Annotated in this window: 49 protein-coding genes, 1 pseudogene and 1 riboswitch (1 of these 51 running past the window's edge); of the genes and pseudogenes, 34 read left to right on the top strand and 16 right to left on the bottom strand. The window is 70.6% G+C overall.

Features of this window, described 5'->3' with window-relative positions:
• Positions 1-376, bottom strand: partial view of a glutamine synthetase gene (locus VM306_RS06935; RefSeq protein ID WP_325512113.1) — the beginning only. Its footprint begins 935 nt before the window's first position; only the first 376 of its 1311 coding nucleotides appear in the window; the start codon lies at positions 374-376; the stop codon falls past the left edge of the window.
• Between the two features lie 12 nt (positions 377-388).
• Here VM306_RS06935 and VM306_RS06930 point away from each other — a divergent pair, with 12 nt between their 5' ends.
• The 3 genes from VM306_RS06930 (at position 389) to VM306_RS06920 (ending at position 3541) form a co-directional block, all read left to right on the top strand.
• Entirely contained in the window at positions 389-1486 is a 1098-nt protein-coding gene (locus tag VM306_RS06930) for an amidohydrolase family protein (RefSeq protein ID WP_325512111.1), read from the top strand.
• Between the two features lie 35 nt (positions 1487-1521).
• Entirely contained in the window at positions 1522-2796 is a 1275-nt protein-coding gene (locus VM306_RS06925) for a DNA polymerase IV (RefSeq protein ID WP_325512109.1), read from the top strand.
• A gap of 85 nt (positions 2797-2881) precedes the next feature.
• A complete protein-coding gene (locus tag VM306_RS06920; RefSeq protein WP_325512107.1) occupies positions 2882-3541 on the top strand; it encodes a hypothetical protein in 660 nt (219 codons plus the stop codon).
• Between the two features lie 491 nt (positions 3542-4032).
• On the opposite strand, the gene VM306_RS06915 is transcribed toward VM306_RS06920, so the two are convergent.
• Together VM306_RS06915 and VM306_RS06910 are read right to left on the bottom strand one after the other, a co-directional pair.
• A complete protein-coding gene (locus VM306_RS06915; protein ID WP_325512105.1) occupies positions 4033-5127 on the bottom strand; it encodes a DUF4034 domain-containing protein in 1095 nt (364 codons plus the stop codon).
• A gap of 20 nt (positions 5128-5147) precedes the next feature.
• Positions 5148-6641 carry a M48 family metalloprotease gene (locus tag VM306_RS06910; protein WP_325512103.1) on the bottom strand — a complete coding sequence of 498 codons (1494 nt, stop codon included), beginning with the start codon at positions 6639-6641 and terminating at the stop codon, positions 5148-5150.
• A gap of 269 nt (positions 6642-6910) precedes the next feature.
• On the opposite strand from VM306_RS06910, the gene VM306_RS06905 reads away from it, so the two are divergent.
• Positions 6911-10057, top strand: coding sequence for a S8 family serine peptidase (locus tag VM306_RS06905; protein ID WP_325512101.1), 3147 nt, complete (start codon positions 6911-6913; stop codon positions 10055-10057).
• A gap of 167 nt (positions 10058-10224) precedes the next feature.
• Here the strand turns inward: VM306_RS06905 and VM306_RS06900 are convergent, their stop codons facing one another.
• Together VM306_RS06900 and VM306_RS06895 are read right to left on the bottom strand one after the other, a co-directional pair.
• Complete coding sequence (locus tag VM306_RS06900; RefSeq protein WP_325512099.1) at positions 10225-11763, bottom strand: alkaline phosphatase D family protein; 1539 nt, start codon at positions 11761-11763, stop codon at positions 10225-10227.
• A complete protein-coding gene (locus tag VM306_RS06895) occupies positions 11763-12269 on the bottom strand; it encodes a hypothetical protein (protein ID WP_325512097.1) in 507 nt (168 codons plus the stop codon). Before VM306_RS06895 ends, VM306_RS06900 begins: the two co-directional genes overlap by 1 nt.
• Before the next feature lie 282 nt (positions 12270-12551).
• Between VM306_RS06895 and VM306_RS06890 the strand changes: the two genes are divergently transcribed.
• A complete protein-coding gene (locus VM306_RS06890; RefSeq protein ID WP_325512095.1) occupies positions 12552-12947 on the top strand; it encodes a DUF3040 domain-containing protein in 396 nt (131 codons plus the stop codon).
• 81 nt (positions 12948-13028) lie between these two features.
• On the opposite strand, the gene VM306_RS06885 is transcribed toward VM306_RS06890, so the two are convergent.
• From VM306_RS06885 to VM306_RS06875, 3 genes are read right to left on the bottom strand one after another with little or no spacing between them, the layout of a single operon-like run.
• Positions 13029-15503: a DUF3488 and transglutaminase-like domain-containing protein gene (locus VM306_RS06885; RefSeq protein ID WP_325512093.1), complete on the bottom strand. Its 2475-nt coding sequence runs from the start codon at positions 15501-15503 to the stop codon at positions 13029-13031.
• A gap of 1 nt (position 15504) precedes the next feature.
• Complete coding sequence (locus tag VM306_RS06880; RefSeq protein WP_325512091.1) at positions 15505-16770, bottom strand: DUF58 domain-containing protein; 1266 nt, start codon at positions 16768-16770, stop codon at positions 15505-15507.
• 2 nt (positions 16771-16772) lie between these two features.
• Positions 16773-17831 (bottom strand): AAA family ATPase, encoded by a 1059-nt coding sequence (locus VM306_RS06875; protein WP_414672337.1) that lies wholly within the window; start codon positions 17829-17831, stop codon positions 16773-16775.
• A 405-nt stretch (positions 17832-18236) separates the two neighbouring features.
• Between VM306_RS06875 and mraZ the strand changes: the two genes are divergently transcribed.
• The 5 genes from mraZ (at position 18237) to VM306_RS06850 (ending at position 23609) form a co-directional block, all read left to right on the top strand.
• A complete protein-coding gene (mraZ, locus tag VM306_RS06870; protein ID WP_053733094.1) occupies positions 18237-18668 on the top strand; it encodes a division/cell wall cluster transcriptional repressor MraZ in 432 nt (143 codons plus the stop codon).
• A gap of 167 nt (positions 18669-18835) precedes the next feature.
• On the top strand, positions 18836-19789 hold the full coding sequence (rsmH, locus tag VM306_RS06865; RefSeq protein WP_325512087.1) for a 16S rRNA (cytosine(1402)-N(4))-methyltransferase RsmH: 954 nt from the start codon (positions 18836-18838) through the stop codon (positions 19787-19789).
• The gene (locus tag VM306_RS06860) at positions 19786-20394 is read left to right on the top strand and encodes a hypothetical protein (RefSeq protein WP_325512085.1); all 609 of its coding nucleotides are present in this window, start codon (positions 19786-19788) and stop codon (positions 20392-20394) included. The genes rsmH and VM306_RS06860 overlap by 4 nt, the downstream gene beginning before the upstream one ends.
• Positions 20394-22304, top strand: coding sequence for a penicillin-binding protein 2 (locus VM306_RS06855; RefSeq protein WP_325512083.1), 1911 nt, complete (start codon positions 20394-20396; stop codon positions 22302-22304). The genes VM306_RS06860 and VM306_RS06855 overlap by 1 nt, the downstream gene beginning before the upstream one ends.
• 120 nt (positions 22305-22424) lie before the next feature.
• Positions 22425-23609 carry a putative glycoside hydrolase gene (locus VM306_RS06850; RefSeq protein ID WP_325512081.1) on the top strand — a complete coding sequence of 395 codons (1185 nt, stop codon included), beginning with the start codon at positions 22425-22427 and terminating at the stop codon, positions 23607-23609.
• Here the strand turns inward: VM306_RS06850 and VM306_RS06845 are convergent.
• On the bottom strand, positions 23606-28645 hold the full coding sequence (locus VM306_RS06845; protein ID WP_325512079.1) for a TIR domain-containing protein: 5040 nt from the start codon (positions 28643-28645) through the stop codon (positions 23606-23608). The genes VM306_RS06850 and VM306_RS06845 overlap by 4 nt on opposite strands.
• 43 nt (positions 28646-28688) lie before the next feature.
• Positions 28689-29438 (bottom strand): universal stress protein, encoded by a 750-nt coding sequence (locus VM306_RS06840; RefSeq protein ID WP_325512077.1) that lies wholly within the window; start codon positions 29436-29438, stop codon positions 28689-28691.
• 276 nt (positions 29439-29714) lie between these two features.
• Here VM306_RS06840 and VM306_RS06835 point away from each other — a divergent pair, with 276 nt between their 5' ends.
• The 8 genes from VM306_RS06835 to VM306_RS06800 all read left to right on the top strand — a co-directional run bounded on the left by VM306_RS06835 (position 29715) and on the right by VM306_RS06800 (position 39951).
• Entirely contained in the window at positions 29715-31241 is a 1527-nt protein-coding gene (locus tag VM306_RS06835) for a UDP-N-acetylmuramoyl-L-alanyl-D-glutamate--2,6-diaminopimelate ligase (protein ID WP_325512075.1), read from the top strand.
• Positions 31238-32698: a UDP-N-acetylmuramoyl-tripeptide--D-alanyl-D-alanine ligase gene (locus VM306_RS06830; protein ID WP_325512073.1), complete on the top strand. Its 1461-nt coding sequence runs from the start codon at positions 31238-31240 to the stop codon at positions 32696-32698. Before VM306_RS06835 ends, VM306_RS06830 begins: the two co-directional genes overlap by 4 nt.
• Positions 32695-33780, top strand: a complete 1086-nt coding sequence (mraY, locus tag VM306_RS06825; RefSeq protein ID WP_325512071.1) for a phospho-N-acetylmuramoyl-pentapeptide-transferase — start codon at positions 32695-32697, stop codon at positions 33778-33780. The genes VM306_RS06830 and mraY overlap by 4 nt, the downstream gene beginning before the upstream one ends.
• A gap of 4 nt (positions 33781-33784) precedes the next feature.
• On the top strand, positions 33785-35158 hold the full coding sequence (gene murD / locus VM306_RS06820) for a UDP-N-acetylmuramoyl-L-alanine--D-glutamate ligase (protein ID WP_325512069.1): 1374 nt from the start codon (positions 33785-33787) through the stop codon (positions 35156-35158).
• 65 nt (positions 35159-35223) lie between these two features.
• Positions 35224-36690 (top strand): putative lipid II flippase FtsW, encoded by a 1467-nt coding sequence (ftsW, locus tag VM306_RS06815; RefSeq protein ID WP_414672336.1) that lies wholly within the window; start codon positions 35224-35226, stop codon positions 36688-36690.
• An 8-nt stretch (positions 36691-36698) separates the two neighbouring features.
• Positions 36699-37826, top strand: a complete 1128-nt coding sequence (gene murG / locus VM306_RS06810) for an undecaprenyldiphospho-muramoylpentapeptide beta-N-acetylglucosaminyltransferase (protein ID WP_325512190.1) — start codon at positions 36699-36701, stop codon at positions 37824-37826.
• Positions 37827-37867: 41 nt separating this feature from the next.
• The gene (gene murC / locus VM306_RS06805; RefSeq protein WP_414672338.1) at positions 37868-39205 is read left to right on the top strand and encodes a UDP-N-acetylmuramate--L-alanine ligase; all 1338 of its coding nucleotides are present in this window, start codon (positions 37868-37870) and stop codon (positions 39203-39205) included.
• Positions 39202-39951 carry a cell division protein FtsQ/DivIB gene (locus VM306_RS06800; RefSeq protein ID WP_325512065.1) on the top strand — a complete coding sequence of 250 codons (750 nt, stop codon included), beginning with the start codon at positions 39202-39204 and terminating at the stop codon, positions 39949-39951. The genes murC and VM306_RS06800 overlap by 4 nt, the downstream gene beginning before the upstream one ends.
• A 1-nt stretch (position 39952) precedes the next feature.
• Here the strand turns inward: VM306_RS06800 and VM306_RS06795 are convergent, their stop codons facing one another.
• Positions 39953-40369 (bottom strand): hypothetical protein, encoded by a 417-nt coding sequence (locus VM306_RS06795; RefSeq protein ID WP_325512063.1) that lies wholly within the window; start codon positions 40367-40369, stop codon positions 39953-39955.
• A gap of 222 nt (positions 40370-40591) precedes the next feature.
• Positions 40592-40717 carry a hypothetical protein gene (locus tag VM306_RS06790; protein ID WP_325512061.1) on the bottom strand — a complete coding sequence of 42 codons (126 nt, stop codon included), beginning with the start codon at positions 40715-40717 and terminating at the stop codon, positions 40592-40594.
• 576 nt (positions 40718-41293) lie between these two features.
• Between VM306_RS06790 and ftsZ the strand changes: the two genes are divergently transcribed.
• From ftsZ to VM306_RS06740, 10 genes are all read left to right on the top strand, one after another.
• Positions 41294-42598, top strand: a complete 1305-nt coding sequence (ftsZ, locus tag VM306_RS06785) for a cell division protein FtsZ (protein WP_325512058.1) — start codon at positions 41294-41296, stop codon at positions 42596-42598.
• A 150-nt stretch (positions 42599-42748) separates the two neighbouring features.
• Entirely contained in the window at positions 42749-43453 is a 705-nt protein-coding gene (gene pgeF / locus VM306_RS06780; RefSeq protein ID WP_325512056.1) for a peptidoglycan editing factor PgeF, read from the top strand.
• Positions 43450-44148 carry a YggS family pyridoxal phosphate-dependent enzyme gene (locus VM306_RS06775; RefSeq protein ID WP_325512054.1) on the top strand — a complete coding sequence of 233 codons (699 nt, stop codon included), beginning with the start codon at positions 43450-43452 and terminating at the stop codon, positions 44146-44148. Before pgeF ends, VM306_RS06775 begins: the two co-directional genes overlap by 4 nt.
• Before the next feature lie 67 nt (positions 44149-44215).
• The gene (locus VM306_RS06770; RefSeq protein WP_325512052.1) at positions 44216-44878 is read left to right on the top strand and encodes a cell division protein SepF; all 663 of its coding nucleotides are present in this window, start codon (positions 44216-44218) and stop codon (positions 44876-44878) included.
• Between the two features lie 18 nt (positions 44879-44896).
• The gene (locus VM306_RS06765; protein ID WP_325512188.1) at positions 44897-45172 is read left to right on the top strand and encodes a YggT family protein; all 276 of its coding nucleotides are present in this window, start codon (positions 44897-44899) and stop codon (positions 45170-45172) included.
• Between the two features lie 48 nt (positions 45173-45220).
• Positions 45221-46039, top strand: coding sequence for a DivIVA domain-containing protein (locus tag VM306_RS06760; protein WP_325512050.1), 819 nt, complete (start codon positions 45221-45223; stop codon positions 46037-46039).
• Between the two features lie 15 nt (positions 46040-46054).
• Positions 46055-46543, top strand: a complete 489-nt coding sequence (locus VM306_RS06755; RefSeq protein ID WP_325512048.1) for a hypothetical protein — start codon at positions 46055-46057, stop codon at positions 46541-46543.
• A 175-nt stretch (positions 46544-46718) separates the two neighbouring features.
• Positions 46719-46937, top strand: a complete 219-nt coding sequence (locus VM306_RS06750) for a hypothetical protein (protein WP_325512046.1) — start codon at positions 46719-46721, stop codon at positions 46935-46937.
• A gap of 92 nt (positions 46938-47029) precedes the next feature.
• Entirely contained in the window at positions 47030-47773 is a 744-nt protein-coding gene (locus VM306_RS06745) for an alpha/beta hydrolase family protein (RefSeq protein ID WP_325512044.1), read from the top strand.
• A gap of 9 nt (positions 47774-47782) precedes the next feature.
• Positions 47783-48394 (top strand): TetR/AcrR family transcriptional regulator, encoded by a 612-nt coding sequence (locus tag VM306_RS06740; protein WP_325512042.1) that lies wholly within the window; start codon positions 47783-47785, stop codon positions 48392-48394.
• Positions 48395-48446: 52 nt separating this feature from the next.
• Here the strand turns inward: VM306_RS06740 and VM306_RS06735 are convergent, their stop codons facing one another.
• Entirely contained in the window at positions 48447-49598 is a 1152-nt protein-coding gene (locus VM306_RS06735; RefSeq protein WP_325512040.1) for an AfsR/SARP family transcriptional regulator, read from the bottom strand.
• Positions 49595-49939, bottom strand: a complete 345-nt coding sequence (locus VM306_RS06730; protein WP_325512038.1) for a DoxX family protein — start codon at positions 49937-49939, stop codon at positions 49595-49597. The genes VM306_RS06735 and VM306_RS06730 overlap by 4 nt, the downstream gene beginning before the upstream one ends.
• A 222-nt stretch (positions 49940-50161) precedes the next feature.
• On the opposite strand from VM306_RS06730, the gene VM306_RS06725 reads away from it, so the two are divergent.
• On the top strand, positions 50162-51052 hold the full coding sequence (locus VM306_RS06725) for a hypothetical protein (protein ID WP_325512035.1): 891 nt from the start codon (positions 50162-50164) through the stop codon (positions 51050-51052).
• A 171-nt stretch (positions 51053-51223) separates the two neighbouring features.
• On the opposite strand, the gene VM306_RS06720 is transcribed toward VM306_RS06725, so the two are convergent.
• A complete protein-coding gene (locus VM306_RS06720; RefSeq protein WP_325512033.1) occupies positions 51224-51682 on the bottom strand; it encodes an SRPBCC family protein in 459 nt (152 codons plus the stop codon).
• A gap of 59 nt (positions 51683-51741) precedes the next feature.
• Between VM306_RS06720 and VM306_RS06715 the strand changes: the two genes are divergently transcribed.
• The gene (locus VM306_RS06715) at positions 51742-52305 is read left to right on the top strand and encodes a TetR/AcrR family transcriptional regulator (protein ID WP_325512031.1); all 564 of its coding nucleotides are present in this window, start codon (positions 51742-51744) and stop codon (positions 52303-52305) included.
• On the opposite strand, the gene VM306_RS06710 is transcribed toward VM306_RS06715, so the two are convergent.
• Positions 52278-53210 carry a M28 family metallopeptidase gene (locus VM306_RS06710; RefSeq protein ID WP_325512029.1) on the bottom strand — a complete coding sequence of 311 codons (933 nt, stop codon included), beginning with the start codon at positions 53208-53210 and terminating at the stop codon, positions 52278-52280. The two genes, VM306_RS06715 and VM306_RS06710, sit on opposite strands and share 28 nt — an antisense overlap.
• 139 nt (positions 53211-53349) lie before the next feature.
• Here VM306_RS06710 and VM306_RS06705 point away from each other — a divergent pair, with 139 nt between their 5' ends.
• From VM306_RS06705 to VM306_RS06690, 4 genes and pseudogenes are all read left to right on the top strand, one after another.
• Positions 53350-54828: a potassium/proton antiporter gene (locus VM306_RS06705; protein ID WP_325512028.1), complete on the top strand. Its 1479-nt coding sequence runs from the start codon at positions 53350-53352 to the stop codon at positions 54826-54828.
• A 74-nt stretch (positions 54829-54902) separates the two neighbouring features.
• A riboswitch (SAM riboswitch) is annotated at positions 54903-55017 on the top strand.
• Between the two features lie 37 nt (positions 55018-55054).
• Positions 55055-56386, top strand: coding sequence for an aminotransferase class V-fold PLP-dependent enzyme (locus VM306_RS06700; protein ID WP_325512026.1), 1332 nt, complete (start codon positions 55055-55057; stop codon positions 56384-56386).
• Between the two features lie 23 nt (positions 56387-56409).
• On the top strand, positions 56410-57150 hold the full coding sequence (gene lspA, locus VM306_RS06695) for a signal peptidase II (RefSeq protein WP_325512024.1): 741 nt from the start codon (positions 56410-56412) through the stop codon (positions 57148-57150).
• 149 nt (positions 57151-57299) lie between these two features.
• A pseudogene (locus tag VM306_RS06690) lies at positions 57300-57671 on the top strand (RNA pseudouridine synthase); the annotation flags it as partial.

The raw sequence follows: 57671 nt of genomic DNA, 5'->3' as shown, positions 1-57671 counted from the left end.
CCTGCAGCCGTTGGTCCATCGGGTAGGGGACGCCGTTCTGGAAGTGGCGGTCGGCGGGCGCCCACGCCCAGCCCGGCTGGCCGGCGAGCACGGTGAGGCGGTCGAGGTCGGGGTGCAGCCGCAGGTCGCCGACCGGTCCGCCGGCGAACCGGCCCTGGATGATCCAGTCGTCGAAGAGGAAGACGTCGAACACCGGTGACGCGCCGACGCCGTGCGCCGCGGCGTGGGCGAGCCGGCGCAGGGGGACGGACTTCGTGCGGGTGATGCCGCTGTTGTCGACGAAGGTGAGCGCCACGACGCTCACGCCCCTGGCGTTGAGGCCGTCGAGGAGTTCAGTTGCCCGGTCAGATCGCTGGTCCCGTTCCGCGGAGTCCACGATCCTGAGGTTATGGGCATCTTGCCGTTCGTCGCCGAAATCGGGTTGATCGACCACCACTGCCACGGCGTGTTGCGCACGGACAGCACACGCGCCGAGTTCGAGTCGTTGTTGTTGGAGGCAGACGGGGTCTCCGAGCTGGGCGGGTCGTTCTTCGACTCGGCGGTCGGGTTCGCGGTGCGGCGGTGGTGTGCGCCGTTGCTGGACCTGCCCCGGCACGCCTCGGCGGAGGAGTACCTCGAACGGAGGAACTCCCTGCACATCACCGAGGTGTCGCGGACGTTCCTGATGGCGTCCGGGATCCACACGTTCCTGGTGGACGGCGGGTTCCAGCCGGAGCGGCTGGTGGCGGGGGACGAACTGGCGTCGATGACCGGCGCCAACGCGCACGAGATCGTGCGGCTGGAGGTGCTCGCGGAGTCGGTGCGGCCCTCGGTGTCGCCGTCGTCGTTCGTCTCGGAGGTGCGGTCGCGGCTCGCGTCCTCCTCCGCCATCGGGGCGAAATCCGTTGCGGCGTACCGGGTCGGGCTCGCGCTGCCCGGGGTGCGACCTGCGGACGCCGAGGTCGTCGCCGCGGTGTCGGCGTGGGAGTCGGGGCGGCTGGCGGACCCGGTGGTGATCACCTGGCTGGCGTGGGAGGCGTTGGACGCGGGGCTGCCGTTGCAGTTCCACGTCGGCTACGGCGACTCGGACGTCGACCTGCACCGGTGCGATCCGTCGTTGTTGACGCCGTTCCTTCGCGCCACCGCCGGTTCGGGCGTGCCCGTGTTGCTGCTGCACAACTACCCGTTCCACCGGCAGGCCGGGTATCTCGCGCAGGTGTTCCCGCACGTGTTCTGCGACCTCGGGCTGGCGACGCACGGCTTGGGACACCAGGCGTCGCGCGTGTTCGCCGAGGCGTTGGAGATCGTGCCGTACGGGAAGTTCCTGTTCTCGTCCGACGCGTTCGGTCTGCCCGAGCTGTACTACCTCGGCGCGGTGATGTTCCGGCAGGCGTTGTCGGACTTCCTGGCCGACGGGTTGCGACGCGACGCGTTCCTCGAGGAGGACGCGCACCGGATCGCACGGCTCATCGCGTCGGAGAACGCGGCACGTGTGTACGAACTGTAGGATTCGGATCGAACTGGCGTTCGAGGAGGGTGTTCATGGGTCGCAGTGCGAACCTGCCACGCGGCCTGGTTGATCGCTTCCGCGCGCGTGACGGCGTCTGGCCGGACGACACGGGCTGCCGGATGCTGCACGTCGACATGGACGCCTTCTACGCGTCGGTGGAGATCCGCGAACGTCCCGAGCTCGCCTCCGTGCCCGTCGTCGTCGGCGGTGTCAGCGGTCGCGGCGTCGTGTGTTCCGCGAACTACCTCGCGCGTGAGTACGGGGTGCGGTCCGCGATGCCCACCGCTCACGCGCGCCGCTTGATCCCGCACGCCGTGTACCTGCCGCCGCAGTTCGACCTCTACCACGAGGTCTCGCGCGGGGTCATGGCGATCTTCCGCGACATCACGCCGCTGGTGGAGCCCCTTTCTCTGGACGAGGCGTTCCTGGACGTCGGTGGCGCTCTCCGCCGGCTCGGCCTGACGCCGGGCGGCGTGGGCGAACTGATCAGGTCCCGCGTCCTCGCCGATCACGGTGTGACGTGCTCGGTCGGTGTGGGTCCGACGAAGTTCCTCGCGAAGCTCGCCTCGGGCATGTGCAAGCCCGACGGCATGATGGTCGTTCCTTCTTCCTCCGTCCTGGAGTTCCTGCACCCGCTCCCGGTGTCGGCCTTGTGGGGCGTGGGCGCGAAAACCGCCGCACGCCTCGAGGAAATGGGCCTGGAGACGGTCGGTCAGGTCGCCGCCACACCCCTTCCGCGCCTGCGCCGCCTGATCGGCGTGGCCCTGGCGGAGCACCTGTACGCCCTCGCCGCGGGCGTGGACGACCGCGCCGTGGTGCCGACGTCGCGCGAGAAGTCGATCGGCGCCGAGGAGACCTTCGAGGTCGACCACCACGACCGGACCCTGCTGCGCCGCGAGCTGCTCCGCCTGTCCGAACGCTCGGCGGGCTCGTTGCGCTCGAAGGGCCTGCGAGGCAGGACGGTGTCCATCAAGGTCCGCTTCGCCGACTTCACGACGATCACGCGCTCCCGCACCCTGCCCGTGGCCACCGACGTGACCCAGGAGGTCTACCGCACCGCGGCGGAGCTCCTGGACACCCAGGTCCCACCCGGCGCCGTCCGCCTGATCGGCGTCCGGATAGAGGGTCTTGACAACGCCGACTCCGCCCAGCAACTGATCTTCGACGCCCCGGACCACGGCTGGCGCGAAGCCGACCAAGCCGCTGACCAGGCCCGTTCCCGCTTCGGCTCACTGGCCGTCCGCCCGGCCTCCCTCCTGCGCGACAGTCCGGAAAGGACAGGGGAGACCGCCCCGAAGCCCGAGTGATCGCGACCTGTCCACAACCCGGAAGTTGTCCACAGCTTTTGCGCAACCCGGATCCACCCCCGGCCCGCCCCCGCAAGATGGACCCATGCGCCACCCCATCGACCTGGAAGCCCTGGGCACCCTCTTCGTCCACCGAGTAGCCCCGGTCGCGGCCCTGCTCCACATAGGACTGTCCGCGGCCCTGATCGACCAGCGCTCCCGCCCAGGCGGCCCCTGGCAACGCCTGTTCCCCGGCATCTTCCTGCTGACGAGAGCGGGCCCCTCCCGCGAACAGCTCGTGCAGGCAGCCCTCCTCTACGCGGGCGAACGAGCCATGCTCACCGCCTTCGACGCCCTGTACCTGCACGGCATGAGATCCGTCCTGCCCACAGCGGACGCGATCCACGTCCTGGCCCCGCGCAACTCCAGGGCCTGCGGCCACGCGGTCCTGCGCCTGGAACGAACGGACCGCCTCCCACGCCCGGTACTACGCCGAGGCTTCCACGTGGCCCCGCTGGAACGAGCGGCAGTAGACGCGATCCGCCGAACCCGCTCCATCACCGACACCAAGGCCATCCTGGAAGAGGTGGCCCACTACGTGGGCGCACAGGCCCTACGGGCCGAACTGGCCCTGGCCCCGCGCAAGGGCACCACCCTGGCCCGCAAACTCCTGGGCGAGTCCCCGGCCCGCCGGCTGGAACGAGCCGTGATGGAAAGCCGCCCGCTGTCCGTCCCGCAGTCCCGAGTCCCGCTGGCCGTCAGCTAGCCGCTCCACAGAACCCGCTGCAGGCCCGGTGCAAGGCGGGCCCGCACTGGCCCGCCGACTCCGCACGTCCCGGCATCCCGAGAGCCACCAGCCTCGCTCCCGGCCTTACCTCCCGACCCCGTCTGCCAACCACCGCGTCCCAGCGGCCTGGGAGACCTGACCCCGATCCGAGAGCCACGAACTCCGCGCTCGGCCCGCCCCTCAGTTCGCCTGCCGCCACCACCCAAGCAGCCTGCGAACCTCCAGCCCCAGCCTCGCTCCCGGCCTACCACTCAGCCTGCCCGCCAACCACCACATCCGGCGGTCAGCGGGCTCCCATCCTCAACCCGAGCGCACGAACTCCGCGCTCGGTCCCCCGACCCGCATGCCGTCGCACCCAAGCAACCCATGACCCGCGCCCAGCACCTACAACCCGAGCCCCTACAACCCGCGTCACAACCACCAACCCACCCGGCAGCCGCAAACCCGCGCCCCACAACCGAAAGGAGCCCTCACCAGGCCGCAGCCCGCCCCCTCTTCCCCTTGGCCGCACCCCGAACCGCAATCCCCCGCAAGCTCAAGAACGTGATCCGAGGCTCCTCGAAACAATCCCAAGGCCCGGCATCGGCCAAAGCACCCAAAGCCCGGAACTGCCCCACAGCCTCCTCGAACCGCCCCAGCTGGATGAGCCCGAACGCCGCATACCCCCGGTCATCCCGGACAGAAGACGTCCCGGACCCCTCGTCCTCGAGCCGAGCCAGCAAGGAGTCCACCGCCCCCACAACCGAAGGCACTCGCCACATCTGCGGCGAACCACTCTCATAAGCGGCACGCAGCGGCAAAGCCAAGAACTTCGGAGACCGAGCCGCAGCAGCCACCGCGAACTCCAACGCCATCTCGTCCGACCCGTGCCACTTACGGCACCAGTACTGCAAAGCCTGCTGATGTCCGTTGTGGTGCAACGGATCGCGAGCCACGAGCTCATCCCAGATCTCGCGGAACTCGTCGTGCGAGACCTGCAGACCACGTGCGAGCGCGAGCTGCGTGTTCCACGGCGTCGGATCGTCCGGCAGCACGGCGGCCGCCACCGCGGTCACCTCACGGGCTTCTGCCAGAACCCGGTGGAAGCCCTCGAACTGCGGGCGCGTGGTCTGGGAGGAGGGCGCGCTGCCGCGGATGTCCCACGCCAGGGCCACGAGCGACATCGCGTGCACCACGACCCAGTGCGGGTCGCCGGGGCGGGTGGCGTGCCAGGCGGACATCCAGGCGTCGTTCTTGGCGGCCAGGTCCGCGAGCGCCTGCACCACGCGCTGGCGGCGGTCCCAGTCGCCGGAGGTCGAGGCCACCAGGTCGGCGGCGTTCTCCCAGTTGCCGGCGCGGACGTCGTCCTTCACGGCGGCCAGGGCGAGGTCTTCGATCGGCGGGGCGGTCGTCACCTCGGCGTCGGGGACCAGGCCGTAGCGCTCGGGGTGCGTCCTGGGCAGGACGTGGGCCGCCACGACCTCGGGCGGGAGTTCGTCGATCTCGACGCCCAGGCGCTTGGCCTCGCGCATCAGGCGGACGACGGCGACGAGTGCCTTGGGCTTGAAGAGCAGCGAGAGCACCACGGGTTCTCCAGACGACGGCGTCAGCGCGCGGGGCGGTAGTCGGAGGCCACGCCGGAGGTGGCCAGTGCGCCGCGCAGGCCGCCGGTGCTGCCGCTGACGGCGGCGTCCAGGTGTTCGGCCATGTCGAAGTCGCGAGAGGAGGTGACGAACGTGGTTCTTCCCAGCCAGTCCAGTTCCCAGTGAGCCAGGCCCGCGTCGGAGAAGGCCAGCGCCACCAACGCGGACAGCTCGGGCAGCACCTCGCCCTTCGCCATCTCGCGGCGGGCACGCGGGCCGGCGTGCCGGCTGCCCGGCCTGGACGAGCCCAGGTCGGCCAGGCGGCCCGCGTCCAGCGCGTTGAGGACGGTCGTCAGCGACGGCAGCTGGTTCATCGCCGCGGCGGCCGCCTGCAGCAACCTCTCGGTGCCCCGCACCACGCGGGCTCGGGCGCCGATGTGGCTGAGCGTGGCCCAGTCGACGCGGCGCATCGTGGCGGCGCCGGGCACGAGCGTGGCCAGCACGGCGGCGTCGAGCAGGGGCATCGGGTCGGTGAGCAACTCGACGGCCGGGCGGTCGCCCCAGCCGGACTCGGCGTCCAGGTCGAGCGCGTCGATCGTGGCGATGCGGTCGGCGAGCGGTGGGTGTGTGTCGAACGGGCCGCGGTCCGGGTCGGACGGGTTCTGGCGGATCTCCTCGAGCTCCTCGTGGAGTTCCGGGGAGGTGCGCAGGCGGGCGAAGCCGTCGAAGAACGTCGTGGGGAGGTAACCGAGCTCCCACGCGACGGTCAGGTGGCGCTGGGTGAAGAGGTTCCACGCGGCGTCGATCACCGGCAGTTCGCGCAGCGCGGAGGAGGCGGCGGACGAGCCGGCGAGCGAGGCGGAGAAGAGGTCGGCGGCGAGTTCCTGGTGCCGGTTGGTCGATCGGGAGACACGGAGGTACAGCGTGGCGTAGGTGCGGAAGAGCTTGGCGATCACGCGTTGGAACCAGCGCTGGGTGCTCATGCTGGAACCGGCGCGCAGCATCGCCTCGCGGCCGGAGACCACGACTTCGGTGAGGCGGGTACCGGCGTGGTGCCCGAGCTCGTGGGCGAGCACGGCGATGAGTTGCTTCTCGGTCAAGGAGGTGAGCAGTGGAGCACCGATGAACATCCTGCGCCCGGTCACGCGCAGCCCGAGGAAACGGGTGTCGTCGGAGACGCCGGCGTTCACGGCGGCGACGATCCGGAGCTCGTCCGGTGGGCGGGTGCCGACGTCGGCGGCGAGGCGGCGGACGAGGTCCCAGAGCGCGGGCTGGTCCGCGGGGGCGACGGCGGTGCCCGGCACGTCGTCCTGCTCGCGGCGTTCCAGCGAGATCAGGCTCTTGATCAGGACCAGCACCAACGGCACGAAGACGATCGCCATTGTGAGGCCGATGAACGGTCTGGTGAGGAGGGTGCAGGTCTGCAGCGCGAACAGGCCGCCGATCAGCCCGGCGGCGAGCACGTAGAAGCCGGCCAGCAGCGTCACCGCGACGGCAGCACGCAATGAAGCACGCATAAAGAAGCGACCTTCCCCCAAAAGCCCCCAGCGCCGCGCATAGATGGCGGCTGAACGAAGTGTGCCCGACGGACGTTCTTGTCTCAATCCCGGAGGCCCGTGGTGGCCCCGGACAGGAAGGAGGTGTCAACCAGTCGATCGGCCAGTCCTCGTACCTCTCGGGGATGACGTCGTTCCCAGTAGCTCCGGCCTCCAGACGGAGGTGGCGTGACGCTCGGTGTCCCTACGGTCACTGAGGCATCACCTCATCGAACACTGGAGGTAGACCAGTGAGAGCAGGACAGCGAGGTGCCCGTCGGGGGATCACCGCGTTCGCGCTGTCAGCAGGCCTCGTCGTTGCCACGACGGCTGCTGCCGCGCACGCGGAGGAACCGCCGGCGGGAGGGCAGGGCCAGAGCGTCACGCTGATCACCGGTGACAAGGTCGAGCTCTCGGGCAACCGCGTCGTGCGGTACGTGCCGGGGCCTGGGCGGGACAAGCTCCCCGTGCGCACCTTCACGCGGGACGGGCACCAGCACGTGGTGCCGGCGGACGCGGTGCCGTTGGTGGGCAACGGAAAGCTCGACCCGCGGTTGTTCGACGTGACGTCGTTGGTCGAGTTCGGCTACGACGACGCGCGGCGCAGCACCGTGCCTGTGATCGTGCGGCCGGCGGCGGGCGCGCGATCGGGTGTCACGGCGTTGGCGGCCAAGGGTTCCGCCGGGGACCTGGTGATCGGGACGGCCGGGAAGTCGGGCAGCGCCTGGGAGTCGCTGCGCGGTGGTGCGGTCGAGAAGGTGTGGCTCGACGGCGTGCGCAAGGTGGCGCTCGACCGCAGCACCAAGCAGATCGGTGCTCCGCAGGCGTGGCAGGCGGGCATCACCGGCAAGGGCGTGAAGGTCGCCGTGCTGGACACGGGTGTCGACGAGCAGCACCCGGACCTGCGGGGCAGGCAGGTCGCCGAGAAGAACTTCACCGAGTCGCCGGACAACACCGACGAGGTCGGTCACGGCACGCACGTCGCGTCGACGATCGCCAGCAAGGGCGAGCAGTACCGCGGTGTCGCGCCGGACGCGGAGATCCTCGACGGCAAGGTCTGCGAGCCGGGTGGTTGCAGCGAGTCGGCGATCCTCGGTGGCATGCAGTGGGCGGCCGAACAGGGCGCGCACGTCATCAACATGAGCCTGGGAGGAGGTGACACCCCGGACATCGACCCGCTCGAGGAGGCCGTCAACCGGATCTCCCGCGAGACCGGCGCGCTGTTCGTGATCGCGGCGGGCAACTCGGGGCGTCCGGAGACGATCGGTTCTCCCGGTAGCGCCGAGTCCGCGCTGACCGTGGGAGCGGTCGACCGCAACGACGGCATAGCGCCGTTCTCCAGCCGCGGCCCCGCCGCGGACGGTGCGGTGAAGCCGGACGTCACCGCGCCCGGCGTGGGCATCGTGGCGGCGGAGGCCGGGACGCAGGGCCACGTCGCGATGGACGGGACGTCGATGGCGACGCCGCACGTCGCGGGTGTCGTCGCGCTGCTCAAGCAGCAGCACCCGGACTGGGCGGGCGAGCGGCTCAAGGCGACCGTGATGGCGTCGGCGAAGACCACCCCGTCGCTGACGCCGTTCGACCAGGGCGCCGGTCGCGTCGACGTGCCGAAGATGGTGGCGCAGCAGGTGGTCGCGGAGCCGAGCAACATCAACTTCGGTGTGCAGCAGTGGCCGCACGACGACGACCGGAAGGTCGTTCGCGAGGTCACCTACCGCAACGCCGGCACCGAGGCCGTGACGCTCGACCTGACCGCGGACGTCAAGGGACCGGACGGCAAACCCTCGCCCGCCGGTCTGTTCGCCTTGTCCCCGGCGAAGATCACGGTCCCCGCCGGCGGCGAGGCCAAGGCCACGATCACCGCCGACACCAAGGTGAACGCGCCCGACGGCTCGTACACCGGTGCGATCGTCGCGTCGAACGGCCTGCGCACGCTCGTCAGCGTCAACCGCGAGGCCGAGAGCTACGACGTCGGCGTCTCGGTGCTCGGCTTCGACGGCAACCCGACCGACGACCACGGCACGGTGCTCATCAACACCACGACCGGCAAGCGGTACTCGGCGGCGACCAAGAACATCCGGCTGCCCAAGGGCGACTACATCCTCGACAGCGGCATCATCAGCCCGGACTTCAGGGTCGCGTTCCTGGTGCAGCCGAAGTTCCAGGTGACCGGCAAGACGACGGTCGCGGTCGACGCGCGCACGGCCAAGCCCGTCGCGCTCAAGACCCCTGACCCCGCGGCGAAGGGCGTGATCGGCACGATCTCCTACAGCACCAAGGTCGCGGGCAGCACCTACGGCCACGGCTGGGCGTTCTTCGACGGACTGGAGGGCCAGGCGTGGACGGCCCAGATCGGACCGGCCGCACCGGCTTTCCTGACGACGCTCGCCGAGCAGGCCCAGGGCACGCCGCGCGACGAGAAGACGCCGGTCAGCTACCGCCTGATGTACACCGAGAAGGGCATGCCTACCGGGTACGAGCGCACGGCCAAGGCGTCCGAGCTCGCCGAGGTCACCAGCAGCTTCCGGGCAGCAGGAGAAGGCCGTCAGCACGGCGTCGCCGTGTCGCCGCACCCGATCGACGACAGCGGCGGCTTCGCCTGGTTCACCCCGGTCCCCGACGGGGGCCGTTCCGTCGACCTGGTCTCGACCACGACCGGCAGGTGGAGCTGGATCTACGAGCGCGTCGGCCCGGACAACCGCGGCGAGTACTCGACGGAGACCCCGGCCCGGTCCTTCAAGGGTGGCAAGAAGTACGCGCAGACGTTCGGCGCCGCGATCCTCGGCCCGTCGGTCCCGGAGGCGCCGGGCTTCGGCCTCGCGAGGCTCGAGGACCAGATCGCGGTGAGGGTCCCGCTCTTCACCGACCGCAACGGCGGTGAGGGCAGGTTCGCCACCGGAACGGCGAAGACGACGCTGTTCCACAACGGCGCGAAACTCGGCGAGTCGGACACGCCCGGTGCGATCTTCGACGTCCCGGCGGCGGAAGGCGCTTACCGCGCCGAGATGGTGCACAGCCGCGACAACGCCGAGCTGTCGTCGAAGGTGAGCGGCGCCTGGACGTTCAAGTCCAGCACCACCACCGGCATCACGCACCTGCCGCTCACCGTCGTCCGCTTCCTGCCGAAGCTCGACGACAAGGACGCCGCGCACGGCCGTGTGCAGATCGTCCCGCTGAAGGTCGAGCAGGCGCAGAACACGCCGAAGGTCAGGCGCGTCACCGTCGAGGTGTCGTTCGACGACGGCGCGACCTGGAAGCAGGCGCCGGTGGCCGGTGACAAGGCGATCGTGCACCACCCCAAGGGAGCGAAGTCCGCTTCGCTGCGCGCCAAGACCACGGACGCGGCGGGCAACACCGGCGAGGTGACGATCATCCGCGCCTACAAGATCGCGAGCTGATCGGGACCGACCGGCGCTGACCGACCGGCGCAGATTGACCGGCGCTGACCGACCGGAGCAGAACTGTCGGACCCGCTGACTAGCATCGGATTCGGGGGGCCCACCCTCCGGCCCCACAGGGCCCGGGAACCCCCGAATTCGAGCGTACTCAGCGGGTCCGACAGTTTTCAGGGCCGCCGGTACTGCGCAGGCGAGCCCGCCGTCGCCGGGTCCTCGTAGCTCCCGGCCTTCCCGCGGTCGACGTGGAACGTCGTCAGCGTCGACACCGGCGAGGCCGGGTCGCGGCGGTCCCCGATCACCCGCATGTGCGTGGTGAACCGTTGCGGCGTCACCTCGTACACGTCGTAGCCGTACCTGTTGCCCTCGAAGTACTTCAGGTGCGGGTTCGCCGCTCCCATCACCGGGCCGTTCGCCGCGTTCCACTCCGGCGAGTACGCGCCCGAGGTGACCGAGTGCGCGGTGAACTCCGTGCCGATCACCGGCGAGGTGAGGTCGTCGAAGTCCGGGCGGATGTCGTCCACGAACGCCGAGTGCCAGTCGCCGGTGAGCACGACCAGGTCCTCCATCCCGGTGGACGCCACGTGGCCCAGCACCTCGCGGCGTTCTGCCAGGAAGCCGTCCCACTGGTCGGTGAAGTAGTAGCCGCCGCCCTGGCGTGCGAGCTGCGAGAGCATGATCGAGTTGATCCACACCTGCCACGCCTCGCGCGACGAGGAGATGCCGTCCAGCAGCCACTGCTTCTGCGAGGCGCCCAGGATCGTGCCCGTGGCGAGGTTCTGGGCCGAGCGGTACTGGCGCAGGTCCAGGACGGTCAGGTCCAGCAGCGAACCCCACTGGCGGCGGCGGTGGATCTGCGGTTCGAGAGCGCTCCCAGAGCGGATCGGCAGGTGCTCGTACCAAGCCTGGTAGGCGGCGGCACGGCGCTTCACGAACGGTGCGGCGCCCTCGGAGCCGCTGTAGTCGTTCACTACCTCGTGGTCGTCCCACGTCAGGTAGAACGGGTGCGCGGCGTGGGCGTCGCGCAACGACGGATCGCCCTTGTACAAGGCGTGTCGGCGTCGGTAGTCCGCAAGGGACAGCACGGCGGCGCCCTCGTGATCACGCACGGGCGTGCCGCCGACTTGGCCGTGTTCGTAGATGTAGTCGCCGAGGTGCACGACGAAATCGAGGTTCTCGGAAGCGATTCCGCGGTGTGCCGCGTAGAAGCCGTCGTGGAACGCCTGGCAGTTGGCCGTGGCGAACCGTACGCGCGAGACGGGGCCGACGGGTGCGGTGCGCGTGCGGCCCACACGGCTGCGCTTGCCCAGAGCCGAGAACTGGTAGTAGTAGGTGCGGCCGGGTGCGAGGCCGTGCACGGGCACGTGCACGCTGTGCCCCAACAGGTTCGACGCGGCCACGCTGCCGGACGCCACGCGCCGGCGCATGCCCGGGTCGGCGGCCACCACCCACCCGACCTCGACGATCTCGGGCAGCGGCTGCTCGAACGCGAGCGGTTCAGGGGCGAGCCTCGTCCACAGGATCACGCTGTCGGGCAACGGGTCCCCGGAGCCGACCCCCAGGGTGAACGGCGCGGCGTCCCACGACGCACCGAGGTCGAGAGCGGCCGCGTGGGCCTCCACGGGCGACAAACCCGCGGACAACGGCCACACGGTGCCGAGAGCGCCGGCGGCGGCCGCGGCGCGCAGGAGATCACGTCGGTTCAGCATCAGCGGCTCCTGACCGTGAAGGAGATGTTGTCCGCGTAGCCGTCGTTCGACGTGCCGCCACCGGATCGGGTCATCTGCAGGGTCACCACGGCGGTGCGGCTGCCGGGTGGCACCGTGCCGCGCGCGGTGCGTTCGACGAGCCCCGTGCGGCCGGCGCGCTCCTCCGCGGTCACCGGGCCGAGCACGACCAGGCCGCGCGGTGTGCCGCCGGAGTCCAGGAACTCGACGGACAGGCGGGCGCCGTCCTGTTGCGCGGCGTAGCCGCCGAGCCAGGCGGAGACCTCGAACCGAGACGCCCGGCGCGGCAGCGTCACGGTCTGCCGCAGGGTGCTCAGGGGTGTGTCGCCGCCGCCGAAGAACGCGGCGCCGCGCTGAGCGGGACCCGGATCGGCGGGCCCCGGATACCCCTGGCCCGTGTCGTACCGGAGCACGACGGGGGCGCCCGCGACCGTGAGCCAGCCGGTCAGGCCCTGCTCGGCGTCGCCGTTGGCGATGAGTTCGGTCATGGGTCTGATCCGACCAAGCGGGGCTTGCGCGGGCCGGTCACGCGGCCGAACGCGGTGTGAACGGAAGGCCACAAGGGCCGGTTGGGGGCCTCACGGCGCCCTCACCGCTGCCCCAGGAGGATGATGGTGACAGAACCGACCGCATGAGAATGCCCACTGGGTAGTCGCCGGGCCGCGCGACTCGTATCCTGGAGTGTGACGTCCCCAGGGCGGGTCGTCCGCCGGGTTCGGCGGAAACCGAGAACACCCGGCGCCCGCGACCGCTGTGCCGGAGGAGGAACGATGCCACTCTCCGAGCACGAGCAGCGACTGCTCGACCAGATCGAGCGCGCGCTCTACGCCGAAGACCCGAAGTTCGCATCCACCGTACGAGGCGCCAAGCTGCGGCGGCCGTCCAAGCGGCGCCGTGTGCAGGGCATCGTGTTGTTCGTGGTCGGTGTGGCCGCGCTCATCACCGGCGTGATGCTGCCGCAGCTCGCGATCGCCAGCATCCCCGTGGTGAGCGTCTTCGGTTTCCTGCTCATGTTCTTCGGTGTGCTCATCACCCTGACGACGTTGCGTCGCGGTGACCAGGTCGCCGAGGGCGTGCAGGAGGACGGCAAGCCAGTGCGCAGCCGCAGCTCGTTCTCCGAACGGATGGAAGAGCGCTTCCGTCGTCGCTTCGACGAGGAGCAGTAACCCCTTCCGGACCTACGACAAGACGTACGACAACGGGCCCGCCCCCGCCAGGGGAGCGGGCCCGTCGCTCGTCCGCGGGGCCTACACCGGAACGGGATCGCGCTCCTGCGTCTCGGCCACCGGCGCGGGCGCCGGCTTCAGCACCGACTTCGGGAACAGCCGCGCTCGCAACGACAGCGGGGCGTTCTGCCGCAACGACTGCCGCACCGCCGCCAGCGCTCCGGGCAACGCCGGGTCGGCCGTCGGGTTCGCGCTGTACCAGGACCGCTCGATCACGCCGATGACCGTGCGCAGACCGGCCTTGCCCGCCTCGTCCAGGTTGTGCTCGCGCGCCAGCCTGCGGGCGGCGGACCTGATCGTCTCGGCCGCGGGCACGGGCGCGCCCCGGTCGACCGACTCCGCCATCAGCTCGCTCCACGCCGCCGTCGACGCCTCCGGGCCGAGTGCCGCGACCGCGTGCAGGCGGTTGTGCCGGCGCACCCCGCGCACGAGCAGCGGGGTGAGGACGAGCCCGAGCACCACCAGCGGCACCGCGAGCCACCACGACAGCAACGCGGCCGCGAGACCGACGCCGATGAGCCACAGCCCGGCCGCCGCCGGTATCAGCAGCTTGCGCGCCCACCCAACGCCCACCAGGCCCGCACCGATCACGCCGAGCAGCGCGAGCACCAGGAACAGGGTCAGCACGACGGCCAGGGTGAGCACGATCCACATCGCCCACAGGTGCCACGGCGCGGGCCCCCCGGTGCCCACCTGCGCCACGGCCTGGTCGCCCCCGTCGTCCTCGGCGGACGCCGACGGCTGAGCGGACCCGGTCGCGGACGGCGCCGTCGACTCGGTCTTCGTCTCCGCCGTCGGCTGGTCCTCCGCACCCGGCGCGGTCTCGCGCAGGTACGGCGGCACGACGCCGCGGCCGTCGGAGATCGGGGTCGGGTCGAAGGTCATCCAGCCGTGGTTCGGGAAGAAGATCTCGACCCACGCGTGCGCGTCGTCGGTGCTGATCACGCGGTAGGCGTTGTCCGCGGCCGCGACACCGGCGGTGAAGCCGATCGCCACGCGCGAGGGCAGGCCGACCACGCGGGCCATCACGGCCATCGCGGACGCGTACTGCTCGCAGTAGCCGACCTTCGTCTTCGTCACGAACTCCGTCAGCGCGTCCTTGTCGACGTCGCCCTGGGTCTTGAGGTCGTACTTGAAGTCGCTCGTCGGGCTGTTGAAGAACGCCGTGAGCGCGGCGGCCTTGTCGAAGTCGTTGGTGGCGTCCTTCACGATGCTGTTCGCGAGGTCGACCACCGGCTGCTCGACACCCTCGAACTTGTAGTACTCGCCGTCCACCAGGTTCTTCGGGCCGGACGCGAGGCGCAGCGACTGCTTGGTCGGCGTCGACAGCACCGCGTCGATCTCGTACGGCTCCGGCTCCCGCTCCCGCTGCGAGAAGATGACGCCCTTCTTGGCGTCGAAGCGGTAGTCGTCCTCGGGGGTGTCGATGCGGCGGACCGAGCCGTAGGTCGGCAGCCAGAAGCTCTTCCAGTCGCGCGGCTCGATGTTGATCCGCGTCGTCTTGCCCTCACCGCGGTCGCCCGGCTGCAGCGGCAGCTCGCCGCGCGCGGGCTGGCCACCGGGGTCGGTGCCGCGTTCCCAGCCCTTGTTCGGCACGTACCTGGCGAGCGTGGTCGCCCGCATGTACGTCTGCTCCGGCAGGCCCTTCACGAAGAACACCTCGGCGGTCCTGCCGCGGTTGAGCATGCCGCGCAACGACGTCATCTCGCTCAGCCCGATGCCGCCCTTGCCGCCACCGCCGGAGCCGCCGCCCGGCAGCCTGCCGACCGTGCCGACGAGCGTGAAGCCGGCGCCGACGATCAGCGCGATCACCATCGCGATGGCCGCCACCGAGGTCGCGGACCCGCCGGACCCGCTCGCCGACCCGGAACCTAGCCTGCCGCGCCAGGCCTCGTGCCGGTGCTGGCCGTCGACCGCGAGCAGCATCGCGAACGCCGCCGCGCCCAGGATGAACGTCCAGAACGGCAGCATCTCGTCGGCCAGCGACGCGGGCACCGCGAACACGCACAGCAGCACCAGCCCGGACGCCGCGGGAGCCCCCGCGGCCACGGCCAGCGTGTCCACCAGCACCGCGACCAGGCCGATCGCGAGCACCACGAGCGCCTGGATCGCCGGCGTCGCGTGCACCGGCGGCACCCCGGTCTGCACCTGCGACACCGACTCCGCGAGCACGTCGCCGAGCTCGCCCAGCGCCTCGGGGCCGGGGATGAACAGGAAGATGCCCGACCGCGTGTGTAACGCCGTGAGCAGGCAGAACAGCACCACGACCTGGGCGATCGCCACCAGCGGCGGGGTCAGCCGGGTCGCGCGCAGGAACGCGCCGGTCACGGTGATCGCGACGATCACCACGCCGATGCGCACCAGCCACAGGTCGCCCTCGATCACGCCCGAGAGAGCGGTCGACGCGCACAGCACCGCCAGCGCCGCGATCCACGGCGTCGCGGACGTGAACCACTCGGGCTCAGCGCCCTTCGAGGGAGCGGAACGGGTGCCCACGTCAGACCACCTCCGAACGAACCGACGGTCCCCGGTTGCCCGCCGAGGCGCACAACTCCTGCCACACCTGCTGCATCGACGCCGACGGCTTCGCGATCGCCACGCCCCAGCCCGCGCCGGTCAGCAGCCGCCGCGCGTCCTGGGGGTCGGGCGCCGCGGAGTCCGTGCCCCCCGCCCAGGCGTTCACGTCCAGCAGCACGGCCAGGCTGCGCGTGCCACGGGGCCGGTACCGGATCAGCTCCTCCACCGACGCCGGCGACACACCGCCGAGCACCGCGATGACCTCCTGGCCGGCGCCGGGGTCGATCCCGCCGCTCAGCTCACGCCGGTGCGACGACTGCAGCGCCGCGAGCGAGTCCAGCACCACGTGGTCGCTGTGCCCGCCCTCGGACGACCCGCCCGCGAGCACCCGCCCGTCCTCGGAGACCAGGCGCACCTGGTGGCCGAAGTGGTGCAGGTGCAGGCAGATCGACGCCACGAACGAGATCGCCCACTCGAGCGACGCCGTCGGTCCGCTGCCACGGTGCGCGTGCACGCGGTGGTCGAGCAGCACCGTCGTGCCGCCGCGCCACGGGCGTTCCTCGACGCGCACCATCAGCTCGTCGCGCCGGGCCGTGGACCTCCAGTGGACCTTCCGCAGGTCGTCGCCCTGGCGGTACTGCCGCACCACAGCGTCGTCCTCGCCCTGGCCCGCCCGCAGCCGCACAGAGCCGTCGTCGCCCGCGCCCATGCCGGAACCGCCGGGCAGACCCGCGAGCCGGACCACGCGCGGCACGACGACCAGGCGCGACCGGCCGGCGAGCTCGCGGTCGAACTCCGCCAGCCCGAACGGGTCGGTGATCCGCGCCATCAGCGGCCCGACCTGCTGGACGCCGCGCATCACCGGCTTGAGCGGGTAGCGCAGCGTCGTGGGCGTGTTGCGGGGCAGCCGCTCCACCAGGAACCGCGGCCGCGCGCCCAGCGCGTACGGCACGGTGTCCTCCAGCATCAGCCCGCCGGTGGGCAGGCGGCCGGTGCTGCGCAGGTCGAGCTTCACCTCGGACGCGGCCCCGACCGGCACCCGGCTCGGCGCGAGGTAGCGGGCGGCGCGCAGTCCCACCCTGGCCCTCGTCGCGAGCCACGCGGCCAGCAGCGGCAGCGCGATCACGAACGCGGCGACCCTGAGCAGGTCGCGTTCGTTCAGCACCGCGGCGCACACTCCAGCGGCGAACCCCGCGGCCAGCAAGCATCGTCCGCGCGTGGTCAGACCGGAGAGTGCGGTGCGCATCGTCAGCGAGGAGTCCCTGCGTTGTTGTTGTTGTTGTTCATGCTCCGGACGAACGCCGCGCTCGGGTCCAATGCCGCCGTCGGCACCGGCACGCGTTGCAGCAACGCCCTGATCAGCTCCGCGGGAGACCGGCGGGCGGCCTGCGCCTCCGCGGTCATCACGAGCCGGTGGGCGAGCACCGGGATCGCGATCGAGTGGATGTCGTCCGGCACCACGAAGTCACGGCCGGCCAGCGCCGCCTGCGCGCGGGCGGCGCGCACGAGGTGCAGCGTGGACCGGGGGGACGCGCCCAGCCGCAGTTCCGGCAGGCGGCGCGTGGCCCCGACCAGTTCGACGGCGTAGCGGCGGACCTCGGGGGAGAGGTGCACCCGGCGCACGGCCTCGATCAGCCGCAGGATCTGCGCCGCGTCCGAGACGGGCCGCAGGTCCTCGATCGGGTTGTGGCCCGCGTGCTCGTCGACCATCGCGAGCTCGGCCGCCGGGTCCGGGTAGCCGATCGAGACGCGCGCGGTGAACCGGTCGCGCTGCGCCTCGGGAAGGGCGTAGGTGCCCTCCATCTCGATCGGGTTCTGGGTGGCGATCACCATGAACGGCGACCCCAGCGGGTAGGTGTGCGCGTCGACCGTGACCTGGTGCTCCTCCATGCACTCCAGCAGCGCGGACTGCGTCTTGGGGGAGGCGCGGTTGATCTCGTCGCCGACGACGATGTTCGCGAAGATCGGTCCGGGCCGGAACTCGAAGTCGTTCTCCTGCCGGTTGTAGATCGACGAGCCGGTGATGTCGCTCGGCAGCAGGTCGGGGGTGAACTGCACGCGGCTCACCGTGCAGTCGATCGAGCGGGCAAGCGCTTTCGCGAGCGAGGTCTTGCCGACACCCGGCACGTCCTCGACCAGAAGATGCCCCTCGGCGAGCAGTGTCACAAGAGCGAGGCGGACCACCTCGGGCTTGCCGACGAGCACCCGTTCGACGTTGGCGGCGATCCGCTGGACGGCGCCGTGCAACTCTCCCAGGATCTGATCGACCGGCGCGTGTGAGTTCGCGCTAGGGCTTCCCGGTGTCACTAAACCTCCAGCAGCCGTGTCCGGAACACGGACGTGTGAGCGTTTCACGCAGTGTGTCAAACCACGGCTAAGTGCCCTACACCTGCGGGCTACATCGGGTTCGCTCCACCAGTTTCCACCTTCCCCCACCACAGCGCCCCAACCCCGGGTTTTGGCCGAATTTTCTAGGCCGTTCGAGTGGTAAATCCCCGGTGGAGCCTCACCCGCGAAGGTGGAGCCTGACGAGCTCCCCCACCATCCCCCCACCCCGCTCCGAAGCTCCGACCTGCGGAAACAGGTTGCGACACGGTGCGCGGACACCTGTTTCAGCGTTGACTGTGGTGAAAAGTGGGGTACTGTGGCGGCCGGTGGGGCAGACGGGGGCTCCACTGCCGGACTGTCGCCCGGCGAGGGAGGTGGTTGCCGATGTTCCTCGGCACTCACTACCCGCGCTTGGACGACAAGGGCCGGCTGACACTGCCTGCGAAGTTCCGGGACGAACTGGCGGGAGGTCTCATGGTCACCAAGGGCCAGGACCACTGCCTGTACGTGTTCCCCCGGGCTGAGTTCGAGCAGATGGCGAGGAAGGTCGCCGAGGCGCCGTTCACCAACGACGCCGTACGCGCCTACCAGAGGTATCTGTTCGCTGGTACGGACGAGCAGCGTCCGGACGGTCAGGGCCGAGTCCTGATCGCACCGGAACTGCGGCGGTATGCCGGGCTGACCAAGGAGTGCGTGGTCGTCGGCGCGTTCACCAGGTTGGAGATCTGGGACGCGGCGGCCTGGCAGACCTATCTCGACGAGCACGAGGACGGCTACGCCACGGCTCGCGAGGAGGTCATACCGGGCGTCTTCTGATGGCGGTCAGCCGAGCAACAGGCCGGATGTTCCACACGCGATTCGGGTGCCGTGAGGCCTCGGTCCGCTCGACTATCGGCCCTGGCGCACCTTCCCCGGCGCCAGGTTCGACGGGCGGGCGGGGACCTGACGTCACCCGAACGCGCATTCAGGGGAGTAGAGGGACGATGGATCAGCCGCGGCACGTTCCGGTGCTGCTGGACCGCGTCCTGCAACTCCTCGCTCCGGCGCTCGAGGGCAGGCCCGCCGTCGTCGTCGACACGACGCTCGGCATGGGCGGCCACTCCGACGCGCTGTTGAGCGCCCACCCCGAGCTGACGCTCATCGGTCTCGACCGCGATCCGCAGGCCATCGAGATGGCGGGCAGGCGGCTCGCGCGCCACGGCGACCGGGTGAAGCTCGTCAACGTCACCTACGACCACATCGACGAAGCCGTGGAGGACCTCGGCTTCTCCCACGTGGACGGCGTGCTGATGGACCTCGGCGTGTCCTCGTTGCAGCTCGACGAGGAGGAACGCGGGTTCGCGTACTCGAAGGACGCCCCGCTCGACATGCGGATGTCCAAGGGCACCGGCACGACGGCGGCGGACGTGCTCAACACGTACTCGCACGGCGACCTCGCGCAGATCCTCTCCACCTACGGCGAGGAGCGGTTCGCGGGCAAGATCGCGTCCGCGGTGCTCAAGGAGCGCGAGAAGGAGCCGTTCACCAACTCCGGCCGGCTCGTCGAGCTGCTCTACGCCGTGGTGCCCGCGGCCTCGCGGCGCACGGGCGGGCATCCGGCCAAGCGCACGTTCCAGGCGTTGCGGATCGAGGTCAACGGCGAGCTGGAGTCGTTGCGGCTGGCACTCCCGGCGGCGCTGGGCGTGCTGGGCGTGGGCGGGCGCATCGTCGTCGAGTCGTACCAGTCCCTTGAGGACCGCATGGTGAAACACGCGTTCGCGGAGCTGGCGAAGTCGAAGACGCCGCCGGGTCTGCCCGTCGAGCTGCCGGGTCACGGACCGGAGCTCAGGTTGCTCACGAAGGGCGCGGAGCTCGCGTCCGAGCAGGAGATCGAGGACAACCCGCGCGCGGCGCCGGTGCGGCTGCGGGCGGCGGAGCGGATCGAGGTCCCGAGATGACGGCACCCGCACGGGTCGGTGGGTCGTCGCCCCGAGACCCCTCCAGGAACAAGGGGGAAGACGGCGACAGGGCGCGGCGCCGGACCGCGGGCGCCGAGCGCGCCTACGCGCGGCGGGCCCAGCGCGCCCAGAACCTGCGAGGTGGTGGCGCGGCCGCGCAGCCCCGGCAGGTGTCGAAGGCTCCGTTCGTCGTGCTGGTGATGCTCGTGCTCGGCGCGGGCATTGCCGGGATCATGTACTTCTCGACCCAGGCCGCCGCCGACACCTACCGCCTGCAGGAGGCGCGGTCGGAGGCGGAGAAGCTGACGTTGCAGATGGAGCAGCTGCGCCGGGAGGTGGCACTGCTCGAGTCGCCGACGGACCTCGCCCGCCGGGCCACCGAGATGGGCCTGGTCGAACCGTCGAACCCGGCTCGCCTGCGGCAGAACCCCGACGGGACCGTCGAGGAGTTCGGCAAGCCGAGCGCGCCGACCAAGTCGACGCCTCCGCCCCCGCCGTCCTCCGAGACGCCCGCGCCACCGCCGGCCGGTCAGACCCCGCCCACCGGTCAGACGCCTCCGGCCGGTGATCAGCAGCAGGGCCAGACCCCTCCGGCGGGTGGCTGATGCCGGGTCCGCAGCAGAGGGGGCAGCGCCGCCCGTTGTCGGTGCGCGGCTCCCGTCCGGCCGCGCGCACGGGGGGCAACAGCAAGGTGCGCCTGGCCGTGGGCCGCGTCCTGCTGATCGGCGCGCTGCTGGTCGCGGGCGTGAAGCTCGTGCAGGTGCAGGGCATCCAGGCGGGTGAGCTCGCCGAGCAGGCCGAGAAGCAGCGGATCACCAACCAGAACATCCCGGCCGAGCGCGGGTCCATCCTCGACCGCAACGGCAACCAGCTCGCGTTCTCGATCGAGGTGCGCGCGCTCTACATCCTCCCGCAGCGCGCCAGGAAGGCCTGGGACGACGCCCGCGCGAAGGACCCCGAGCAGTACCCGCTCTCCTACGACGACCACTCGCGCGAGGTCGCCAAGTTCATCTCGTCGACGCTCGGCCCCGAGGTCAACGGCGAGAAGACCGACGAGGAGTCGGTCTACCGCCAGCTCGTGAAGGACATCAGCTACGAGGTCCTGGTGAGCGAGGCGGAGCCGCCCAAGGCCGCGAAGATCGTCGACAAGTACCCGGCGGAGATCGGCTCGGAGTACCGCTCGAAGCGGATCTACCCGAACGGCGAGCTGGCGTCGAACATCATCGGCGCCGCGAACTGGCGCCAGGACGAGAAGCCGCCGACGACCCAGGGCATCCTCGGGCTGGAGAGCGCGCAGGACAACCTGCTGGCCGGTCGCATGGGCCGCCGCGTGGTCGACACGATGTCCGGCGACGACTCCGTCGTCATCCCGAACACCGAGCGCGAGCTCGTGAAGCCGCAGCCGGGCAAGAGCCTCGAGCTGACGATCGACATCGACACGCAGTACGCCGTCCAGAGGATGGTCAGCGACTACGTGAAGAAGGCGGGCGCCAAGAACGGGTCCGCGGTCGTGCTGGACAGCCGCACCGGCGAGATCGTCGCGATGGCCAACGACAAGACCTACGACCCGACCGAGTTCGGCAAGGCGTCGGAGGACCAGCTCCGCAACGGCGCCGTCTCGTCGAGCTTCGAGCCGGGCTCGGTGAACAAGATCGTCACCGCCGCCGCGGCCGTCGAGTACGGGCTGTTCAAGCCGGACGACGTCCTGCAGGTGCCGGGTTCGCTGAAGGTCGCCGACCGGGTCATCAGGGACGCGTGGACGCACGGCACCGTGCCCATGTCGTTCACCGGCGTCTTCGCCAAGTCGTCCAACGTCGGCACGCTGATGGCGGCGCAGGAGGTCGGCCAGGAGCGCTACGCCGAGATGCTCCAGAAGTTCGGTCTCGGCAAGCGCACCCAGTCCGGTGTGCCCGCGGAGGAGGCCGGCGTCGTCCCGCCGCTCAACCAGTGGTCCGGCTCGACGTTCGGCAACCTGCCGATCGGCCAGGGCCTCTCGATGACCCTGCTGCAGATGACCGGCATGTACCAGGCCATCGCCAACGACGGCGTGCGCGTCCCGCCGCGTCTCATCCGCGCCGAGATCGGCGAGGAGGGCGCGCGGCAGGAGAAGCAGCGTCCCGAGGGCGTGCGCGTGGTGTCGCCGGAGACCGCGAAGACCGTCCGCGACATGTTCCGCTCGGTCACGCAGTCCGACCCGCGTGACCCGAACCAGAACGGCACGGGCAAGTCGGCGGCACTGCCCGGCTACCAGATCGCGGGCAAGACCGGCACGGCGCAGCAGATCGACCCGACCTGCAAGTGCTACTCGCAGTCGCAGTACTGGATCACGTTCGCCGGCATCCTGCCCGCCGACAACCCGCGTTACGTCGTCGGCATCATGCTCGACGCGCCGAACGGCACCCCGTTCAGCTCATCGGCCGCGCCGTTGTTCCACGACATCGCCGCCTACCTGACGCAGCGGTTCCAGGTGCCGATGTCGGCGCAGCAGACGCCGTTCGTGCAGCTGCAGATGTGAGTGACATGAGCCACGCTCACGCATGACAACAGGACACTCTCTGTTTACTGTCAACAAGCATTCGTAACCCGTCACGTTCAATGCCCCGAAATCGGAGTGTTGAACGAGATGGGGTTCCGCGTGCTTTCGATCGGACGTGCCGTGATGGCGGGACTGCTGGCGGTGACCTCTGTTCCCGCTGCTCAGATCCAGGAAGAAGTGTCGATCACGAAGTCGTACTGGCTGCACATGAACAGCTCGCCCGTTTCCGGTGAAATGATCGAAGTCGAGGCGCAAAGGCGTTCGTACGTCGTTTTGAACGCATGGGAGTCCGATCTCGCCGCCAAGCTGAAGGCGGCGAATCCGAAGATCCAGACCTTCGTCTACAAAGATCTTTCCTCGACGCGCAGCTATGCCTGTTCGGACGGCGCCGACGATTCCGACCTCCCGACCGGAGTCGGTTACTGCGCGGCCGATCCCTCGTGGTTCCTCACCGACCCGAACGGCCGGCGCCTCGAGTACGACGGCTACGCGGGCCACTGGCAGATGGACGTCGGCAACCCCGCCTACCAGAACGCGTGGGCCGACAACGTGATCGCGTCGAGCAAGGCCTTCGACGGCGTGTTCATGGACAACGCGCTCTTCGCCTGCGACACCTACCACGACGGCGTCTGCCCGGCCGCGTACCGGACCGACTCCGCGATGCGCGAGGCCTACCGCTCGATGCTCGCCGGCACGCGGCAGAAGTTCGTGGACGCGGGCCTCAAGACCGTCGCGAACATGTCCAACGCCCGCCTGCACGAGGGCGCCTGGGACAGCTACGCCGAGCACCTCGACGGCGGCTTCGACGAGTGGTGGCTGACCTTCGGCGACGGCGACCTCCTGTCCGAGTACCCGGAGGGCTGGAGCCGCCAGCTGGCCGAGATCACCGCGAACGAGGCCAAGGGCAAGATCACCTGGGTCCAGCCGCACCACAGCGGCGCCGAGCAGCCGTTCCGCTACGCCTTCGCGAGCTACCTGCTCGCCGCCGGCGGCAAGGCCGCGATCTCCGAGATCGAGGAGACCGACCGCTACGACAACGCCTCACCGTGGCGCGCCGAGTACGACTGGAAGCTCGGCGAACCCCTCGGCCCGTACAGCGCCGTGGCACCCAACGTGTTCCAGCGGTCCTTCCAGTGCGCCATCGTGATCGTCAACGCGAACAGGACCGGGAGCGCGCCGCAGACCGTGCGGCTTCCCGGCACGTACACGAACGAACGCGGCGCCGCGGTCAGCTTCGTGGCGCTGCCGGGCACGACCGGAAGCGTCTTGCGGAAGGCCTGCTAGGCCCAGCGGGGGTGCTGGCCGGTGATGCCCCAGATCAGCTGCTCGATCGGGTCCGGGTCGGCCGTCCGCATGTCGACGGTCGACCACACCCGCAGGAAACCGGGCAGGTCGGGATCCTCCTGGGTGCCCTCGAGGATCACCGGGATGACCCGGCGGCCCCGGTTGCGCGCGGACCAGTCGTTGATGAGCTCCATCTCGGCCTCGTGCCACGGGCCGGGTCCGGAGGGGCCGATGAGCACGGCCGCGGACCGGCTCATCTCGATGCCCCTCGCCATCTCCCGCTGCCACCGCGAGCCGGGCTGGATGTCGCGGATGTCGAGCCACGGCAGGATGCCGCGGGCCTCGAGCTCGGTGACGATCTCGAGCACCTGCGGCTTGTCCAGGACGTTGTGGCACAGGAAGACGTCGAAGTCGCCGGCTTCCCGTTTGCCCCGCAGGGTGGTCGCCGCGACGTCCTGGTCGCGCTGCGCGTTGGCGTTGGAGTTCATCTCCGCGACGACCGGCCGGACGTCGCCGACCACGTCCGGCCCGTCGGTGAGCGTGATGACGAAGTCGTCGCACTGCGGGCACGTCATCTTCGTCTTGCCGCGGCCGATCCTGCCCCGCACGAGGTCCTCGGGGATCGTGTAGCGGCAGAGCCCGCACCGGCGCACCCGGCGCGTCATCACGTCGCCGGCGCGCAGTTCCAGGTGCTCCACGGCGTAGGCCTCGAACTGCTTGCGCACCAGCGGTTCCACGTGCTCGTCGAAGAACAGCGCCAGCTCGCCCTTGCCCTCCTCCACCTCGCGGATCGCGATGCCGCACATCAGGCCCGCGTCCGCCTTGTACGTGGCGGAGTTGTGCCACATCTCGTGCTTCTCGAAGAACCGGGAGTGCGACAGCCGCACCGCGAGGGTGGAGTAGATCGAGTACAGGTGGCCGTCGAACGTGAACACCACGTCCTGGCCCGGCAGCCGCGGGGCGTCCGGGCGTTCCCTGGTGAACTGCGACGGGAAGATCAGGTCCACCTCGCGGTCGGTGACCTCCTTCAACGCGATCTCGCGGCGCAGCAGCTCCTGCACGACGGCGTTGAGCAGGATCCGCTCCTGCTGCGGGTCGGTCAGGCGTTCGTCCTGGGGGATCCGGAAGTTCCCCGCGAGCGCGTCGTCCTCCTTGACGAACCCCAGGCCGTCGGGCTCGTCCTTGGCCGCCTGCACCAACGACGAGGCGTAGGAGTCGAGCAGTTCCGGACGTAGCAGCACGTAGTCGCCGTACGACATGCGCCGCACCACGCCGACGCTCTCCAGCTGCCCGATGCACGCGCTGAACCTGTCCGCCAGCTCGTCGAGGGGCGGCGCCTCCCGCTGGGTGCGGCGGAAGCTGCGCATCAGGTCGTCGACCGTGGACAGGATGCGGCCCTGCTGCTTCTCCTCCACGACGAAGTCCTTGATCGCCTCGAACAGCTCGTTCGAGCTGACCACCGGCAGCGCGTCCCAGTCGATGCCGTCGCGGACGGCGCGGACGAGGTCGTCGACGCCCCACCCCTCCTTGGCGCTGGTCTCGACGTACCCCTCGAACCCGAACGCCTGCATCGTCTCCCGGATCCGGTCCTGGCTCACGGCCGCGGTGCCGCGGTCGGCCCTCGCGGCGACGAGCAGGACGCGCATCGGGAGGGCGGCCGACCCGTCGAGCCGTCGTGCCTGCGTCAGCGCCCGGCTCCAGTACTGCACGCCGGCGAACGGGTCGGTCTCGCTGCGCGCGTCGAAGACGACCAGGGCCACGGCCACCTCGTTGAGGTGCAGCTGGTGCACCATCCGGTAGCCCGGCTGGCCCGCGAGGTCCCAGAGCAACGTCTCGCGCGTCTGCACCTCACCGGAGGCCTGCGTGGCGTAGGACTTCTCGAAGGTCCACACGTTGCGGCCGTGCGTCGACTCGGTCGGAGCGAACGGCTGACCGCTCAGCACCAGGCCGAGGCCGGACTTGCCGACACCGGTGTCGCCGACGAGCACGACCTTCGCGTTGGCGTAGCGCCGCGCGGTGCCGGCGGGGCCGATGCCGTTCAGCACCCGGTGGTCGAGGCGGACGACGTCGACGCCGCCGCCGTCCTTGATCGCCAGCAGCGGCTCGGTCGGGTGGAAGGCGAGGCCGCCGCGCCGTTCGACGACCTCCCGCTCCAGGGTGGCGACGCACTGCCAGTCGCGGCACCGCCAGATCCGGACCGTGTTGTCCGTCGACATGGAGGCCAGGAACTCGCCCTCCGGCGAGAACCGGGCGCAGACGACCGGCGCCGTGTGCTCCTGCAGCAGCGCGATCGCCTTGCCGGAGGGGAGGTCGTGGATCCGGATGCCGGCGTCGCCGGGGAACGAGACGACCGCGATCGCGCACGTCCTGTCGACGAACGTCTCCACCGTGTCCCCGGCCAGGTACGCGGCCCAGGCGGTGGTCAGGTCGGCCGCGCCGACCATGCGCACCTCGCGCCGGTGCACGGCCAGGACGTGGCGCCCGTCGCGCGTCCACCGGGGCTTGGGGACGTAGAGGTTCGGCTGCTGGGGGAACTCGCGCAGCCGGGACACCTCCCGCGTCCGGCCGGAGGCGGCGTCGACGATCCTCAGCTCGACCGGGTCGATGAGCGCCAGCGCGCTCCCGTCCGGCGACCAGCTGATCCGGCTGCCGCGCCGCGCCGGGAGCAGGTGGCGTTCCTCCTGCCCGTCGAACCCGATGAGCACGACGTCGTGGGTGTCGGTCTCGCCCGACCCGTCCTTCCTGCGCACGATCGCGGCCAGCGGTCGCGCCGGGTGCCAGGCGACGTCCGAGACGCGCGGGTGGGACGCGACGGCCCGGCCGTTCCCGGCGATGTCCCAGAACGACATCCGGCCGCCGGAGACGGTGGTCAGCAGCCGCCCGTCGGAGGACCAGGTGACCTGCCCGATCGGCTTGTCGCCGAGGGCCAGCGACCGGTGGACGAACTCGACACCGGTGGCCGGCGGATCGTCGCCGGGCCCGGCGCCGCCGGGGCTGACGCTCTCCTTCAGCAGGGTCAGGTTGGTGGTGTAGAAGACCACGGCGTCCTGGTCCGGCGTGACGGGCAGGTACGCCACGTACCGGCCGGCGCCGCGCAGCCGGCCGAGGCCGTGGATCATCCTGTCCACGGTGTGCGCCAGCCCCCGCCGCCGCGCCGGCGTCATGTCACCGGCCAGCCTCGTCAGCATCGCCTGGACCGGCGGGCGTCCCCAGAGCGGCCGGTGCGACAGGAGCGCGAACAGCAGCTCGTCCGCCGGTTCGGTCAGCACCTCGAGCAGGAACGACGCGATCTGGTAGTCCGTCAACGGCCCGGAGCGCAGCGGATGCCCCCACGCCTGCGGGATCCGGTGGTTGAGCGCGGTGAGGTCGGCGTGGAACTCGGCCTCGGAGAGCCATTCCCGGCCGCGGTTGAACATGCCCAGCGCCGCCACGGCGAGTGCCTGCGGCTCCATGCCCAGCCGCTGCGCGCGGAGGTCGTTCAACCGCTCCAGGAGCGCGCTCGTGGAGAGATCGGCGGGCGGCTCCGGGACGGACGGGTCGGTGAGGTACCTGGCCATGAGGAACAGCAGCAGCGGCTGGTGCGCCAGCGACTCGTGGGCGAGCACGGTCTCCAGCCGCAGCTCCCGGCGCGGGGTGTCGGCCGTGGCCTGGTTCCACTGACCGACCCAGGCGCGGGTCTGCGCCTCGTCGAACGGTTCCAGCCGCACCACCGGGACGCCGTCCGGGATGAGCACCTTGCCCACCGACGACGTCCGCGAGGTGACCACGACGGCCACCGGGCGGTCGCGCGCGGCCTCGGTCTGCTGGAACCGGACGACCTCGGACAGGTAGTGGATGTTGGGATCGGCGGCCAGCAGCTCGTCCAGGCCGTCGAGCAGGACGAGGGTCTCGTGGCCGGCGAGGTCGTCCCAGGTGACGCGGTCGCTCGTGAGGTAGCGCAGGGCTTGTTCGACCTGGTCGGCGACGGACAGGCGCGGGTCCGCCTGTCCCAGCGGCACGCGCACGACGGCGAGCTCGCCGGTGAGCGGCACGGCCGCCAGCATCCTGGTGGTGGCCGACTTGCCCGCGCCGGCGTCGCCGATCACCAGCATCGGCGCCCTGGCCGCCTGCGGGCTGCTGAGGTGACCGGCGAGCGTCAGGGTGAGGTCCCGCCGCACCGTCGTCTCCGCCGCCCACCAGTTGCCGTCGGTCAGCCGCGCCGACGGCCCGGCCTCGGCCGGCCGGAAGTCCGGGCTGACGTACAGCCGGTCGATGCCGGGAAGGTGGGGCTCACCGGCAAGGGGCTGGTGCAGCACCGCCAGGTTGGCGCTGGTCAACCGGTGCAGCGGGGTGTCGGCCGAGGTCCGGTTCCACGTCGACGACAACCATTCGCGCGCCCTGTCACCGTTGTCGGCGTCCACGGCGTTCGCCCAGACCGCGAGCTCCGGCACCTCTCTCGACAGGGCCGAGAACGCCGACGCGTACTCCAGCGTCGTCAGGTGGGCGAACTCGTGCTCCAGCAACGCCTCGGTGCCGCTGGAGGGGTTCGCCCGGTGCAGCGCCCGGTGGACGCGTTCCGCGCGGTCGGCCACCCACCTCGCGATTCCGGTGAGGTGCGCCTCGAAGGCCTGCGTGGCGGACGGCAGCGGCACGTCGTCCCCGTAGAGGTAGGAGACGAACGAGTGGTCTTCCTGGTGCCAGTCGCGCGCGGCGGGAGGGCGGAGCTCGGGTTCGCGGGTGAGGACGGCGTTGACGCGGTGGAAGAACGTCAGCGCGAGCGTCGCGGTGTGCACCGCGGAGACGAGCTCGATCCGGGTCCGGCCGCGGGGAGCCGCCGCCAGTTCGCCGACGGCGCGCCGCCGCATCAGCGCGACGTCTTCCGGCACGGAGCCCCCGGGGTCGAGCCAGCCGAAGACGCCGTGCATCGACCTGGACGGGTCGGTACCGGTCAGGACGTCGCCCAGCCGCCGGTCCACCCGCTCCAGCCGCTCGTCCTCGCCCTGGCCGAGGGTGAGCAGGGCCCCTCGGAGAGTCGTCGCGGCAGCGGCAGGCGGCATCAGCCCATGCTAGAGATCTCGTCCGCGTCCGAACGACCCTTTGCTACGGCGTCACCCGGTCGTCATGCATCGGCTCGGGCCTCGCGACGAGCACCGGGCAGGACGCGTGGTAGAGCGCCGCACGCGTGATCAACCCGACCCCGTCGTGCTGCCCGCCCCGCCCCACCACGACCACGTCGGAGTCCAGGGAGGCCAACGCCTCGTGCGGATGCCGCGACTCCACGACCGCCTCCGGCGTCAGCTCGGGAGCCGTCGTGCGCAGGAATCCGGCAGCCCGGCGGACCGCGGCCTCGTCGCGGGGCGCGGACGTGCCGTTCTGGGCCGGCGGGTGGACGTGCAGCAGGCGGAGGGACGCCCGGCGGGTGCGGCAGAGCTCGACCGCGCGTCGCAGCACGACCGGGTCCTCGCACCCGCCGACGGCCGCGGTGACCCAGCCGTACTCGCCGCGGATGGCCGGGGGCCGTCCGCGCACGACCACGACCCCGCACCGCGCGCGGCGCAACACCGGGAGGACGAGGGAGCCCAGCCCCAGGCCGGGGTGCTGTTCTCCTCTGCACCCCAGGACCAAGGTCGCGCTGGAGTCCGACGCCCTCACCAGTGCGGCCACCGGGTCGTCCCCGCTCTGGCGGAAGTGCGCCGTGAGCATCGGGAGCCGCTCCAGGACCCGCTGGACCGTGGTGTCGCCGGGGTCCGACAGGAACACCTGGAGGTCCGTCCTCAGCGACCACGCGTGGCGCGCCGCCCATTCGAACGCGTGGTACGCCGGTTCGGAGGTGTCCACTCCGACCGTCACGGAACGACTGAAATCGGGGGCCCAGAAGGAGAACCTCCTGGGTTCCACCGCCGTGGTTGTCCTCATTACCGCCTCCTGCCGCCCTCCACCTCACCGTGCGTGCTCCCGTGGTCACAGGGCCGGAAGTCACCAACCCGGCAGGAACTTGTGCGGCCGGACGGGCTCGCTGGGACGGACCAGCGGAAACGCCCACTCGAACGGCCCATCGCGGCTGATCATCACTCGAACGCCAACGCGCCGGTCGACCGCTGTCCGCACGCCGGTAGCCTCTTGCCCGTGCCTGCCAAGCTCGAGGGCAAGGTCGCGACCGCCCCGCCCCGCCCCAACACCATCCGCCCTGCCTCCGTGGCCGCTCTCGCCGCGGTCGCCGACGTGCACCTGACCAGGCCAGCACATGCCGACGTCCAGGTGACGGGGGTGACGCTGCGTGCACAGCACGTGGTCCCCGGCGATCTCTACGCCGCGCTGCCCGGCGCGCGTGCGCACGGTGCCGACTTCGCCGAGACGGCGTTGGCCAACGGTGCCGTCGCCGTGCTCACGGACGAGGCCGGCGCGGCACGGGAGGCGCTCAAGGACGTGCCCGTGCTGATCCACCCGCGTCCTCGCGAGGTCGTGGGACTGCTCGCCGCGCACGTCTACGGACAGCCGTCGGCCAAGGTCAGGCTGTGGGGTGTCACCGGCACGTCCGGCAAGACCACCACCACGTACATGATCGAGTCCGTCCTGCGCGCCGCCGGGAGGAACACCGGCCTGATCGGCACGGTCGGCACGCGCATCGGCGACGAGCAGCTCGACAGCTCGCACACCACGCCGGAGGCGCCCGACCTGCAGGCGCTGTTCGCGGTGATGGCCGAGCGCGGCGTCACCGACGTGGCGATGGAGGTGTCGAGCCACGCGCTGCACATGGGCCGCGTCGCCGCCACCGAGTTCGAGATCGGCGCGTTCACGAACCTCAGCCAGGACCACCTCGACTTCCACGCCGACATGGAGGAGTACTTCCAGGTCAAGGCGCAGCTGTTCGACGGCCGCGCGCGCAGGGAGGTCGTCTGCGTCGACGGCGAGTGGGGACCCAGGCTGGTCAAGGACACCACGACCACCGTCGCCACGACCAAGCCCGCCGACTGGACCGCCGGTGAGGTCGAGGTGAGCCCGACCGGGGAGCAGACGTTCACCGCGCACGGCCCCGACGGCGACATCGATATCCACCTGCCGCTCGCGGGCAGCTTCAACGTCGCCAACGCGTTGCTCGCCATCGCCTGCCTGCACGCAGAGGGAATCCCGGCGGCCGCCATCGCGGAGGGCCTGAGCACCGTCCAGGTGCCCGGCCGCATGCAGCGCGTCGACGAGGGCCAGGACTTCACCGCCGTCGTCGACTACTCGCACAAGCCCGCCGCCGTCGCGCTCGCGCTGGACGCCGTGCGCGCCAAGACCGACGGCCAGGTGATCGTCGTGCTGGGCTGCGGCGGCGACCGCGACCGCGCCAAGCGCCCGCTGATGGGCGAGGCCGCGGCGAGCCGGGCCGACGTGTTGATCATCACCGATGACAACCCGCGGAGCGAGGACGCGTCCTCCATTCGGGCCGCCATGCTCGAAGGGGCCCTCGCCGCCGAGAACCGGGGCGAGGTGCTCGAGATCGGCGACCGGAGGCTCGCGATCGACAAGGCCGTCGAGCTCGCACGTCCGGGCGATGTGGTCGTCGTGGCGGGCAAGGGACACGAGACGGGACAGGAGATCGCCGGCGTGGTCCAGCCGTTCTCGGACGTCGAGACGCTGACCGCCGCGATCAGGAGGGCTCACCGTTGATCGCACTCACGCTCGCCGAGATCGCGGAGATCGTCGGCGGACGGTTGCACGCAACCGATGGCTCCCCGGTGGTCACCGGCACCGTCGAGTTCGACACCCGCGAGGTCACCGCCGGCGGCCTCTTCCTGGCGCTGCCCGGTGAGCGCGTGGACGGCCACGACTTCGCCGCCCGGGCCATCGCGTCCGGCGCGGCCGGTGTGCTGGCGGGCCGCGAGGTCGACGCCCCGGCGGTGATCGCGCCGCCGGTGCCGGCCAGGCACGCGGGCGCCTACGTGCTCGCGGGCGACAGGAGCGGCGAGGGCGCCGCGGTGCTCGAGGCGCTGGCCAAGCTCGCCCGGCACGTCACCGACCGGCTCGCGGACCTCACCACCATCGGCATCACCGGCTCGGCGGGCAAGACGTCCACGAAGGACCTCATCGCCCAGGTGCTGCGGCCCGTCGGCGAGGTCGTCGCGCCGCCGGAGTCGTTCAACAACGAGCTGGGCCACCCGTGGACCGCGCTGCGGTCCACCGAGGACACCCGGTTCCTGGTGCTGGAGCTGTCCGCGCGCGGCATCGGCCACATCGCGCACCTCTGCGAGATCGCCCCGCCGAAGTTCGGCGCCGTGCTGAACGTCGGCACCGCCCACCTCGGTGAGTTCGGCTCCCGCGAGGGCATCGCGCAGGGCAAGGGCGAGCTGGTCGAGTCGCTGCCGGAGGACGGCGTCGCCATCCTCAACGCCGACGACCCGCTGGTCGCGGGCATGGCGAGCCGCACGAAGGCCAAGGTCGTGCTCGTCGGCGAGCACCCGGACGCCGACGTCCGCGCCACCGACATCGAGCTCGACGACCAGGCCCGCGCGAGCTTCACGCTGAAGACCGCGCGGGGCGACGCACGGGTCGAGCTCGCGCTGAACGGCTCGCACCACGTGAACAACGCGCTCGTCGCCGCCGCCATCGCACTCGAGCTGGGCGCCACGCCCGCCGAGGTCGCCGAGCGGCTCGGCAGCGCGCGGAGGGTGTCCGCGCACCGCATGGTCATCACCGACCGGGCGGACGGCGTGACGGTGATCGACGACGCCTACAACGCGAACCCCGACTCGGTGCGGGCGGCGCTGAAGGCGCTCGCGACGATCTCGCGCGCCACCACCCCTGCCCGCCGCAGCTGGGCCGTCCTCGGCCCGATGGCGGAGATGGGCGACGACGCGGTGCGCGAGCACGACGAGATCGGGCGCCTCGCGGTGCGCCTGGACATCAGCAAGCTGGTCGTCGTCGGTGACGCGGCCCGCGCGATGCACCAGGGTGCGCACCTGGAAGGATCTTGGGGAGACGAATCGGTCCTGGTGCCGGACGCGGACGCGGCGACATCGCTGCTGCTGGGGGAAGTCCGGCCCGGTGACGTAGTGCTGGTCAAGGCATCCAACGCCTACCGCCTGTGGCGCATCGCCGAGGCCCTGCTGGAGGCAGGAACCAAGTGAAGAGCATCCTGATCGCCGCAGCGATCGCACTGGCAGTGTCGATCCTGCTGACGCCCTACCTGATCAAGATCTTCTCCCGCCAGGGTTTCGGCCAGGAGATCCGCGAGGACGGTCCGCAGCACCACAAGACCAAGCGCGGCACGCCGACCATGGGTGGCCTCGCCATCCTGGTCGCCATGTGGGCCGGCTACCTCGGAACGCACCTCGTGAACTCGATGTCGGCCTCGGCGTCCGGGCAGACCCCGTCGGCGTCCGGCCTGCTCGTGCTCATGCTGACGACCTCGCTGGGGCTCGTCGGCTTCCTCGACGACTTCATCAAGATCCGCAAGGCCCGCAACCTGGGCCTGAACAAGACGGCGAAGCTGGTGGGCCAGTTCATCGCGACGATCACGTTCGCGATCCTGGTGCTGCAGTTCCCGAACAAGGACGGCCTGACGCCCGCGTCGGTCAACCTGTCGTTCGTCCGCGACATCAGCGTGGTCTCGTTCGGCGTCGTCGGGTTCATCGTCTTCTGCTACGGCATGGTCGCCGCATGGTCGAACGCCGTGAACCTGACCGACGGCCTCGACGGTCTCGCCGGCGGCTCGTCGGCGATGGTGTTCGGCACGTACGTGGTGATCTCGTTCTGGCAGTTCCGCTACAACTGCTCCAGCTTCGCGGTGGCGGGCTGCTACGACGTGCGCGACCCGCTGGACCTCGCGGTGATCGCCGCGGCCGCGATGGCGGGCTGCATCGGCTTCCTCTGGTGGAACGCGGCTCCCGCCAAGATCTTCATGGGTGACACCGGGTCCCTCGCGCTCGGCGGTCTCGTCGCCGGTCTCGCGATCGCGACCCGCACCGAGCTGCTGATGATCGTCATCGGCGGTCTGTTCGTGGTCGAGGCCCTGTCGGTGGCGCTGCAGGTCGCGGTCTTCCGCACCTCACGACGGCGCCTGTTCCGCATGGCGCCGTTCCACCACCACTTCGAGCTCGCGGGCTGGGCGGAAACCACGGTCATCATCCGGTTCTGGCTGATGGGCGGCATCTGCTGCATGTTCGGGCTCGGCGTCTTCTACAGCGAGTGGCTGACAGGCGGGTTCTAGGGTCATGACCAAGCTGGCTGGTTCGAAGGTCCTGGTCGCCGGTGCCGGTGTGACCGGCCGGTCCGCCGCGGAGGCGTTGCTCGCGGCGGGCGCCGAGGTCGTGGTGACGGACTCGTCGCCGGAACGGCTGGCGGCACTGGAGACGCTGCTCGAGGGCGTCGAACTGGTCCCGGGACTGACCGAGCCGCCCGCCGGCACGTCGCTGGTGGTCACGAGCCCCGGCTGGCAGCCGTCGAGTCCGCTGCTCGCGGCCGCGGCGTCGGCGGGCGTCGAGGTGATCGGCGAGGTCGAGCTGGCCTGGCGGATGGCGTCGGAGCTGGCCGACCCGCCGGTGTGGCTCGCGGTGACGGGTACGAACGGCAAGACCACGACGGTCGGCATGCTGGAGTCGATCCTGCACGCCGCCGGCGCGGACGCCGTGGCGTGCGGCAACGTCGGTCTGCCCGTCGTGGACGCGCTGCTGGCCGGCCGCCGGGTGCTCGCCGTGGAGCTGTCGAGCTTCCAGCTGCACTGGGCGCCGTCGGTGCGGCCGCAGGCGGGTGCGCTGCTCAACCTCGCCGAGGACCACCTCGACTGGCACGGCGGCATGGACGCCTACGCGAAGGCCAAGGCGCGGATCCTCACCGGCGAGGTGGCGATCGGCTGGCTCGACGACGACCTGGTCGCCGACCTGCTGGAGGCCTCGCCCGCCCGTGACCAGGTCGGGTTCACGCTGCAGGAGCCGCAGGACGGCCAGCTCGGTGTGCGCGACGGCTGGCTCGTCGACAGGGCGTTCGCCGACGACGAGCCGCTGGTCGAGGTCTCGAAGATCCGCCCGGCCGGTCCTCCCGGCATCGCGGACGCGTTGGCCGCCACGGCTTTGGCGCGCGCGTACGGCGTGCCGTCGGAAGCGGTGCGCGAAGGCCTGGAGGCGTTCGAACCGGCAGCACACCGCGCCGTGCTCGTCACGGTGGACGGCGACGGCATCCGGTACGTCAACGACTCGAAGGCGACGAACCCGCACGCCGCGGTGGCGTCGCTGCGCGCGTACGACAGCGTCGTCTGGATCGCGGGCGGATTGCTGAAGGGCGCGTCCGTCGAGGACATGGTGCGCACCGAGGCCCACCGGCTGCGCGGCGCCGTGCTGATCGGTGCCGACCGCGCCGTCATCGCCGAGGCCTTGGCGAAGCACGCGCCGGACGTCCCGGTGCGCGTCGTCGACGTGCCCGGCGACCAGGAGCCGATGCGGGCCGTGGTCCGTGCCGCGCGGGAGCTCGCACAGCCCGGCGACGCGGTGCTGCTCGCGCCCGCCGCCGCGTCGATGGACATGTTCACCGACTACGCCCACCGCGGGCGGGCGTTCGCGGACGCCGTCACGGAGATGACGGGTGATCGGTAGGGTTCGGGGCGCGACACGCCACAGGAATCCCCGTTCGAGCGCTTGACACAGGAGACGATGATCTGGTGACCGTCGTCGCCGACAAGTCGAGGAACAAGCGGAAGGGCCATCCCGCGGGCCGCGTGTCGTCGATGCGCGGCGGCATGACCGCGTGGCTGAGCCGCCCGCTCGCCGACTTCCACCTCCTGCTCGCGATCTTCGGCATGCTCACCGTGCTCGGCCTGGTGATGGTGCTGTCCGCCTCGGCGCCGGGACAGGTCGCGTCGGGCGTGTCCGCGTACAGCGTGTTCCAGCGGCAGCTCATCTACGTCTGCATCGGAGCGGTGCTGTTCTGGGTGATGCTCCGGTTCCCGTTGCGCCGGCTCCGGCACGCCTCGACGGCCGCGATGGGCATCGGCGTGGTGCTGCTGATGCTGGTGCTGACGCCGCTCGGCGACGTCCGCGGTGGCGCCCGGTCGTGGTTCACGCTCGGGCCGGTGTCGTTCCAGCCGATCGAGGCCGTGAAGCTCGCGCTGGCGTTGTGGGGCGCGCACGTCCTGGTCACCAAGAGGGCCCTGCTCTCGCAGTACCGGCACCTGCTCGTGCCCGTCGTGCCGGTCGCGATGCTGGTGTTCGCGCTGGTCATGCTTCAGCCCGACCTCGGCGGCACGATCACGCTCGGCGTGGTGCTGATCAGCCTGCTGTGGTTCGTGGGCGCGCCGATGCGGTTGTTCGGCGTGATCGCCGGTGGCGCGGTGGCCGGCGCGGTCGTGCTCGCGATCGGCGCCGCGTACCGGCTCAAGCGCGTGACGACGTTCCTCGACCCGGACGCCGACCCGCTGGGCGCTGGTCTGCAGGCCCGTCAGGCGATGTACGCGCTCGCCGAGGGCGGCTGGTTCGGCAAGGGGCTGGCGCGGGGCAGCTCGCAGTGGCGGTACCTGCCGAACGTCGAGTCGGACTTCATCTTCGCCGTCATCGGCGAGGAGCTCGGGTTCATCGGGTGCGCGCTGGTGCTGGTGCTGTTCGGCGGGCTCGCGTGGGTGGGCCTGCGGGTGGCCGCCCGCAACACCGACCCGTGGATCCGGATCGTGTCCGCGACGCTGACCGTGTGGCTGGTCGCGCAGGCCGCGATCAACATCGGCTACGTCGTGCGGCTGCTGCCCGTCACGGGCATCACGCTGCCGATGATCTCCTCCGGGGGCACGTCGATCGTCACGACGATGGTCGTGTTCGGCATCCTCGCGAACTGCGCGCGGCACGAGCCCGACGCCGTGGCGGCGCTGCGGTCGCTCGGTCCCGGCAGGGTCGGCGGGCTGCTCAAGCTGCCCGCGCCCGAGGCGTACCGGCCACCGCCCAAGCGCAAGCCGGTCCGTCCCACGTCGCCGCCGCGCGCACCGGGACGGCGCACGCAGCAACTTCCGGTGGTCGACGAACGTCGTATGGCTGGACGGTCCGCTCCGCCCTCGGAGTACCGTCGCCGCGAAACGCGGCGGGTGAACCAGGGCCGTTCAGAGCAAGGCCGGTCGACCCGCGGTCGCGGGCGATACAACTGAGTGAATTCCTGAGCCAAAACCGGAGGCAAGTCTTGACCGGGCACCCTGCCCCCAGTGGTCCGTGCGTCGTGGTCGCAGGTGGTGGCACCGCCGGCCACATCGAGCCGGCACTGGCGCTGGCCGACGCGGTCATGCGGCTGCGACCGGACGCGCGCGTCGTCGCGCTCGGCACCGAGCGCGGCCTCGAAAGCAAGATCGTTCCAGCTCGCGGGTACCCGCTGGAGCTGATCCCGCCGGTGCCGATGCCGCGCAAGCCCACGCTGGACCTGCTGAAGCTGCCGCTGAACGTGCGCGGCGCCGTGCGGCAGACGCGGGAGGTGCTGGAGCGCGTCGGCGCGGACGTCGTCGTCGGCTTCGGCGGCTACGTGGCGCTGCCGGCGTACCTGGCCGCGCGTGGCCGCATCCCGATCGTGGTGCACGAGGCGAACGCGAAGGCCGGTCTCGCGAACAAGGTCGGCGCCAAGTTCGCGGCGCACGTCGCGGCGGCCGTGCCGGACTCGGGCCTGGCCGACGCGCAGATCATCGGCATCCCGTTGCGCCAGTCGATCACGACGCTGAACCGCGCCGCGCTGCGCGCCGAGGCCCGCCGGTTCTTCGGCCTCGACCCGCACGCGCCCGTGCTGCTGGTGTTCGGCGGTTCGCAGGGCGCGCGTTCGATCAACGAGGCCGTCGCGCCGGTGGCCGCCGAGTTCGCCCGCGCGGGCGTCAGCGTGCTGCACGCGTACGGCCCGAAGAACACCGTTGCGGTGCAACAGGTTCCTGGCCGGCCGCCGTACGTGACGGTGCCGTACCTGGAGCGCATGGACCTCGCCTACGCCGCCGCGGACGCCGTGCTGTGCCGCTCGGGTGCGATGACCGTCGCCGAGGTGTCGGCCGTCGGCCTGCCCGCGGTGTTCGTGCCGCTGCCCATCGGCAACGGTGAGCAGGCGCTGAACGCCGGACCGGTCGTCTCGGCCGGTGGCGGCCTGCTGGTGCCGGACGCGGAGCTGACGCCCGAGAAGGTCGCGTCGCTCGTCGTGCCGCTGATGGCCGACCGCAACCGGCTGGCCCAGATGTCCGCCGCCACGCTCGGCACCGGCCGTCGCGAGGCGGACGAGATCCTTGCCCGCTCAGTGCTGGATGTGATCAAGAAGTGAGCCTCGAACGCGTTCACCTCGTCGGCATCGGTGGTGCCGGCATGAGCGGCATCGCCCGGATCCTGCTGGCGCGCGGCCTGCAGGTGTCCGGCTCGGACGCCAAGGACTCGCGGACCGTGCTGGCCCTGCGCGCCCAGGGCGCGCGGATCGCCGTCGGGCACGACGCGGCGAACCTCGGCCAGCTCGTCGGCGGCCCGACCGAGGTCGTGGTGTCGACCGCGATCAAGGAGTCGAACCCGGAGTACGCGGCGGCGCGCGAGCGCGGCATCACGGTGCTGCGCCGCGCCGAGGCGCTGGCCGCTCTCATGGACGACCACCGCGTCGTGTGTGTCGCGGGTACGCACGGCAAGACGTCGACCACGTCGATGCTGACCGTCGCGTTGCAGCACTGCCGGCTCGACCCGTCGTTCGCGATCGGTGGTGACCTGAACGAGTCCGGCGCCAACGCCCACCAGGGCACCGGTGGCGTGTTCGTGGCGGAGGCGGACGAGTCCGACGGCTCGTTCCTGTTCTTCTCGCCGTCGGTCGCCGTCGTGACGAACGTCGAGGCGGACCACCTCGACCACCACGGCACCGTCGAGGCCTACACGGCCGTGTTCGACTCGTTCCTCGACCGGATCGTGCCGGGCGGCGTGCTGGTGTCCTGTGTGGACGATCCCGGTGCGGCCCGGTTGATCGCCGAGGCTCGTTCGCGCGGCATCCGTGTGCGCGAATACGGGCGCACTGCGTCCGACGCGCGTCTGGTCGACTACAAGCCGCTGGAGACCGGTGGCCTGGCGTCGGTGGAGATCGACGGTGTCGCCATCGAGGTCCGCGTTGCCGTGCCGGGGGAGCACATGGCGTTGAACGCCATCGCCGCTCTGCTGGCGGGCTTGGAGCTGGGCGCCGACCAGGAAGGCATGCTGGAGGGCCTGGCCGCGTTCGGTGGAGTGCGGCGGCGGTTCGAGTTCAAGGGCCGTGCCGGTGGCGTGTCCGTCTACGACGACTACGCACACCACCCGACCGAGGTCGACGCACAGGTGCGTGCCGCCCGTCCGGTCGCAGGCGCGGGTCGCGTCGTCGTGGTGTTCCAGCCGCACTTGTACTCACGCACCCGTACGTTCGCCACGGAGTTCGCCGCGGCGTTGTCGTTGGCGGACGAGGTGGTCGTGCTGGACGTGTACGGCGCCCGCGAGGAGCCCGAGCCCGGCGTGACCGGCGGCCTGATCGCCGAGCAGGTCACGGCCTCCGTGCACTACGAGCCGTCGTTCGACCGCGTGCCGGCTCTGGTGGCGGGACTGGTCCGCGAGGGCGACCTGGTGGTCACCATGGGCGCGGGCGACGTGACGATGCTAGGCCCCGAGATCGTCAGCGCGCTGGCGAGCGAAGAGCAGGCATGAGCGCCCCGGTTCGCGGCAGGTCCACGCGAGTTCGCACCGCGAACCGGAGACCGAAGAGCGCTGAGTACCGGGCGCGGCGCAGGATCATCCTGCGCCGCCGCCTGGTCGCACTGCTGACACTGCTCTCAGTGGTGGGCTTGACCTACTGCGTGTACTTCACGCCGTTGCTGGGCGTCAGCCAGGTGGACGTCCGTGGCTCCGTGGCACTGCCGGAGGACGAGATCCGTGCAACCGCGGCCATCGCCTCCGGATCCCCGTTGGTGCGCCTCGACCTCCAGGGCATCCACGACCGTGTAGCCGCGTTGCCCCGTGTCGCCGCAGTGGAGGTCGAACGCCAACTGCCGAACACGGTCCGTCTGCTGGTCACCGAACGCGTCCCCGTGGGCTCCGTGAAGCTGCCCGACGGCTTCCACCTGGTCGACGCCACCGGCAAGGACTACGCGATCCTGCCGACCCCGGCACCGGGCGTGCCCGAGCTGGTGCTGGCAGCGCCGTCGTCAGCGGACCCGGCCACCCAGGCCGTGGTCGGCGTGGTGAACGAGCTGCCGGAGAAGCTGCGCCCGGAGGTCTTGTCGGTGGCGGCGACGTCCGGCGCCGACGTGAAGCTGACGCTGACCGGCGACCGCGTGGTGAAGTGGGGCAGCTCCGAGAACACGCCGCGCAAGGCTGCCGTGCTGCTCGTGCTGCTGACCAGGCCGGGGACGACGTACGACGTGTCGTCGCCGGACCTGGCCACGATCTCCTGACTCAGCCCAGCGTCAGGTGGAAGCCCTGGTACCTGGCGTCGGACTCGGAGCGCCAGATGACGCCGCGGTTCGCGTTGCCGATCTTCGCTCCGTACAGCCGCTCGCCTTCCGGGATGCCGCTGACGGTGAACTTGAACGAGCACAGTCCGCCGGTGGCGGTCTGCAACGTGCCGGCGCCCAGCACCTCGTTGTCCTGGTTGACGATCTCGACCTGGCCGCCGAGCCTGACGTCGCTGTAGCCGCCGGAGCCGCAAAGGCCGTTCACCGTCATCGTCCCGCTGACCGTGAAGACGTCGGGCGAGGACGAGGTCGATGTCGGCGGTGTGGCTGACGTCGAGGTCGTGCCCGCGGAGCGCAGCAGGTCGGGACCGGTGGCTCTGCCCAGCCCGAACCCGATCCCGCCTGCCGTCAGAGCCACCAGTGCGAAGCCGATAGCGAGCCACGGCGGCCTGCGTCGTGGAGGTGGCGGTTCGGGTCCTGTGATCAGGACAGGTGGAAGAGGTTCCACGGAGTTCCTTCGGTTCAGAGGCGAGTCACGGCCGCGGCGTCGGCGGCCTCGACGGCGTCGGGAAGCGGCGCGTGCGCCGGTACGAGGAGCGGGGATTCGGCCGGGAGCACATGGGATTCCTCTTCCGGCCCGTCATCCGTTCGGCCTCAGCCGCGCCATCGCGGCTCGCACGAGCAGACTGCCGAGCCTGCTGGTCACGAGCTCCAAGACGATCGCTTCGATGACGAGCGAACGCACGGACGCGGGTGCGGGTGCCAAGACGAGCCTCCTGGTTGATGAACGACTGCCGTGTTCATCGGGCTGCTCCGCAGGGCATTAGCCGTCTTGATCGTTGTCACCCGAAGGAAGTACTCAAGCCGTGGTCCCTACCGTCGGTCGATCCACAAAGGATGATCATCGGCGAGGGTGGTGTCCCGGTTCGGCCCGGCCGGCGGGTGCGGGTGGTCGGCGAGCGGTGGCGGGTCGCGGTCGCGGCCGGTCCGGCGAGCAGAATCTTCATCTCGATCTGACCGCGGCGGCGATGCGGCCCCCGAAAAGGGGAAAGATGTGCCGAAGACACGGGGGAGACGATCTCCGCATTCTGCGTCCGACTAGGCTTGGGGTGCGCCGTGCTCCATGCCGTGCGTACTGCTTGACGGCACGACCGGGGAGTAGTAGCGCACAGTGTTGGGACCCTACGGCGTGGCTGCTGGACCGACGCACCGCCGGTGCTTACCGTCCAGCAGGAACATACGGGGTTGACATAACTCTGGATCTCGATGAGAGGTTGAGAGTTTCAATCCGGGTGCATCCCACCCAGCACCAGCGCGGACCACGATCAGGAAGGCGGATCCGATGACGCCCCCGCACAACTACCTCGCGGTGATCAAGGTCGTCGGCATCGGTGGTGGCGGTGTCAACGCCGTCAACCGCATGATCGAGGTCGGGCTCAAGGGCGTCGAGTTCATCGCGGTGAACACCGACGCGCAGGCCCTGCTGATGTCTGATGCCGACGTCAAGCTCGACATCGGCCGCGAGCTCACCCGCGGCCTCGGCGCCGGCGCGAACCCCGAGGTCGGGCACAGGGCCGCCGAAGACCACCGCGAGGAGATCGAAGAGGTCCTCAAGGGGGCCGACATGGTCTTCGTGACCGCCGGCGAGGGCGGCGGCACGGGCACCGGCGGCGCGCCGGTGGTGGCCTCGATCGCCCGCAAGCTCGGCGCACTGACCATCGGCGTCGTGACGCGCCCGTTCTCCTTCGAGGGCAAGCGCCGCGCCAAGCAGGCCGAGGACGGCATCCAGGCCCTGCGCAACGAGTGCGACACGCTCATCGTCATCCCGAACGACCGGCTGCTGCAGCTGGGCGACATCGGTGTCAGCCTCATGGACGCGTTCCGGTCCGCTGACGAGGTGCTGCTCTCCGGTGTCCAGGGCATCACCGACCTGATCACGACCCCCGGTCTGATCAACCTGGACTTCGCCGACGTCAAGTCGGTCATGTCCGGCGCCGGGTCGGCGTTGATGGGCATCGGCTCCGCCCGCGGTGAGGGAAGAGCGGTCCAGGCCGCGCAGAAGGCCATCAACTCGCCGTTGCTGGAGGCTTCGATGGAGGGTGCGCACGGCGTCCTCCTGTCGATCGCAGGTGGGTCCGACCTGGGCCTCTTCGAGATCAACGAGTCCGCCTCGCTGGTCCAGGAAGCCGCGCACCCCGACGCGAACATCATCTTCGGAACGGTCATCGACGACTCCCTCGGCGACGAGGTCAGGGTCACGGTGATAGCCGCCGGGTTCGACAGCGGTGGGCCCACGCACAAGAAGCTGGAGCCGACGGCGTTGTCCTCACCGCCCCGGGCCGCTTCCGGGCCGATCGCCGCCGCCTCGGCAGCGCCGTCGCACGTTCCCGCTGCTCAGCCCGTTGCGCAGCCGGTTGCGCAGACTCCGCCGGTGCAGGCGCCTCCGCCTCCGCCCGTGCCTCAGCCCGAGGTTCGGCAGGCTCCGCCCACCTCCGTTCCGCCGCAGCCTTCTCCGGTGCAGGGGAACGGGTACGCGCCGTCCGTGCCTCGGTCCTTGTCCCAGAACGGGTCCTTGCCTTCTCGGCCTGTCCCCGTCACTGACGACCCTGATGACGAGGTGGACGTGCCGCCGTTCATGCGGCGGTGATGGTTTTGGGCCGCTGGGTTGTGTTGCGGTTCTGATCTTGTCGGACCCCCTGAGTAGCGTTTGGGCTCAGGGGGTCTTCCTTGTGGGGGGACGCATCGCGTGGGTGGTGGCTCTCGGCTCCGCCTCCGTTCGTCGAACTAGGGTGTAGTCGTGCGCATTCGTCGTGTTGTCACCACCCGCGCCGGTGGCGTGTCCAAGGGGCCTTACGCGTCCTTCAACCTCGGTGATCACGTTGGGGATGATCTGGCCGCGGTTCAGGCCAACCGGGTTCGTCTTGCTGAGGGGATCGGTCTCACACCTGATCGTTTGGTGTGGATGGAGCAGGTTCACGGGCGGACTGTCGCCACTGTGGACGGGCCGCGGGCCGAGGCGCTTGAGGCCACTGATGCTGTTGTGACGAAACGGGCTGGTCTCGGGCTTGTGGTGTTGACGGCTGACTGCGTGCCTGTGTTGCTCGGGGACGCTGAGGCCGGTGTTGTCGGTGCTGTGCACGCTGGGCGTGTCGGTGCGCGTGTCGGGGTTGTCGTCGAGGCGCTCAAGGCGATGATGGCCCTGGGGGCTGAGCTTGAGCGGATCGAGGTTCTGCTCGGGCCCTCCGTCTGCGGTGAGTGCTACGAGGTGCCCGCTGACATGCAGAAAGACGTGGAGAAGCACCTGCCTGGCAGTGCTTCCAAGTCGCGCAGGGGGACGCCCGCGCTGGATTTGAAGGCCGGGTTGTGGAACCAGCTGGCCAGCGCTGGTGTGGGGAAGATCGGTGTGGATCCTCGCTGCACGTTCGAGGAGAAGGACCTGTTCAGCCACCGGCGGGAGGCGCCGACCGGGCGGCTCGCCTCGGTCGTGTGGGTCGAGCCGTGAGCCGGGCCGAGGAGCTGAGGGAGAACCTCGCCGAGGTCGAGGAGCGCATCGCCAGGGCTTGTGAGGCGGCGGGGCGGGATCGCGGCGAGGTGATGTTGCTCGCGGTGACGAAAACCTGGCCCGCGAGTGATGTGGAGATCCTTTATGAGCTCGGATTGCGGCACTTCGCGGAAAACCGGGATCAGGAAGCCGGTGTGAAGGCCGGCCAATTGAGACATCTCGAAGAAGCTCGATGGCACATGGTCGGGCGGTTGCAGCGGAACAAAGCGAAATCCGTTGTCGAGTGGGCCGATCAGGTCGACTCGGTCGACAGCGTCCGGCTGGCCGAGGCGCTCGCGAAGGCCGCGCTCGCCCGCGGGAAGACGTTGGACGTGTTGTTGCAGGTCAGCATCGACGGGGACACGTCGCGTGGCGGGTGTGCCGTTGCCGACGTGCCGGAACTGGCTGGCGCGATCACTCGTTCGGGTGGTCTTATTCTGCGAGGTGCGATGACTGTCGCACCTCTCACGATGAAGCCCGCGCACGCGTTTGAGGCGTTGGCTTCGGTGGTATCAGGCCTACGTGATGATCATCCCACTGCCACTGGTGTGTCTGCGGGAATGAGCAATGACCTGGAAGATGCCATATCGCACGGATCTACCTGTGTGCGTGTCGGAACGGCGTTGCTCGGCAGCCGGCGACTAACCTCGCCCTAGGTTGTCGGGAACCTCGGGACCGTCCGCACCGTCCCTAAGAGTGGGGAACCGCCGAGGAGGGGCTGGAATGAGCGCTTTGCACAAGCTGAAGGCCTACTTCGGGATGGTCCCCGCCGAGTACGCAGACGACCCCGGCTACGACGACGACCGCGGCCGCTACGGCGACTACCGGTCCGAGTACGCGGCCGAGGCCGACGACTACGACCCCTACCCGCGGCGCAACCGCGTGTTCACGCCGGGCCGGCCGGAGCTGCAGGGTTCCGGATACCGGGCCGACATCGACGAGCCGGACGACTACGAGCCGGAGTCGCGGCGCGGGGGCGGCAACAGCCCCTCGAGCACGCGGCGCTGGTCCGCTGAGGCACCTCCCGTCCACGGTGCGCTGGCGGTCGAGCCGCAGCGCGAGCCCGTGAGCAGGCTGCGCCCGGTCGCCGAGCCGGCGGGCAACCCGTTGGCGCGCATCACCACGCTGCATCCCCGCAGCTACAGCGAGGCGCGCACGATCGGGGAGCACTACCGGGACGGCACTCCGGTGATCTTGAACCTGACCGACATGGACGACGCGGACGCCAAGCGCCTCGTCGACTTCTCGGCCGGTCTCGCGTTCGCTCTGCGCGGGTCCATGGACAAGATCACCAGCAGGGTGTTCCTTCTCTCACCGCCGAATGTCGACGTGACCGCGGAGGACCGCCGGAAGCTGGCCGAGGGCGGGTTCGGGAACCACGGATAGAGTTGACCCGTGGACCCGATCCGTCTCGTCATCTTCTACGTCCTTTTCGCGTTCTCGCTGTTCCTGACCGCGCGTGTCGTGGTCGAGCTGGTGCGGACGTTCGCGAGGGAGTGGCGCCCCGCCGGCGGCGTAGCCGTGACGCTCGAGACCGTCTACACGGTCACCGACCCCCCGGTGTTACTGCTCCGTCGGGTGATCCCGACAGTGCGGATCGGGGGCGTCGGGCTGGACCTATCGATTATTGTGCTGTGGCTGGTCGTTATCATTCTGATGCGATTCGCAGATCCCAGGTGACGGGGAACCGTGGGATGACCGCAGCCCAGGAGTGCGAGAGGTGATCCGATGCCGTTGACCCCCGCTGACGTGCACAACGTCGCGTTCAGCAAGCCGCCGATTGGCAAGCGGGGCTACAACGAGGACGAGGTGGACGCGTTCCTCGACCTGGTTGAGGGCGAGCTGGCCCGCTTGATCGAGGAGAACAACGACCTCCGTCAGCAGGTCGAGCAGCTCGACCAGCAGCTCGAGACGTCACGTGCCGACCTCGACGACGCGCGTGCGAAGGCTGCCGCCAGCCCCATGACGAGCCGCATGCCCGTGGAGGAGCCGCCGCGCCGCCTGGCGCCGGTCCCACCGCCCACGGTGATGGAGCAGACGTCCCCTGGAGGGGCCGGCGACCACCACGTGCAGGCCGCGAAGGTCCTGGGTCTCGCCCAGGAGATGGCGGACCGGCTGACCGGCGAGGCCAAGGCCGAGGCGGACGGCATGCTGTCCGAGGCGCGCACGAAGTCCGAGCAGTTGCTGTCCGAGGCCCGTGCCAAGGCCGACACGATGGTCAACGAGGCGCGCACGCGTGCCGAGACCATGCTCAACGACGCGCGCACGCGTTCCGAGACGCTCGAGCGGCAGGCCCGTGAGAAGGCCACCGCGCTCGACCGCGACGCGCAGCGCAAGCACGCTGAGGTGATGGGCAACATCACCCAGGAGAAGAACACGCTCGAGAAGCAGATCGACAAGCTGCAGACGTTCGAGCGCGAGTACCGCACGCGACTGAAGACGATGCTCGAGTCGTCCCTGCGCGACCTCCAGGACCGCGGCCCGGCCGCTCCGTCCGAGGGCCGCTCCCAGGGCTACTCCTTCGGCGCACGCGCCGAAGCGGGCTGAACTACTGTTCGCTAGGTGCTCTTCGTAGTTCTGCTTCTGGTGCTGGCAGCCCTCGGGCTGCTCGTCCCCGCGCTGACCACGTCCAACACGATCTGGGCGTGGTCGTCCGTGGGAGCGAGCGTGCTCGCCGCCCTGGTCCTCGCATGGGACTGGTGGCGACGGCGTCCGGGGGACCCCGCTGCCGACACGCGGAACGCGGAACGACAAGCTGCAGTTGATGATCAACGGGTGGTGGTGTCGGATGAGGCCGACATGCCGTCCGCTGACGAGGAACCACCGGAAGAGGACACCGACGCGGCGGATCTGCTCGTCGTGGCCGATCTGGTGGACGAGGTCCGGGTGCTGGACGAGCGGCCCCGGTACCACCTGAGCTCGTGTTCCTGGCTCGCCGGGAGGCCCACGCTGGGCCTCCCGGTGCAGGAGGCACGACAGCTCCAGTTCACGCCGTGCGCCCTGTGCACCCCTGACGCGGTCCTGGTTCGCCAGAGCCGTTCCGCTTCCTGAGGGGCTGACCGGGTTATCCCGCGCCGTTTCGCGGACGAGCGATGTCTCGGCGGGCTGTGAGCTCCCCATGCCACTGAGATCCGTGCTGGGGGCGTCGCCGCGGTCGTCCTGTTCAGCGTGACACCGGCCACCGCGCAACCCGTGGCGCCTCCTCGCGAACGCCAGGCTGGAGATCGTGCCGGGCAAGGCGCACTTCGCGGAGCTCACCGGGAACGCCGCGGTGCGGGACCAGGTGCGGACCTTCGTCCGCGAGTCCTCGCCTCCTCCGGCCTTCCTCGACCGGTGGCTGATGCCGATCGGTGGCGGTGTGCTGCTGTTCGCGCTGGTGGTCGCCGGAGTCGTCGTGTTCCGCGAACGATCCGCCCGGAGCACGACCACCGCTGTCGACAGCTGATCTTCGCGCCGTTTCAGCGGACCTGCTGGACTAAGTGGGACACTGTCCCATATGTTAACCGGGACAGCGTCCCACTTAGTTCGGGAGAGAACATGCCGGTGACGTACGTGCTGGTGCACGGTGCATGGCACAGCGGTCAGAGCTGGGCGCGGGTCGTGCCGCGGCTCGGAGCGAGCGGCAGGCCGGTGTTCACCCCGACGCTCACCGGTTACGGCGAGACCCGGCACCTGCTGAGCCCGGACACGGGGCTAAGCACGCACACGGCCGACATCGTGCGGCTGCTGGTCGAGGAGGACCTCCGCGACGTCGTGCTGGTCGGGCACAGCTACGCGGGCATGGTGATCTCCGCGGTGGCCAACGAGGTTCCCGAGCGGATCGCGCGGCTGGTCTACCTCGACGCCATGGTGCCGGTCCACGGGGAGAGCGCGCTCGACGCCATGCCCGTGGTTCGCGGCATGATCGGCGACGACTGGCGGATGCCTCCGCCGCCTCCGCCTTTCGGGTTGTTCGGCATCACCGACCCGGGGGACATCGCCTGGCTCGGCACGATGGTCTCCGACCAGTCCACGCGGTGCCTGGAAGAACCTGTCGCCATGGACAACCCCGCTCTGGACGCGATTCCCCGCACGCACATCCACTGCACGGTGAAGCCGGAGGACATCGAGTTCCGTCCCGTGCCCGCCGTGCAGCCGAACGGGGAACCCGCCGACGTGCGCGAGCTGGCGACAGGACACGACTGCATGATCACCATGCCCGCGGAGCTGGCCGGGATGCTGCTCGACATCGGTGACCTGGCCGCCTCGCGGCTGTCCTCCGCGGTCGGTGCCGGTCGATAGGATGCGGTCATGAGCGACGTTCCCGGCGCAGCGGGCCCACCGCCGCGGCGCGCCGACGCGAGGCGCAACGCCGGGAACGTGCTCGACGCCGCGGCCGCGGTGTTCGTCACCTCCGGCGTCGACGCGCCGATCCGCGAGATCGCCGCCCGCGCCGGAGTGGGAACCGCGACCATCTACCGCCACTACCCGACGAGGGCCGACCTGATCGTGGCGGTCTACCGGTCGCAGGTGCAGTCGCTCTCCGAGGCGGGCCCCGCCCTGCTCGCCGCGGAACCGGGCCCCCACCGGGCGTTGGCGAAGTGGATCGACCAGTTCGTCGACTTCGTCATCACCAAGCAGGGGCTCGCGTCCGTGCTGCAGTCCGGCGAGTCGTGCTACGACCCGCTGCACGACTACTTCCTCGAACATCTCGTGCCGGTGTGCACGCGACTGCTGGAGGCGGCCGCGGAGGCCGGTGAGATCGCTCCCGGCCAGGACCCCTACGAGCTGATGCGCGGTGTCGGCAGCATCTGCGCCGGCGCGGCGACGAGCAAGGGGCACCGCTACGACGTGCGGCACCTCGTGCGGCTGCTGGTCAACGGCCTGCGGAGTGTCCCGGCAGGCGTCAGCGCCGGTAGCTGACCTTCGCTCGGATCTGGTGAGCCGGCGACCGGCACACCATGAGCGGTCCTGCTCAGCCGAGCACGACCGGGCGGGCGCCGTGGGCGGTGACGAGGCCCGGCAGGCGTTCGCGGCTTGTCACGATCACGCGGCAGCGCGCGGTGCCCGGCAGCAGCGGCACGACCTGGGCGGTGTCGGCGGCGTTGTCGAGCACGACGAGCATCCGCCGGTCCGCCAGCAAGGTGCGGTAGAGCGCTGTCTGCGCGTGCGGTTCGGGTGGGATGCCGTCCGGGGTGGTGCCCAGGGCGGTGATGAACTCGCGCACCACGTCGGCCGGATCGCGGTCGCCGAGGTCCGCGAAGAGCCGGCCGTCCGGGTAGTCGGCGGCGTGCTCGTGCGCCCAGTGCAGGGCAAGGCGGGTCTTGCCGGCTCCCGCGAGGCCGGTGATCGTGACGATCGGGGCGTCCTGGTCGAGGGCGGCCAGTTCCCGTTCCATGCCGGTGAAGGCCTCCGGCGACGGGGGAAACCGACTCGGATTCCACTGTGGACGGTGCAGGGACGCCGCCAGGTCCCGCAGGGCGGGGCCGGGGTCGAGGCCCAGCTCGTCGGCCAGGCGGTGCCGCAGGCTCGTGTAGTGGGCGAGGGCGTCGGAGCGCCGGTCGGCGCCGATCAGCGCGCGCATGAGCTGGCCTGCCAGTCGTTCGTCCAGCGGGCGTTCGCTTGCGCGGGTGGTCAGGCCTGGGAGGAGGGACTCGTGTTCGCCTGCCGCCAGGAGAGTGTCGACGTGGTCGAGTTCGGCGGCGGCGATCTCACCGGCGAGTGTTTCGCGGAGACTGGCGAACCACTCGCCGTGCAGGCCCTCGAACGGTTCGCCGCGCACGAGCGCTAGCGCCTCGTCGTGCCGTCCGTGCGACACGAGAGCGCGGAAGCGGTGCAGGTCGACGTCCTGAGGATCGGCTTCGAGCACGTAACCGCCGGAACGGCGCACGATCGGGATGTCCAGCGCGCTGCGCAGACGGGACATGTAGCTGTAGAGCGCGGCCTTGACCTGTCGTGGCGGCGTGTCGCCCCAGACCCGCGCGAGCAGCTTGTCGACGCCGACGACCTGGTTGACGTCCACCAGCAGCACGGCCAGGACGCTCAGCCGGCGCGCGTGCCCCACCTCGACGACGGCGGTGCCGCGCCGGACCTCTGGCGGACCGAGGAGGTGGAAGGTGTGCCTCACCGGTCCAGGAACAGCAGCATGATCAGCAACGCGAGCAGCGCCAGGTCCACGACGACGCCCGCAGGCTTCGAGTCGTACCTCAGACGGGTGACAGTGGCGCCGACCATCAGCAGTCCCAGCCCGACGGTGGCGGCGTGCGCCACCCACTCCCACGTGACCAGCCCGACGACCAGGCCCGCCGCACCCGCCCACTCCAGCGCGCCGATCGTCCGCCAGAGCGCCGGGTTCATCCGGAAGTGGTCACGTGCCTCGAGCGACGCCTTCGCCCCGAACAGCTTTCCCGCACCTGTCGCGACGAACAGCAGGGCCAGCACGATCGACAACGCGATGGTCAACGTCATCGGGCGAGCATACGGTTCCCCGGGCACGTCGTGATCGAGTGACGCGGGCCCGCCGAGGGCCGCGGCCGGTCCGAAGTGGACGGGCGGGCTGTCGTCTCCGGTGTCGGATCGCCCCGGCGTCGTTCCGGCTCACAAATTGTCAGACCCCGTCGCTACCGTCGTTCCCAGGACCAACCAGCAAAGGGGATTGCGATGGTCATGACTGGGGGATGGCGTGTCCTGGTGGGCGCACTGCTCCTTTCCGCCGCCGCGGTGGTGCCCGCCGCGGCGTCGGCTGATCCGGTTTCCGCCTGCCGGTCCTGGGAGTTCGTCGAACTCCCGGTGCCGCCGGCCGTGCGGTCCGGCGGCGTGACGTCCGGGGCGGGGTCGTTCGCCGTGGGCAACGGGTCGTTCTGGTCGATGGACGGCACCACCGTGCTCGTGTGGAAGGACGGGCAGCTGGTCGACCAGTTGTCGTTCTTCCGCAACGTCACGTGGGCGCGCGACGTGAACTCGTCCGGCGTGGTGATCCTGTCGGCGTACACGTTCCCGGCGGCCTCGCGGTGGCAGAACGGCGTCTACCAGTCGCTGCAGGGCTTACCCGGCGAGTACCGGGTGGAGGCGCTCGACGTGAACGAGCGCGGCGACGTGCTGGGCCGCTCGGACGGCAAGCCCGTGGTGTGGCCGGCGGGTTCCGCTGTGCCGCAACGGGTTCCGGGCACGGACGCGTCCTGGGAACCGGTGGGCATCGCGGACGACGGCTCGGTGCTCGTGTCGTCGGCGTCCGGCGCGCAGTGGGTCGGCTCGTCCGGTGTGGTGCCGCTCGGTGCCGTGCAGGTGCGTGCGGTGCGCGGCTCGTACGCGGTGGGGGTCGCGGACTCGCGGGTCGTGCGGTGGGACGTGTCCGGTGCCGCGGCGGAGTTCAGGTTCGCCTCGGACGCGGTGGCCGTGAACTCCCACGGCCACGTGCTGAGCAGGTCGCCCGGGGGCGACGCGGAGCTGTGGGAGAGCCCGGACCGCTCGTACCCGGTGCCCGGCGGTTCGTCGCTCGTCTCGGTGACCGACGAGGGCGACGTCCACGGCGGTGCCGAGGGCAGCCCGCTCCTGCTCGACTGTGCCGGGGGTGCGCGATGAGGCTGTGACCGCCGGTCTGGCGGGACGGGGCGGTTCGCATTGTCCCGCCAGACCTCCGGGGCACGTTCCGCGGACTTCGTGGCAGTCGTTCCAGCAGTCGTGGAGGTCTGCCGCGAGGCGGCAGACCGTGGGCTCGCTGTGGCGGAACTGATCCGACGATCCCGTTGGGCTTCAGGCGCGTTGCGGCTGGCGGCCAGCCGCCATGAAGGCCCGCCTCACCAGTCGCACCCACGGCGACCACCGCGCCGGAACCGCCGGCGGGTGTCCTGCGGCGGTCTCGCAGCCGTCGAGGAAGTCCTCCAGGCAGGCGTCGTGCAGCCAGCGGATCGCCAGCGCCCACCGCAGGCGCCGGACGAGGTCGAAGTCGCCGACCAGTTCGTGCCGCAGCACGGTGCCCGACGCCGACAGCGTGTGGGTGCCGGCGGTGCCGGTGAAGGCGAAGGTGATCGACGAGCCGGGTGTGTACGAGGTGCAGTGGTAGCGGATCGGGCCGTGCCCGCCGTCCGCTCCCACGCCCAGCGGCCTGTCGAACTCCTGCTTGCCCCAGGCCGGTGGCCAGAGCTCCTGGATGCGGTCGACGAACGGGCCTGCGGGTACGCCGAGGTCGCGCGAGTGCACGTTCCTGATCATGAGGATCCCCTTCCATACGCTGCCGTATGTTCCTGGACCGTACGGTAGCGTATGGAAGCGTGGTGCGGAGGACGCGGGACGACTGGACTGAGATAGCGCTGAGAGCACTGGCCGAAGGCGGTGTCGGCGCCGTCGCGATCGAGCCGCTCGCGGCGAGGGCCGGGGCGACGAAGGGCAGCGTCTACCACCACTTCCCGAACCGGGAGGCGTTGCTCAAGGCCACCGTCGAGCGGTGGGAGCGGGAGCACACCGAGAAGGTCATCGAGCTGGTCGAGGCGGAGAAGTCGCCGCAGGACAAGCTGAGGACCCTCTTCGGCACCGTGCTCGACCGCACCCGCAAGGGGTCGGTGGAGGTGGCGTTGCAGGGGGCCGCCGACAACGAGGTGATCGCGCCGGTCCTCCAGCGCGTCACCGAGAAGCGTCTCGGGTACCTGACCGAGCTGTTCGAGCAGCTCGGGTTCGAGCGCGAGCACGCGCGGAAGCGGGCGTTGATCGCGTTCAGCCTCTACCTGGGGCAGGCGCAGATGTGGGCGACGCTGCCCGGCCTCGTCGAACCGGTGCTCGACGAGGCCGTGCAGGTGCTAACCGGGAGAGGTCACGCCGCCGTCGCCCACAACGTGTAGGCGATCACGTCCGCGTTGCGGTCGAGCGCCGTGGCGTTGACGTTGGACAGGGTGTCGCAGGAGGCGTGGTAGCAGCGGTCGTAGGCCTGGCCGGCCGTGCCGCCCCACTTCTGCGCCTGTGCCGAGGTCTTGGTGCCCTCGGCGCCGGTGAAGGTGCCGCCGACCGGGATGCCCGAGCGGGCGAACGCCGCGTGGTCGGAACGGCCGCCGACGCTGGTCAGCTCGGTCTGGACGTTGATCGACGTGAAGCCCGCCTGCAGGCGCTGCTGCAGTGCCAGCGAACCGGAGGGCTGACCGGAGGCGCTGTAGACGAAGTAACCGGGGTTCGGCGAGCCGGTCATGTCGAAGTTCAGGTAGGCCTTGATCTTCGACCGGTCGGCCGTCGTCAGGGAGTTCACGTAGTAGGTCGAGCCGATCAGGCCGCGCTCCTCCGCGCCCCACCAGCCGAACCGGACGTGCTTGGCCGGCTGGAAACCGGTGGCCTTCATCTGGAGGGCGACCTCCAGGATCGACGCGGAGCCCGTGCCGTTGTCGTTGATGCCGGGACCCGCGGTGACGCTGTCGAGGTGGCCGCCCAGCATGACGACGTTGTTCGCGTCGCCGCCGGGGTAGTCGGCGATCAGGTTGTAGCCGGTGGCGCCGTTGTTGGTGAACGACTGCACGCGCGTCGTGAAGCCGGCCGCGTCCAGCTTGCTCTTCACCCAGTTGACCGAGGCCAGGTACCCCGGACGCCCGTGCGCGCGGTTGCCGCCGTTGGCGTTCGCGATCGACTGGAACTGGGAGAGGTGTGACTGGACGTTCGCGACCGAGATGTTCGGTGCCGCCAGGGCCGCCGGAGCGGCTGCTTGTGCTGTGGTTGCTCCGGCGACCGTCAAGGCGGCCGCCAGCGCGATCAGGATCCTCATGGTTCAACTCCGTGCAGGGTTGGGATTGAGCCACTGATCAACATGCTCCACCGCGCATGCGCCTGCTAGGGGCGAACGGCTGGAGTTGTTAACGCGTCTGATTCGTCCAATTCGGTGGTGATCAACCAGAATGGTCCAGGTGGGTGACGTCACGGTCGTTCTGGGCATCGGCGCTGCCGTGCTGCTGATCTCGGTGATCGCGGTGCGGGTGTCGACTCGCCTCGGCCTGCCCTCGTTGTTGTTGTACCTCGGGATCGGCGTGCTGCTGGGCGAGGCGGTGTTCGGCATCAAGTTCGACGACGCCGGCCTCACGCAGTCGCTCGGCATCGCCGCTCTCGTGCTGATCCTGACCGAGGGCGGGCTCACGACCCGCTGGAACGCTGTCAGGTCCTCGCTGCGGCTGGGCATCGCACTGTCCACAGTGGCCGTTGTCGTCAGCGTCGCCGTGACCGGCACGGCGTTGCACTTCTTGCTCGGCCTCGACTGGCGGATGGCGTTGCTGTGGGGCGCGGTGCTGTCGTCCACGGACGCGGCAGCGGTCTTCAGCGTCCTGCGGTCGTTGGGTGTCGGCGCACGGCTCACCGGTGCGCTCGAGCTGGAGTCGGGTCTCAACGACGCCCCGGTCTACATCGCCGTCGTGCTGCTGGCCTCCTCCGACCAGATCACGTGGACAGCGCCTCTGCTGGTGGTCTACGAGCTGGCCGCGGGTGCGCTCATCGGTATCGCGCTGGGCTTCCTGGGCGGTGCGGGACTCAGACGCGCGGCCCTGCCCGCCACCGGTCTGTACCCGCTCGCCACCGTCGCCGTGTGCGTGATGGCCTACACCGCGGGCGATCTCGCGCACGCGTCCGGGTTCCTCGCCACCTACGTCGCCGCGCTCGTCCTCGGCAACTTCCGCCTGCCGCACCGCGCCGACACGCTCTCGTTCGCCGAGGGCCTCGGCTGGCTCGCGCAGATCGGGCTGTTCGTCTTGCTCGGCCTCTACGCCTCGCCGTCGCGGTTGCTGGACGTGCTGTTCCCCGCGTTGGTCGCGGGCGTGGTGCTGACGTTCGTGGCACGGCCGTTGTCGGTGGTGCTGTCCTCGTTGCCGTTCAAGGTGCCGTGGCGGGAACAGGCGTTCCTCTCGTGGTCGGGGCTGCGGGGCGCGGTGCCGATCGTGTTCGCGCTGATCCCGTTGATCCAGGGGGTCGAAGGCGCGCGTGAGCTGGTCGACGTGGTGTTCGTGCTGGTCATCGTGCTGACGGTGGTGCAGGGCACGACGCTGCCGGTCCTCGCCCGGCGCCTCGGGCTGGTGCGGGCGGGGGAGCCGCAGGAGGTCCAGGTCGACTCCTCGCCGTTGGACGAGCTGGGCGCCGAGCTGCTGCAGGTGCACATCCAGCGCGGGTCGAAGCTGCACGGCGTCTACATGTCCGAGCTGAGGCTTCCGAGCGGCGCCACGGTGAGCCTCGTGGTGCGCGGCGGGAAGAGTTTCACGCCACAACCGACCACCCGGCTGCAGACCGACGACCAGTTGCTCATCGTCACCACCGAAGAGGCGCGTGAGGCCGCTGAACGGCGCGTTCGTGCCGTCGACAGGGCCGGTCGCTACGCACGGTGGAAGGGCGAGACCGGGGAATGACTCGGTTTCCGAGGCTTCTCACGATGTGATCGGGTGTCGACGAGCGCCGCGAGCCTCCGCTAACGTCGTCGGCAGGTCATGAGAGCCAGCGTCAAGCCCAAGCTTGCTGGCCGGCAACCCTCCAACCGCGGTGGGGTGCCCTTGGTGAGGACCTGGTCCGGCGCGTGGGGCGCCGGTCAAGCGCGGGCCTTCGCACAACGGGGCCCCTGGCCTCGGAGGCAGCTCGATGACGCTCGCGATCACCCCCGGCACCACCACCGCCGTTCCCGCCGTCGTCGGCGCTGACCTGCGCGTCCCGCTCGTCACCGGAGAGCGCGTCACGTACGCCAACCTCGACCACGCGGCGAGCGCGCCGTGCCTGCAGGAGGTCCGCGACGCCGTCGACGAGCTGCTGCCCTGGTACGCCAGCGTGCACCGCGGCGCCGGGTTCGCCTCGCAGGTCTCGACCCGCGTCTACGAGCAGGCCCGCGACCGCGTCCGCAAGTTCGTCGGCGCCCGCGCGTCCGACACCGTCGTCTTCACCCGCAACACCACGGATTCGCTGAACCTGCTGGCGCGCAGCGTTCCCAGGAACACCGCCGTCGTCCTGTTCGACAGCGAGCACCACGCGGCGCTGCTGCCGTGGCGCGGTCCGAACGTCCAGCGCATTCCTGCCCCGTCGTCGTCTAGTGCGGCCCTCGCGGCACTGGACCGGGCTCTGACCGCCGCCCCGGTCGGTCCTCGGCTCGTGATCGTCACCGGGGCGTCCAACGTCACGGGGGAGCTGTGGCCCGTCGCGGAGCTCGCGAAGGTCGCCCGCAGGCACGGCGCCCGCATCGCGCTCGATGCCGCGCAGCTCGCCCCGCACCGCCCGATCGACGTCCGTGAGCTGGACGTCGACTACATCGCGTTCTCCGGCCACAAGATCTACGCGCCGTTCGGCGCCGGTGTGCTCGTGGGCCGCGCCGACTGGCTGCAGCAGGCCCAGCCGTACCTGGTGGGCGGCGGCGCGACGTCGAAGGTCACCGACCACGGCGACCGGCTCGGCGTGGCCTGGTCCGCGGTGCCCGAGCGGCACGAGGCCGGCAGCCCCAACGTCGTCGGCGTGCACGCGCTCGCCGCGGCCTGCGAGATCCTGTCGCGGCACTGGGAGCAGACCGTCGCGCACGAGCATCAGCTGCTGACGCGCCTGCGCGAGGGTCTGAGCACGGTCCCGGGCTTCCGCGAGCTGGCGATCCTGACCGACGCGGACAAGGTCGGCGTCGTGAGCTTCACGGTCTCCGGCTTCGACGCGGGCTTCCTCGCGGCGGCGCTCTCGGCCGAATACGGCATCGGTGTGCGCGACGGCGCGTTCTGCGCGCACGTCATCGTGGGGCGTCTGGTCAAGCAGGTCGGGTCGCACGAGGAACGTGCCGTGCGCGCGTCGATCGGCCTCGGCACGACGGCTGAGCACGTGGACCGTTTGGTCGCGGCACTGCGCACCCTCGTCACCGAGGGTCCGAAGTGGACGTACGCGCGGCGCGACGGCCGCTGGGTCGCCGAGGACGACGGCCGAACCTTGCCGCCGTTCCTCGCGTAGTCCTGTTAGTGGACAATGACCTGGTGAGTGACGAGGCCGAGGCCGAGGAGAAGGTTCCAGCCGAGGTCGCTGAGAAACCGGCGGAGACGCAGGTCAGCGAGCCGGAGGAGCCCGCGGTCGAGGCCGCGCGGCCCGAGCCCGACGACGGGGAGAAACCGGCCGGGTCCCCCGCGAAGGCGGAGGACGACGAGGTCGAGGGCTTCTCGATCACCGGTTCACTGCCGGAGCCGAAGACGAGGTTCGTCGCGGTCCTGGCCGCCGGTGTGCTGGCGCTCGACGTGCTCACCAAGGTCCTGTCCGTGGCGTTCCTCGAGGGCGCCGAGCCGATCAAGACCTTCGGCGGCGCGCTCTACCTGACGTTCGTCCGCAACCCCGGCGCCGCCTTCGGGCTGGCCGAGGGCTGGACGTGGATCCTCGCGCTGATCGCGTTCGGCGTCGCCGGCTTCATCGTCTGGATCTCGCGCGACCTCCGCTCGCAGGGCTGGGCCGCCGGCCTCGGCCTGGTGCTGGGCGGCGCTGTCGGCAACCTCGCCGACCGCCTGTTCCGCGAGCCGGGACCGATGCGCGGCCACGTCGTCGACTTCCTGTCGCTCTTCGACCCGTACGGCGGCGTGTGGCCGGTCTTCAACATCGCCGACATGGCGATCGTCTGCGGTGGCGCGATTGTCATCGTGCTCTCGCTCCTGCGGCACGACTACGACGGGACCGTCATCAAGGAGTCCCCCGCGCCGGTCGAGCAGGACGGGCTGCGGGAGCAGCGGTAGCGGCCCTGGTAAATTCAGGGTTCTGCCTGGCGCGGTTACCGGTGACACGCCCAACCCCGGCGCCATGAGGCGAAACCCCAGCCAGAAGAAGGTCGAGGCCCCGCGTGAGCGGATACCGAACGCTGCCGATTCCCGACGGTCTGGACGGCATGCGCGTCGACGCCGGCCTCGCGAAGCTGCTCGGCCTGTCCCGCACGACCGTCGCCGCCATCGTCGACGCGGACGACGTGCTGGTCGACGGCCGGGTCGTCGGCAAGTCCGACCGGCTCACGGCAGGGGCGATGCTGGAGATCACCCTGCCCGCGCCTCCGCAGCCGGTCACCGTCCAGGCGATCCCGGTCGAGGGCATGATCATCCTGCACGAGGACGACGACATCATCGTCATCGACAAGCCCGTCGGTGTCGCCGTGCACCCGTCGCCGGGCTGGACCGGGCCGACCGTCGTCGGTGGGTTCCTCGCCTCCGGCCACCGCGTCGCCACGTCCGGTGCCGCCGAGCGCCAGGGCGTCGTGCACCGGCTC

It is taken from the genome of Lentzea sp., from assembly GCF_035525475.1.
Lineage (GTDB): Bacteria > Actinomycetota > Actinomycetes > Mycobacteriales > Pseudonocardiaceae > Lentzea.
This window is presented reverse-complemented; position numbering and strand designations above follow the sequence as displayed.

Coding starts and splice junctions, on each gene's coding strand:
- VM306_RS06930 (WP_325512111.1), top strand. CDS start 389: ATGGGCATCTTGCCGTTCGTCGCCGAAATCGGGTTGATCGACCACCAC.
- VM306_RS06925 (WP_325512109.1), top strand. CDS start 1,522: ATGGGTCGCAGTGCGAACCTGCCACGCGGCCTGGTTGATCGCTTCCGC.
- VM306_RS06920 (WP_325512107.1), top strand. CDS start 2,882: ATGCGCCACCCCATCGACCTGGAAGCCCTGGGCACCCTCTTCGTCCAC.
- VM306_RS06910 (WP_325512103.1), bottom strand. CDS start 6,641: ATGCGTGCTTCATTGCGTGCTGCCGTCGCGGTGACGCTGCTGGCCGGC.
- VM306_RS06900 (WP_325512099.1), bottom strand. CDS start 11,763: ATGCTGAACCGACGTGATCTCCTGCGCGCCGCGGCCGCCGCCGGCGCT.
- VM306_RS06895 (WP_325512097.1), bottom strand. CDS start 12,269: ATGACCGAACTCATCGCCAACGGCGACGCCGAGCAGGGCCTGACCGGC.
- VM306_RS06890 (WP_325512095.1), top strand. CDS start 12,552: ATGCCACTCTCCGAGCACGAGCAGCGACTGCTCGACCAGATCGAGCGC.
- VM306_RS06880 (WP_325512091.1), bottom strand. CDS start 16,770: ATGCGCACCGCACTCTCCGGTCTGACCACGCGCGGACGATGCTTGCTG.
- mraZ (WP_053733094.1), top strand. CDS start 18,237: ATGTTCCTCGGCACTCACTACCCGCGCTTGGACGACAAGGGCCGGCTG.
- rsmH (WP_325512087.1), top strand. CDS start 18,836: ATGGATCAGCCGCGGCACGTTCCGGTGCTGCTGGACCGCGTCCTGCAA.
- VM306_RS06860 (WP_325512085.1), top strand. CDS start 19,786: ATGACGGCACCCGCACGGGTCGGTGGGTCGTCGCCCCGAGACCCCTCC.
- VM306_RS06855 (WP_325512083.1), top strand. CDS start 20,394: ATGCCGGGTCCGCAGCAGAGGGGGCAGCGCCGCCCGTTGTCGGTGCGC.
- VM306_RS06845 (WP_325512079.1), bottom strand. CDS start 28,645: ATGCCGCCTGCCGCTGCCGCGACGACTCTCCGAGGGGCCCTGCTCACC.
- murD (WP_325512069.1), top strand. CDS start 33,785: ATGACCAAGCTGGCTGGTTCGAAGGTCCTGGTCGCCGGTGCCGGTGTG.
- murC (WP_414672338.1), top strand. CDS start 37,868: ATGAGCGGCATCGCCCGGATCCTGCTGGCGCGCGGCCTGCAGGTGTCC.
- VM306_RS06800 (WP_325512065.1), top strand. CDS start 39,202: ATGAGCGCCCCGGTTCGCGGCAGGTCCACGCGAGTTCGCACCGCGAAC.
- ftsZ (WP_325512058.1), top strand. CDS start 41,294: ATGACGCCCCCGCACAACTACCTCGCGGTGATCAAGGTCGTCGGCATC.
- VM306_RS06770 (WP_325512052.1), top strand. CDS start 44,216: ATGAGCGCTTTGCACAAGCTGAAGGCCTACTTCGGGATGGTCCCCGCC.
- VM306_RS06760 (WP_325512050.1), top strand. CDS start 45,221: ATGCCGTTGACCCCCGCTGACGTGCACAACGTCGCGTTCAGCAAGCCG.
- VM306_RS06745 (WP_325512044.1), top strand. CDS start 47,030: ATGCCGGTGACGTACGTGCTGGTGCACGGTGCATGGCACAGCGGTCAG.
- VM306_RS06740 (WP_325512042.1), top strand. CDS start 47,783: ATGAGCGACGTTCCCGGCGCAGCGGGCCCACCGCCGCGGCGCGCCGAC.
- VM306_RS06730 (WP_325512038.1), bottom strand. CDS start 49,939: ATGACGTTGACCATCGCGTTGTCGATCGTGCTGGCCCTGCTGTTCGTC.
- VM306_RS06720 (WP_325512033.1), bottom strand. CDS start 51,682: ATGATCAGGAACGTGCACTCGCGCGACCTCGGCGTACCCGCAGGCCCG.
- VM306_RS06710 (WP_325512029.1), bottom strand. CDS start 53,210: ATGAGGATCCTGATCGCGCTGGCGGCCGCCTTGACGGTCGCCGGAGCA.
- VM306_RS06700 (WP_325512026.1), top strand. CDS start 55,055: ATGACGCTCGCGATCACCCCCGGCACCACCACCGCCGTTCCCGCCGTC.